Source organism: Pantoea sp. PNT03 (assembly GCF_014852515.1).
Classification (GTDB): domain Bacteria; phylum Pseudomonadota; class Gammaproteobacteria; order Enterobacterales; family Enterobacteriaceae; genus Pantoea; species Pantoea leporis.
Genome location: NZ_JACVBT010000001.1, coordinates 1,552,058 through 1,608,365, shown reverse-complemented (window position 1 = coordinate 1,608,365; position 56,308 = coordinate 1,552,058). Strand labels below are relative to the sequence as shown.

The window sequence follows — 56,308 nt, the reverse complement described above, 5'->3', positions numbered from 1 at the left end:
AAAGCAGCCGCAGACAAAGCAGCCGCAGACAAAGCAGCAGCGGATAAAGCCGCAGCACAGAAGGCTGCAGACGCGAAAGCGGCTGAAGAGAAAGTGAAGGCGGATAAAGCGGCCGCGCAGAAAGCGGCAGACGAAAAAGCCAAAGCGGAGAAAGCCACTGCCCAGAAAGCAGCGGATGACAAAGCCAAGGCTGATGCGGCAGCAGCACAGAAAGCGCAAGCCGATGCAACGCCGGCCAAATCAGAAGAACCGGCCAAAGCAGCGACCAGTAACTGAGTTTGCTGCTCAAAGAAAACCCCGCCGCGGCGGGGTTTTTTGTGCCTGTTAACCGGCGATGACCACTAATTTTTGGTTGGCGAACTCTTTAATCCCCAGATCCGATAACTCACGTCCGTATCCGGAACGTTTCACGCCACCAAACGGCAGCTCTGCGGAGGTATCGCTCTGCGAATTGATAAACACCATGCCGGTTTCAATCTGCGATGCCATCTTACGGCCGCGCGCAATGTCTTTGGTCCAGACTGAACCGCCCAGGCCGTAATTTGAATCATTCGCCAGTGCCACAGCGGCACGATCGTCCGCCACCACATACACCTGTGCTACCGGGCCAAAGAACTCCTGATAGTAAGCAGGATTGTCTGGCGTCAGACCAGTGAGCACCGTTGGCTGGTAATAGCAGCCGACGCCATCAATGGCGCGTCCACCAAACTCCACGCGCGCGCCGTTTTGCACCGCTTCCTCAACCTGCTTCACTAAACGATCGCGCGCATCTTTTGAAGAGAGCGGGCCAAGCGTGGTTTTCTCATCAAGCGGATCGCCCGGCGTGGCCGATTGCAGAGCCGCGCTAAATTTGGCCATAAACGTATCGGCAATTTTCTCATGCAGAATAAAGCGCTTGGCGGCGGTACAGACCTGGCCGCAGTTACTGAGGCGAGCTTGCGCACCCTGACGTACCGCTTCATCGATATCGGCATCGTCCAGCACCACAAAAACATCGTTACCGCCCAGCTCCAGCGTCGATTTCTTCAAGTGTTTACCGGCCTGTTCCGCCACGGCGCTACCGGCTCGTTCGGAACCCGTCAGCGCCACGCCTTGCACGCGCGGATCGGCAATCAAATCCGCGACTTGATCGGTGGAGATAAACAGGTTGGTCCATGCGCCTTTTGGCGCACCGGCTTCTTCTACCAGCTTTTCAAACACATCGGCGCAGTGCGGCACGATATTGGCGTGTTTCGCCAGCACCGGATTGCCGAGCGCCAGGTTTGGCGCCAGCACGCGCATCAGCTGATAGTAAGGGAAGTTCCACGGCTCGACCGCGACGATCACGCCAATCGGATGGTACTCAAGCCAGGCATCGCCCACATCGCTGGCGTAGGGTTGCGGCTGTAAAAATGTCGCAGCATGTTCAGCGTAGTAGCGCGCGATCTGCGAACAGATTTTCACTTCACCACGGCTCTGGCCAATCAGTTTGCCCATCTCTTTACTGGCGATGGTCGCCAGCTCTTCGGCTCGTTGGTCAATCAAATCGGCTAAACGGTGCAGCACCTGCAGACGCGGTTGAATATCGCCTTTACTCCACGCGGAATGATAAAGCGCATCTGCGGTTTCCAGCGCCTGTTGTGCATAGGCATCATCGTGCTCGTTCCACGCTTTTAGCAGTTGGTCATTGGCTGGATTGATACTTTGATAGGCTGACATACAAGGCTCCTTGGTGATGTAAAGGTAACAAAGGCGGGACAATGCCCGCCTGCAATTCAAACGTTTTTGCGCTCGACCGTTTTATCGTCCCAGGTCAGAACATCCTGGTCGGTCTTTTTGAAGGCGCGAATCAGCACTTCATCGCTGCCTTGCTGGCTCCAGATCTGCTCGGCTAAACGTTCGTCGTAGTTGGCTACCTCAAAAATGGCTTCAGCGATTTCGCGTGAAGTGTGGCGCAGTGATGCCCATTCGCCTACGTGATGCTCTTTCGACTGTTCTGTTGTCATGAAGGTCTCCTGTTGTGGATTTTATCCCTGTAGCTTTACCGCCAGTCCGGCGACGTGTTGGCCCTGAAAACGGGCAATATCCAGTTCTTCCGCCGAAGGTTGACGTGATCCATCTCCGCCCGCCAGCGTGGTGGCGCCGTAGGGCGTCCCGCCGCGTACGTGGGAGATGTCGAAGAGTTCTTTAGTGCCATAACCGATGGGAACAATCACCATGCCGTGATGGGCGAGGGTGGTCCAGACGGAAGTGATGGTTTGCTCCTGGCCGCCGCCGGTACCGGTGGAAGCAAAGACGCTGGCGATTTTGCCGTACAGCGCGCCCGAAGCCCACAGGCCGCCGGTGCGATCCCAGAAGTTACGCATCTGCCCCGCCATGTTGCCGAAGCGCGTGGGCGTGCCAACGATGATGGCATCATACTGCGGCAAATCTTCCGGTTTCGCTTCAGGCGCGGCTTGGTCCACTTTGCCGCCAACCTGGGCGAAACGCTCGGCATCCATGCTTTCCGGCACGCGCAATATCGTAACTTCCGCGCCGCTCACGCTCTTTGCACCTTCGGCCACGGCTTGCGCCATGGTTTCAATATGTCCGTACATCGAATAATAGAGCACCAAAATCTTTGCCATGGTTTTCATCCTGCGAGGGTGGTGAGTAATCAAAAGTATAGAAGAGCCTGCGCAGGCTGCTGTACAGAGGTTAAGCAGGTGCCAATAAGTGTCGGCTAACTGCTTGTAACGCGGCGGTAAATTTGCTTTTTCGCAGTGAAATGAGTGAATTATCTGTTTCAAATTGTGAATATCAGGCCGATCTCACCGCTACGGTGTCTATTATTTAATCAGGTGTGCGGAATATCCGCCGCCAGGCTTTTCACGGCAGCATCGTGATAAGCCCCTAATCTGGATGCTCAATCCGTGGAGGAAATGATGGCCGAACATCGTGGAGGATCAGGCAATTTCGCAGAGGACCGTGAAAGGGCCGCAGAAGCGGGTCGCAAAGGCGGCAAAAACAGCGGGGGTAATTTTAGAAACGACCCACAACGCGCGTCTGTAGCCGGTGAAAAAGGGGGACGCAGCCGCGGCAAGAAATAGCGCGACTGACCGTTAATCCCCGGCCGCCGGGTTCGCCCGGCGGTGACAGGCATTGCAATTTTCCCGCTCTCTGAGCAAACTGACCGCCAACTGATTATTCTGGTGCGTTATGTCCGCTTCTTCTTCTCGTCTCAGCCTGCGTATTTCGCGTCAGGAGTTGGTGCTCATATTTATTACCATGGTTTGGGGGGGCACTTTTTTGGTGGTACACCGGGCGATGGCCCATTCCGGTCCGTTCTTCTTTGTGGGATTACGTTTTGCTACGGCATCGCTGCTGCTGGCCTTTTTCTTCCGTCGTTATCTTAAGCAAGTGACCTGGCTGGAAATCAAAGCCGGCGCGCTGATTGGCCTGTCGATTGCCGGCGGCTACGGTCTGCAAACCTGGGGCATGCAAACCATTTCCAGCAGTCAGTCGGCGTTTATCACCGCGCTCTACGTGCCGGTGGTGCCGCTGCTGCAATGGTTATTCCTGCGCCGTCCGCCGGGATTGATGGCGTGGCTGGGCATTTTGCTGGCGTTTACCGGTTTAGTGCTGGTGGCGGGTCCGCAGGATGGCAGTTTGACGCTGAATGCCGGTGAAATCGCCACCTTAGTGAGCACGCTGGCAATCGCGGCGGAGATCATCCTGATCAGCCGTTATGCCGGACAGGTCGATGTGCGCCGCGTCACGCTGATTCAGCTGATGGTGGCATCGGCCTGCGCCTTTGTTCTGATGATCCCGAATGGCGAATCGGTTCCTGCCATGTCAACGCCGTTGCTGCTGAGCGCGTTGGGTCTGGGTGCGGCCAGCGCCTTGATTCAGGTGACGATGAACTGGGCGCAACGCAGCGTTTCACCGACGCGTGCCACGGTGATTTACGCCGGTGAACCGGTGTGGGCGGGCGTGGTAGGGCGTTTGGCGGGCGAGCGTCTACCTGCTGCTGCGCTACTGGGCGCGGCATTGATTGTTTGTGGGGTGATCGTCAGCGAACTGCGTATACGCCGCAAGAAAGCGGTGCCCGATCAGGCACCGCTCGAGCCTTAAGGGTGTTGCCGTGCCGCCTGGTTCGCCAGCGCGGCGCCGCGACGTTGTAAAATCGCGTTCAGGATGATGGCACCAAAGGTGGCGGTGCCGATGCCGCCAAGAGTGAAGCTGCCAATCTTCAGGGCAAAATCACCGGCGCCCAGCACCAGCGTGGTCGCCACCATGATCAAATTGCCATTCTGATTGAAATCCACATGGTTCTGCACCCAAATGCGTGCGCCCGCCACCGCGATCAAACCAAACACCACAATCGAGGCGCCACCAATCACCGGACCGGGAATGGTGTGGATCAGCGCGCCAAATTTCGGTGAGAAGCCAAGCACCAAAGCGATCGCCGCGGCGGCCACAAAGGCCAGAGTTGAATAGACTTTGGTCACCGCCATCACACCGATATTTTCCGCGTAGGTGGTGACACCGCTGCCGCCGATTGAGCCCGACAGCATGGTTGCCAGACCGTCACCGACAAAGGCGCGGCCCATCCAGGGATCGAGATTGCGCCCGGTCATGCCCGCCACGGCTTTAATGTGCCCGAGGTTTTCCGCTACCAGAATGATCGCCACAGGCGCGATCATCACGATGGCCTGCATATCAAAGATGGGTGCGGTGGTGTGCGGCAGGCCAAACCACGGTGCGTTGGCAAGGCCGCTGAAATCCACGGGTTTGCCGAAGCCCATCACGTTGGTTAGCAGTGCATAGATGGCCCACGCGACAATCAGGCCGACCAGAATCAGCAGGCGCTGGATCATCCCGCGCGTGAATACCGCCACCAGACCAATGCACAGCACCGTCATCACCGCCATCCAGCTGTCAAACATCGAGCCGGATACACCGTGCACCGCAATTGGCGCCAGGTTCAGACCAATCGCCATCACCACCGCGCCCGTGACCACCGGCGGCATCAGACGCTCGATCCAGCCGGTGCCGACCTTCATCACGATCAGGCCAATCAGCGTATAGAGCGCGCCGCAGGCAATCACGCCGCCCAGCGCCAGCGCCAGGTTGGGGTTGAGTCCCTGACCGTTAAAGCCGGTTACCGCGATGATCACGCCGACAAACGCCGCGCTGGATCCGAGATAACTGGGTACGCGCCCGCCGGTGACCAGGAAGAACAGCAGCGTACCGATGCCCGAAACCATAATCGCCAGATTAGGGTCCAGTCCCATCAGCAACGGCATCAGCACCGTTGCGCCAAACATTGCCACAGCATGCTGCAGGCCTAGCACGACCGTCTGCGCAAACGGCAGCGTTTCGTCCGGCGCAATCAGCCCATCATCGGTCATGGCTGACTTTTTCTGCCAGCGGGGGAACCAGGAACTCGCCATCGTCATCTCCAGGGTGTCAGTGAAAGCGGGCCGCACAAGGCGGCGTTAGCGGGCGTCCTGCCGTAAAAGGTGATGATAGCCACGGTCAAACCATGCCAGACCGTGCGTTTCATCATTGCGTACCAGCGCCTGCACTTCGCAAAACAGAATGTCGTGCGTGCCCACGCTGACCACTTGTGCCACTTTGCAGTCAAACGACACCAGCGCGCCGTCTAACAGCGGTGAACCGCTGGCCAGCGTGTGCCAGTCAGCGGCGGCAAAGCGTTCTGCCATCGGCGTTTTGCCGCCAAATAGCGTCGAGAGATCTTCATGCCCGGCGGCCAGGGTGTTAACGCAGAGATAACCGTTGTCGCGAAAAATCGGCCACACCGACGCTGAGCGATTAAGACAAACCAGCAGCGTAGGCGGCGTATCAGTAACGCTGCACACCGCCGAGGCGGTAAATCCGGCGCGTCCAGCGGGACCGTCGGTGGTGATGATATTCACCGCCGCGCCTAAGCACGCCATCGCGTTACGAAACGCATCGCGTTCTACACCGGGTAAAATTGGCAGTTCATGCACGCTCATTGGCGGCTCCTGTGATTAGCTGGCCGCTCGCTGGGCAGGCGCAGCCGTATCGGCCAGCCAGCGCAGCAGCAGCGCATTAAAGTTGTCGGCATCGGTGACGCTCATCGCGTGTCCGCCCCAGGCCATCTCAATCAGGCTGCCGTTGGGCAGCGCCTGCGCCAGCTGCGGTGAGCAGCTCCACGGCACCAGCAGATCGTCCTGGCTGCAGATCGCCAACACTGGCTGGGAGATGCGCCCCACATGTGCGCGGAAATCCGCGCTTTTCAATGCATGCAAGCGACGCAGCAGGTTTTCCATGCCCTGGAAATGGGCGACATGGTGCGCATCTTCAGCGTTAATGCGCTCCTGATTGCGCGCCAGCCATTCCGCGGGATAGAGGAACAGCGGCTGCGCACGCACAAAGGCTTCGACGCCGACGTTCATCAGCAGATCCTGACGCACCTGGAAGCAGCGCTGCGTGTGCGCATCCAGCGAAAGCCAGCCGTTGATCACCACCACGCGGCCCACGCGCTGCGGGAAGTCCAGCGCCAGCTGCAGGCCGATTAAGCCGCCCAGCGCATGGCCGATAATGTCGTAATGTTGAATGCCGTGCTGTTCCAGCGTTTCTGCCAGTTCCGCCGCCATCATCGTCATGCTGTAGCCGTCCGGCAGCGTATCGGCACTGCGGCCGGTACCGCGCTGATCGTATGTCACCACGCGATAATGCGGCGTCAGCGCCGCCAGCTGCGGTTGCCAGAAACCGGCTACGCCGCCTAAACCGGAAGCGAGCACCAGCGTCGGCGCATCTTCAGCGGTTAAACCCTGGATCTCCAGATGCATCAGGCCTCCTGTTTGCCGATATGCGCCACGGTGGCGATTTCGATCAGCGCATCCGGTTTCACTAAGCCGCACTGAATGCAGAAGCGCGCCGGTTTATCACCGGGGAAGTATTCGGCGTAGATCTGATTAATCGCTGCGTAGTTGCTCCAGTCGGTGAGAAAAATCGAGTTGAAGGTCACGTCGTCCATGGTGCCGCCGGCGGTTTCGATCACCTTTTTAATGGTCTCCAGCACGTGACGCGTTTGCGCGGCGGCATCACCGACGTGCACCACGTTGTTGTTGGCATCGAACGGCAAGGTGCCGGAGACGTAGACGACGCCGTCAGCTAAGGTGCCGGGCACGAATGGCGCAATGGGCGTACCGGTGCCGGGCGGAATAATCACACTTTTAGGCATGGCGAAATCCTCTTCTTATCGGTTTGCAGGTGAATCGAGGCGTTAGCTTTTCAGCGTTTCGCAGAACGTGTCGGTATCGCTGACCCAGCCAAAAAACGTTTCGATATTGAAAATGGCCGCCTGCTGGGCAAACGCCGGGCCCGCCTGATAGGTCGCGTCTTCCAGCACCACGCCGAAATATTCCAGGAAGAAGCCGTCACGCAGCGTCGATTCCACGCAGACGTTGGTGGCGATGCCGGTAAACACCAGATGGCGGATGCCACGGCTGCGCAGCATGCTGTCGAGCGAGGTATTGAAGAAGCCGCTGTAGCGCGGTTTCGGCAATACGATATCGCCGGCCTGCGGCACCAGTTCATCGACCAGCGCATAATCCCAACCGCCTTTCGACAGCAGCGTGCCCTGTAACTCCGGGCGCTTGCGCATGGTTTTCAGCGCATTAGATTTGTGGAAGTTGGGGGATCCGGCATCACCGGCTTCAACGTATTGGTCGTCCCAACCGTTCTGGAACCAGATGATCTGCATCCCGGCGGCCCGCGCTGCGGTGACCGCCTGATAGATTTTGGCAATCACCGGTTTGGTAGCGGAGACATCAAAGCCCGCCAGATCAAGATAGCCGCCTTGCGTGGCGTAGGCGTTCTGCATATCCACTACAATTAGCGCACTTTGCGCGGGCGGCAGCGCGATGGCTTCCGGGCGCGCCGGCAAGGTGACGTTCGGTAAACTTGAGGTATGGGCGCAAACAACGGTACTCATCAGGCAACCTCCTGCTGGGATGCGATTAAATCGTGGCGACACTGCATTAAGGGTTGGATACGTTCACCGAAATCTTCGATGCCTTGCAGGAAGTCATCGAAGGTGAGCAACACGCCTTGCGTGCCATCGACTAAAGCAACCTCATCCAACATTCGTGCCACATTGGCGTAAGAACCCACTAATGTGCCCATGTTGATGTTGACGGCGGAGGTCGGATCGGCCATCTGGCGCACGTTGGTGTCGCTGCCAGATTTGGTGTCCTGCTGACTTTGCGTGGTGAGCCAGGCGAGCGCCTCTTCATCGGCACCGGCTTTGTAGTGTTCCCATTTGGCGCGTGCGGCTTCGTCGCTTTCGGCGGCAATGATCATAAACAGCACATAGGAACCGACGTCGCGCCCCGCTTTATCGGCAGCTTGCTTCATACGCGCGGCAGTTGGCGCGAAGGCAGTTGGCGTGTTGACGCCTTTGCCAAAGCAGAAGTTGTAATCGGCGTGCTGCGCCGAGAACGCCATGCCCGCATCGCTCTGACCGGCGCAAATCACTTTCATCGGTTTCTGCGGCTGCGGGCTGACGCGGCAATCGTTCATGGTAAAGAACTCGCCCTTGAAGTCGCTCTGGCCGGTGCCCCACAAATCGCGCAGCACGGTGACGTATTCGGTCAGATATTGGTAGCGGCTGGAGAAGTAAGCATCGCCCGGCCACAAGCCCATCTGCTCGTACTCGGGTTTCTGCCAGCCGGTAACGAGGTTGACGCCAAAGCGGCCATTCGAGATGGAATCAATGGTGGAGGCCATACGCGCCACAATCGCGGGCGGCAAGGTCAGCGTGGCGGCGGTGGCGTAGATTTCGATGCGTGAGGTCACCGCCGCGAGTCCCGCCATCAGCGTGAAGGATTCGAGGTTGTGATCCCAAAACTCGGTTTTGCCGCCAAAGCCGCGCAGTTTGATCATCGAAAGGGCAAAGTCGAAATGATAATGCTCTGCTTTCAGCACGATCTCTTTGTTCAGTTCAAAAGTCGGTTTGTACTGCGGCGCATGGGTGGAGATCAGCCAGCCGTTATTACCAATCGGGATAAAGACGCCAATTTTCATGTGAAACCTCTCTGCATTAGACGGGGACTGCTTCACGCGCTGCGCTGCTTCCTGCACGCATCCTGCGGGCGGCGCTCCATCACAAAATTGCAAAGGCTGTGCCACATTTTTAAAAGAGATAAATAACAATGCGTTAAAAGTTTCGCCTGTTCTAAACTGGAGTAATTGGTCCATTTCAGACCGTTTGGTCAAAACGTTCTGCACGTTTTTCATGCGCTGCGTGGTCAAAAAAGGTGCAGGCGGGCGATTAGGCAGGAAAGAAGGCCTTTGTTATGATGCGTTGATGCAGGACGGAAGAGGTAACAGTGTGAAAAGCGATGAAAAAAAACCGGGACGCCGTTCGCGAGCGGTCGCCGCAAAGCGGGCAGCCATTCTGGAAGCGGCGTTAACCTTCTTCTCGCAATACGGTATTCACGGCACCAGCCTGGATAAAGTGGCGGAGCGCGCCGACGTCTCCAAAACCAATTTGCTGTATTACTATCCGTCGAAAGAAGTGCTGTATGTGGCGGTTTTAAAAGAGATTCTTGATGTGTGGCTGGCGCCGCTGCGCGCGCTGCAGCACGATCACGATCCGCTGACCGCGATACGTCAATACATTCGCCTTAAGCTGGAAGTCTCGCGCGATCATCCGCAAGCTTCACGGTTGTTCTGCCTTGAGATGTTGCAGGGCGCGCCGCTGCTGAAAGGTGAACTGGCCGGTGATTTAAAAGCGCTGGTGGATGAGAAAGCGGCGATTATCGAACAGTGGATCGCCGAAGGTCGGTTGGCGGGCGTGCAGCCGCAGCACCTGTTTTTCCTGCTATGGGCGACTACGCAGCACTATGCGGATTTCGCCTCACAGGTGGAAGCGATTACCGGCCAGACGTTGAACGATGCGGCGTTTTTTGAACAGACGCTGGAAAACGTGCAGCGCATGATAATTGAAGGGATTCGCGTGCGCTGATCCCGCGTTTTCAAGGAGAGTGCATGGATTCGTTATCACAACTGACATTAGGCGCGGCGGTCACCGTTGCGGTGATGGGCAAGCGCGTCCCGCTGTGGCAAGCGGCGCTGGTGGGCGCGGTGGCGGGCACCTTGCCGGATCTCGACGTGTTTATCGATCACGGCGATGCCATTCGCAATATGACGCTGCATCGCACCGAAAGTCATGCGCTGATAATCCTCACCTTAATTGCACCGCTGCTCGGCTGGCTGGTGGCCGGTGCGACACGCAGTCGCGCGCACTGGCGCGGCTGGACGCTGGCGACGTGGCTGGCGCTGGTAACGCATCCGCTGCTGGATCTTACCACCGTTTACGGTACGCAGCTGGGCCTGCCGCTCACCGATTTCCCTTATGCCATTGGCAGCATGTATATCATCGATCCGTTGTATACCTTGCCGTTGCTGATTGCGCTGCTCGTCGCCCTGTGGCGACGCGATGCTGTGGGCTTGCGCTGGAATCAGGCGGGATTATTGGTGAGTACGCTTTATCTCGGCTGGAGCATGGTGGCACAGAGCATGGCGACGCAACACATTGAGCAAGCGCTGGCGCAGCAATCAGTGCAACCGGAGCAACTACTGGTGACGCCAACCGCGTTTAATACGCTGGTGTGGCGCACGGTGATCATGACGCCAGAGCGTTACGGCGAAGCCTATTGGTCGCTGTTGTCACCGGGGCGTTCGCTGCAGATAAGCTGGCACGATCGTCAACCCGCGCTGTTTGCGCCGTTCAAAGGGCAATGGCACGCCGAGCGTGTAGCGTGGTTTAGTCATGGGTTTTACGCAATGAAGCAGGAGGGCGATCGCACGTTGATCAGCGATTTGCGGATGGGGGAAGAGCCGGATTACACCTTTACCTTCAATCTGGGATCGCCGCAGTCGCCGGAGCTAGCACCGCAGCGTGAACCTTTGGTGCGTCCTGCATTGGGTGAGGCGTGGCGTAAGCTGCGGGAGAGATTGTGACTTCGTGGTGAAGCGCGTTTGCTGATGAGGTGCGCTTTCTGTCAAAAAAGAAAAAGGCTGCACTTTCTTTCAAAAGGCAGCCTTAACGTAGCCGTGATAAATCAGGCTTTACGACGACGTAACAACCAGCCCATGGTCAGCATCACAAACCACAGCGGCGTGACCATCAGCGCCTGACGGGTATCTTCCTGCAGCGTCAGCAGCACCAGCACAAAGGCGAAGAACGCCATGCATACCCAGCACATAAACTTGCCCAGCGGCATTTTGAACTTCGATTCAGCATGACGCTGTGGATGCTGCTTACGATACGCCAGATAGCTGCACAGGATGATGGTCCAGACGAACATAAATAGAATCGCCGACACCGTAGTGACCATGGTGAACACCGTCATCACATCCGGAATCAGGTAGATCAGCGCCACGCCCGCCAGCAGACACAGACAAGAGAAGAACAGGCCGGTGGTTGGCACCGCACGCGCCGAGAGGCGACCAAAGGCTTTATGCGCTACGCCTTGTTCCGCCAGGCCGAACAACATGCGGCTGGTGGAGAAGATACCGCTATTGGCGGACGAGGCGGCGGAGGTCAGCACCACGAAGTTGACGATGCTGGCGGCGGCAGGCAAGCCGATCAGCACAAACATCTCAACGAACGGGCTGCGATTCGCCAGCACCTGATTCCACGGCGTCACCGCCATGATCACCATCAGCGCCAGCACGTAAAACATAATAATGCGCAGCGGAATGGCGTTAATTGCACGCGGCAAAACTTTGTGCGGATCTTTGGTTTCTGCTGCCGCGGTGCCGACCAGCTCAATGCCGACAAAGGCGAAAACCGCAATCTGGAAGCCAGCAAAGAAGCCGCTCAAGCCTTTCGGGAACATGCCGCCGTGATCCCAGATGTTGCTCAGGGACGCGGTGCCACCGTTCGGCGACGGATAATGCATGCTCACCAGCACAATGCCGGTGATGATCAGCGCCACAATGGCGACGATTTTGATAATCGCGAACCAGAACTCCATCTCACCAAACAGCTTCACCGTAGCGATATTCAATGCCAGGAAGACAAAGACGCACAGCAGGGCGCTCATCCAGATGGAGAAGTCCGGGAACCACAGCTGGAAATAGGCGCTGATGGCCACCACGTCGGCAATGCCGGTCACCACCCAACAGAACCAGTACGTCCAGCCGGTAAAATAGCCCGCCCACGGACCGAGTAAATCGGCAGCGAAATCGCTAAAGGATTTGTATTCGAGGTTGGACAACAGTAGTTCGCCCATGGCGCGCATGACGAAGAACAGCATAAAGCCAATGATCATGTAGACGAAAATGATCGACGGGCCCGCGAGGCTGATGGTTTTACCCGAACCCATAAACAACCCGGTGCCGATGGCGCCACCGATAGCAATCAACTGAATGTGACGATTATGCAGGTTACGCTGGAGTTTATCCGGCTGTTCGGCCGTAGCGAGCGCCTCTTTTGATTGATCAACCATAAATTTTTCTTTCCTGTCGAGATGTTGTGTCAGCTCTATTGGCTGTTTTGCCCGTCATACTTCAAGCCGCAGATGCGTTGGCTACGCGTGTTCACCCCAGGAACTGACTAAATTAAGCTCCCAATGATTCACACACTTGCCGCCTTCCTGCGGCTCACATTATTTAGGGCATTCGTTATGAGCCTTTGTCCAGGCAAGTGGCATAAGATAGTGGAAAGCCAACCCGTTTCGGTAATGGTTTTTCCCCCTTTGTGACCTTTTACGTGCTTTGCTCTGTCAGTAATTATTTACAGAGTTTAAAGCGCAGTCATTTTGCGTAAATCTTCAACAATTAAGCGATTTACGTCACTTTCCGCGCACATGACTTCTACGCTTGTTAGTTCATTTCATCAGGAAAAGTGAGGCATTGTGCGCGCTCTGTTCGCCGTCGCGTTGTTGGCTGTATGCGGCTGGTTTAGTTTGCCGTGGTTGAAAACGCATCTGCCGCCTCAGTGGAACCCCTTTACACCGCTCAACGTTACCGATCCGCCCGGTTGGATGACGCGTTACAAGCTAAAAAAGCTGAGTGGCGATCCGGCTGCCTGCCTGGCGGTGATGCGGCAAGCCAGTGAACAGCGGTTGGTGCAGTTTCGTGCCGTGCCGCCTATGCAAGGGAATTGCCCGATTGAGCAGCCGCTACGTATCAGCGGCTACGGTGACGTCACGCTGAGCAGCAGTTTTCTCGCCAGCTGTCCGATGGCGGTGGCCAGCACCATGTTTGTGATTAACAGCGACAGCGCATTACGTCAGGCCGGTTTTAACAGTCCGCTGAAACGCATTGCCCATGTTGGCAGCTACGCCTGTCGCAATATTTATCATCGTCAGGAAGGGCGTTTGAGTGAGCACGCCAGCGCCGATGCCTGGGATATTACCGGATTTCAGCTGGCAAATGGGCGTTGGTTGCAGGTAGGAAAAAACTGGCAACAGCCAGAGGATGCGGCGGCTGGGCTGCATGCGCTGTGGCGTAACGGCTGTGCGACGTTCGGTAATGCGCTGGGGCCCGATTATAACGCCGCGCATGCCAGCCATTTTCATCTTGGCATGCGCGGTTCGGGTTACTGCCGTTAGCTATACCGCTGGATTAAGCCCACGTTTTATCAGGAAATGATTAGCCGGCCATGAGAAAATAAAGCCAATCATTATGGCCAGTTGCAGCATAAACCAGAATGCCGCCAGCAGCGGATTGACCTGCTCGTTCAGCACAAACTTTAGGGCCAACGCCATAAAGATAAAAATACCTAACTGAAAAATCAGCAGGGGGAAAATTTCGGTTTTCAGCGCCAAATATAATGCGCTGCCAAATGAATGTTTTTCACGTTGGCGAATCGCCAGAAATTGAAAAAGTAATCCCATAAACAATGAAGCGATAACGCAAATAAGCGCCTGCATGCCTATCGTCGGATTAATGGCAAATTGTTTTAGTAAAGTGACTATCGGGATTGTCATTATATCGCCAAATATACAAGCCGCTGCGGATAATGACGTGGAAATAAATATAGTTTGCCAGCTGGCGTTACTGCGTATTTTTTGTGGAACCAACAGCGCAAGTTTTTGCTGTTGTGATGGTTTACGGCCTAAGTACCACCAGACGATCCAGCCAATAAAAGGCATATACAAACCGGTTAATGGCCAAATGATATTCATCACCGCCACCGGATGTGGATGGCGAAAAAGATCTTTTAAAATCATCAGGGCAGTGCAGACGCCCAGAACAAGGAAAGGTAATGCAAACTGGTTCAACATAGTCAGTTCCGCTAAGTTTCCCACCAACATGCGACAATGCGACAATGCGCCTGAGCCTTACTGCAGCACTGTCTTCCAATGCATCTTTTCACTCCGCTAGCATTAAGCGTAGCCGTTAATCAGCGTGAGAGAAATCACATCATTACTTAATGTATTATCTTAACCGCAGAAATAGGTGGGATTAACATTAAGTCAAAACTCATTCACCGTACAAACCCCTTTCACAGCAAAACAATCTGCTTTTTGCATCAATAATTTTAGTTAATGACGATGCTAAAAATTTATCAATCTAACGATCATTTTCAATCAACTGGATGATTGAAACTACTTCAGAAAAATCCTATTCTAATCTGCTGAGGAATTAAAGTTGTGAACCTGTTAACAATTAACGTGAACTTACACATCTCCATTACGTTAACGCATTGACAGTAGAAGAGTTATGCTAGCTGCTGGCAAATTTGCTCCTTTTTCAATCAATATTTTTTGTCTGGCTAATTTATTTTTTGCGTTAACACGCACTAATTTCAGAATGTAAAAGCGTGAAACAGCGCTAAGGCAATAATGACGACCGATAATTATTTCGTCTGGCGAGGCGAAATGGAAAATGAATTTCTGGCGCTAACGCAAGTGACGCAATTGAAATCCCTGTTGCAACAGCAGATTGAAAAGCTGGGTTTCGATTACTTCGCTTTTTTGGTTCAGCATCCGGTGCCCTTTACCCGGCCGCGTTTGTTTTTGTTCAGTACATACCCGGAAGGCTGGGTAAAACGCTACGAAAGCGAGAACTATTATAAGGTCGATCCGGTGCTATTACTCTGTCAGCGGCCGGGACGGGGTGTTGAATGGACGCGCGATTTATTTACCGGTGCGGGTAATTTGTGGGCAGAAGCCAACGCTGCGGGATTAATGAGCGGCTTTTCCTGCTCAGCAATGGCACCAAATCGTACCATTGGTATATTATCTATTGCATCGACACTTCACAGTAAGACCCAACACTTGCGCATAGAGCTTGAGGTGAAACTGCATCTTCTGGCGGAACTGAGTTTGCGCGTGTTGGAGCGTTTGAATGACGATTCTATGGTCGTTTTATCTAACGATTTTAGTCAGCGTGAATTAGAAATCCTGAAATGGACGGCGGAAGGAAAAACGTCGGCGGAAATTTCACTTATTTTAGCCATATCTGAACATACGGTGAATTTTCACCAAAAGAATATGCAAAAGCGTTTTAATGTTTCCAATAAAACGCAGATTGCCTGTTATGCCGCTGCGGTTGGCCTGATATAGCGAAAAAGCAACTACTAATTTTAGTAGTTCCTTCTCCCGTGTCAGTTGTCTACCCTGCGCGCAACGTTGCCAGGCTGGCTCAAAGAAATCATTGCATACATGGGGATGTCAGAGGCGCATGATGAAAGTAATTCAAACACAGCTTAAGGATATGCCGTCCTCACTGTTGGCAGAACTGGGAACGTATCGCTATAGCGTGTTTGCGCGCGGCGAAGGGTGGTCGATTCCACCGCGATTGAGTACGCCAGGGCAAGAGTACGATCGTTTTGATCGTTCGGATGTCACCTGGTTGATTGCCTGGAACGCTCGTCAGGGTATTTGCGGCTGCGCACGTCTGTTGCCGTGGCATGAACCTGAGGTGCCGGAAGGTTTTGTTCTGCCTTTCGATCAGGAAAAGGTATGGGAAATGTCGCGCTTCTCGGCGCGCCTTGAAGTGGACGCGGAGCTACCGCTGAGTATTTTGTGGCACTCGGTGCAATTAGCAGAACTGAGCGGCATGGAGTATTTGATCAGTTCGGCGACGCCAATGCTTGAGAAGATGTTCGAACAGCATCAGGTAGTCTACGAGCCGCTCTCACCGGGCTTGATCCAATCTGAAGACAATCTGTTTGCCATTCGCATTCCGGTTGATCAACCGGCGCTGGCGGAGAAATATCGGGGTACACGACGCTTTAGCCCGGAAGAGGTGCTGCCGTCGCTGGGTGTTTCAGTAAACTGGCAATCACACAGCTAGATACCCCGCGCATTTCGCGCGGGGCATATCGCTTATTGACGGTAAGCGGTTTTGATCTGACGAATTGTATTATTAAACACTTCCGCCTGCGGCTTATCGCCTAACGAAGCTTGCACATAACGCTCCATGTTGATGATCACCTTACCGGCATCGGCTTGACCCATTCCTTTCAGAATCAGCGTCACCATCATTTTCAGACAGGCGACTTCGTCGGCCAGCGCCTGCGTGTCTCGTGAAGTTGCGAAATCTTCATCACTCATAATTGACTCCTTGGGGGTGTTACTCAATGTTGACACATTCTTCCTGTGCGTAAGAAAGAGAGTATATCATAGGGTTTTCAGATGAATTTTAATGAAGCGAGGCGGTAAAAGTCAGACCGCTTTTTAATTGCGCATTGCGCTATTTGTCAGCAACCAGAATTGGCGTTTAGCTGTTATTTACCAGGCGATCGGAATGCGACAATAAAATCGAGCTATAAATTATAACTTAATGATATTAATAACAATTTAACTTATCTAATTTTGCATCTTATTGCCCTGTGCAGTAAAAGCTGGATCAAAGAAATGTTATTGATTTGCATCAGTTCATTTGAGATTTATCTGTGACTGTAGATGTTTTTTCCACCTGAAAACCGGTAAGATGACCGTTCTGAAATATATTTCCCTTTCTTAACCTGCGGAGTACGTCCCGTTGATCAGCCTGCTTCTTGTTGATGACCATGAACTGGTACGCGCCGGTATTCGCCGCATTCTGGAAGATATGAAAGGACTCGTTATTGCGGGTGAAGCGGCGTGCGGTGAAGACGCCGTGAAATGGTGCCGCAGCAATCCGGTTGACGTAGTGCTGATGGACATGAACATGCCCGGTATTGGCGGCCTGGAAGCGACACGCAAAATTGTGCGCTTTAACCCGGATATCCGCATCATCATGCTCACCATTCATACCGAAAATCCACTGCCGGCGAAGGTAATGCAGGCGGGCGCAGCGGGTTATCTCAGTAAAGGCGCCGCGCCGCAGGAAGTGGTGAGTGCGATTCGCTCGGTGCATTCAGGGCAACGCTATATCGCTTCGGATATTGCTCAGCAAATGGCACTTAGCCAGATCGAACCGCAAAAAGCCGAATCCCCCTTCAGCTGTTTGTCGGAAAGGGAATTGCAGATTATGCTGATGATCACACGCGGGCAGAAAGTGACGGAAATTTCCGAACAACTCAGTCTCAGCCCGAAAACCGTTAACAGTTACCGCTATCGCATGTTCAGCAAGTTGAATATCAGTGGCGACGTCGAGTTAACGCATTTGGCCATTCGACATGGCTTGTTCAATGCGGAGCCATTAATCAGTAGTGAGTGACGTTTTCGATTCCAAAGCCTTTCTCAGCACCGTGACCAGCCAACCCGGCGTCTACCGTATGTACGATGCGACCGGCACGGTGATCTATGTTGGTAAAGCCAAAGACCTCAAAAAGCGCCTGACCAGCTACTTCCGTACGCAGGTGGGCAGTCGCAAAACTGAAGTGCTGGTCAGCAACATTCAGAACATCGACGTCACCGTGACGCACACCGAAACGGAAGCGCTGCTGCTGGAGCATAACTACATCAAGCTCTACCAGCCGCGCTATAACGTGCTGCTGCGCGATGACAAATCCTATCCTTACATTTTCCTCAGTGGCGATAGCCATCCGCGTCTGGCGATGCACCGTGGCGCGAAGCACGCCAAAGGCGAATACTTTGGCCCGTTTCCGAACGGCTATGCGGTACGTGAAACCCTCGCGCTGCTGCAAAAGGTATTCCCGATTCGCCAGTGTGAAAACAGCGTGTATCGCAACCGCTCGCGCCCGTGTTTGCAGTATCAAATTGGCCGCTGCCTTGGACCCTGCGTTTCCGGCTTGGTTAGCGAAGAGGAGTATGCGCAGCAAACCGATTACGTGCGTTTGTTCCTCGCGGGGAAAGATGATCAGGTGATTAATCAGCTGGTCAAGCGCATGGAAAATGCCAGTGAGGAACTGCGTTTTGAAGAGGCCGGGATTTTACGCGACCAGATTCAAGCGGTAAGACGCGTAACCGAGCGGCAATTTGTCTCCAATCAGGGTGAAGACCTGGATGTGATGGGCGTGGCCTTTGATGCTGGCATGGCTTGCTTGCACGTGCTGTTTATCCGTCAGGGCAAAGTGCTCGGCAGCCGCAGCTACTTCCCAAAAGTACCTGCCGATACCGAACTGACCGAAGTGGTACAAACCTTTGTCGGGCAGTTCTATCTGCAAGGCAGTGAAGCGCGCACTTTGCCGGCGGAAATTCTGCTGGACTTTACACTACCGGAACGTGAGCTGCTGGCGGAATCGCTGAGCGCGCTGGCGGGACGTAAAGTGAACATTCAAAGTAAGCCGCGTGGTGACCGTGCACGCTACCTGAAACTGGCGCGCACCAATGCGGCAACGGCACTGACTACCAAGCTGTCGCAGCATTCGACCATTCAGCAGCGTCTGGCGGCGCTGGCGACGTTCCTTGAGCTCGACACCATTCATCGCATGGAGTGCTTTGACATCAGTCACACCATGGGCGAGCAGACCATTGCGTCGTGCGTGGTGTTCAACCGTGATGGTCCGCTGCGTTCGGATTACCGTCGCTACAACATTGAGGGCATCACGCCGGGCGATGATTACGCGGCGATGAATCAGGTGCTGCGCCGTCGTTACGGCAAAGCGCTGGAAGAGGACAAAATCCCCGACGTGATCATCATCGACGGCGGTAAAGGTCAGTTAGCGCAGGCGAAACAGGTTTTCGCCGAGTTGAATGTACCCTGGGATAAAGATCGTCCGATTTTACTCGGCGTGGCGAAGGGTAGCGATCGTAAAGCCGGGCTGGAAACGCTGTTCTTTGAAGCGGAAGGTGAGGGCGTTTCCTTACCGCCGGACTCGCCTGCGCTGCATGTGATTCAGCATATTCGTGATGACTCTCACAATCATGCGATTTCAGGTCACCGGAAAAAACGCGCCAAAGTGAAGAACACCAGCGCGTTGGAAAGTATTGAAGGCGTGGGGCCCAAACGGCGCCAGCAGCTGCTCAAGTATATGGGTGGCCTGCAACCGCTGATGAATGCCAGCGTCGACGAGATTGCTAAAGTGCCGGGAATTTCCACCGCGCTGGCGGAAAAAATCTACTACTCACTGAAACACTAACGTTGAAAGAGGGGGGGCAATGTAGCAACATACATGAAACCCTACTCACACCAGACAGTTACTGGCATATGCAATTTAACATTCCGACGTGTCTTACCCTGTTTCGAGTCGTACTTATTCCCTTCTTTGTCCTGGCGTTTTACCTGCCATTTCAATGGGCTCCCTTTGCTACTGCACTGATCTTTGTGATTGCTGCGGTTACTGACTGGTTTGATGGTTTTTTAGCGCGTCGCTGGAAGCAGACCACGCGTTTTGGCGCGTTCCTCGATCCGGTTGCGGATAAAGTGCTGGTGGCGATTGCGCTGGTGCTGGTGGCGGAGCATTTCCACGCGTGGTGGATTACGCTGCCTGCGGCAACGATGATCGCGCGTGAAATCATTATCTCTGCGCTGCGTGAGTGGATGGCGGAGATCGGCAAACGCAGCAGCGTGGCGGTGTCGTGGATCGGCAAGGTGAAAACCACAGCGCAGATGTTCTCGCTGTTTGCCCTGCTGTGGCGTCCAGAAGCCACGGTGGTTGGCGTGGGTGTGGTCGCACTGTACATCGCAGCCGTGCTGACGTTCTGGTCAATGTTCCAGTATTTAAGCGCAGCGCGCGGCGATTTGCTCGATAGCTGATCGATGCGATTTAAAAAGCAGCAAACGGACGCAGTGTGTGGATAATTCTGTTGACTCACTGCGTCAGATAAGTAGAATGCATCGCATCGAACGGCAGCAAGCCTGCAAGAAGCTGAACAAAATCAGCAAGTTCGATGAAGAAATACCAGAACCGAGTAGTTGAGTTGGCAACAAGGCGGCAACTGAACGAATCCCTGGGAGCTTACATTGGTAAGTGACCTGGGTGAGTGAAGGCAGCCAACGCAGTGGCAAACTCAAATACGATGGTTATGCGGGAATAGCTCAGTTGGTAGAGCACGACCTTGCCAAGGTCGGGGTCGCGAGTTCGAGTCTCGTTTCCCGCTCCAAATTTAGTGGTTCGTATTCAACGAATTACATATCAGATTAAAGGCGCGTTGGCAGAGTGGCCATGCAACGGATTGCAAATCCGTCTACCTCGGTTCGACTCCGGGACGCGCCTCCAATTTACACCCTGCCCGGGTGGTGAAATCGGTAGACACAAGGGATTTAAAATCCCTCGGCTTATGGCTGTGCGGGTTCAAGTCCCGCCCCGGGCACCATATTTGCAGTCGATAAAACGAATAAAATAAAGCAATAAGCAGTAATGTCGTAACCGCCTAAGGGCGGTTTTTTTGTTTTTGTCCTTACCTCATCGCCAATAAAAAACCCGGCAAAGCCGGGCAAGTCATTACGATTGCGGTTGTCCCACCGGACCTGCACCTTCGCTGGCACCCGGCACCGGTTGGTTACTTGGCGCATGTGGGCGCCCATCGTTGCCGACCGCATCACTCTTGTGCATACAACCCGCCAGCGATACCAAGGTTAACGTCACCAATGCTGCTTTTGCTAAAACGTTCATCTGCTGCTCCTTATAATTAAGCGATTGAGTAACCAATCCCAAAGAGATCAAAGGATTGACCATGAGCTAAGCAAAGTCAGTGACAGCAAATTTCGCAAGCGAAGCGCGGCAGTAACCATAAAAAACGCCGGATTTCCGGCGTTTTTCGTCTCAATCCTAATATTTCTATCCCAGATTGCCACTCAGCCGCTCGCGGAAATCGCTGCTGCGGTTATCCAGCCCGATAAAGGTGACGTTCGCTCCATGGCGCTGATAGCGATATTCGATAGCATCAAGGGCCGCCACGCTGGAAGCGTCCCAAATCTGCGCATGCGTCAAATCGATGGTGACAGTTTTTGGATCGTGGCCGTAATTGAAGTGTTCAAACAAATCATTGCTGCTACCAAAGAACAGCGGGCCGCGCACGGTGTAATTGACCTGTTGGCCATCCTCGCTCAGCTGGCGTTCAGCGTGAATCACGTGAGCGATGCGGCGTGCGAACAGCATCATCGCCAGAATCACACCAACCAGCACGCCAATCGCCAGGTTGCCGGTCCACACGGTGACAGCAACCGTCAGCACCATCACAAAGGTTTCCGACCACGGCATGCGTTTCAGCGTTGCCGGTTGCAGACTGTGCCAGTTCACGGTTTTCACCGCTACCACCATCATAATGCCCGCCAGTACTACCATCGGGATCTGCGCCATAATCTGGCTCAGTCCGGTCACTAATAACAGCAGCACGATACCCGCCGCGACCGTAGAAACACGCGTACGTGCTTTGCCCAGCTCGACGTTAACGATGGTTTGGCCAATCATCGCGCAACCGGCGATGCCGCCATAGAAGCCCGCAAGAATATTGCCGACGCCCAGCGCCCAGGATTCGCGGCGTTTAGCGGAAGGCGTATCGGTAATGTCATCCACCAGTTTGGCGGTCAGCAACGATTCCATCAAACCCACAAAGGCGATGCTCAAGGCGGTGGGCCAGATGATTTGCAGCGTGTGCAGATTGATTGGGACCAGCAGCGTCGTGAAGCCTGGCAGACCGGCGGTCATTGGCCCTTCGTCGCCCACGTTCGGTACGCGATAGCCAAGCAGCAACGCCACCGCCGTCACCACCACAATCGCCACCAGCGGTGAAGGGACGCTTTTCAGCATTTTCGGTAGCAGCAGCACGATGGCCAGCGTAACGGCGAATAGCACCCACACCAACGCGGATTGTCCCCAAACGTGCGGGACCTGCGCAAAGAAGATCAGGATGCCGAGGGCGTTAACGAAGCCGATCATCACCGAACGTGGGATATAGCGCATCATGCGCGACAACCCAGCGAGCCCAAAGATAATCTGGATAATGCCGCCCATAATCACCGCCGGCAGGATGTATTCAACGCCGTGCGCATGCACCATTGGGCCGATCACCAGCGCCACCGAACCGGCCGCTGCGGTGACCATCGCCGGACGACCGCCCAGAATCGACAGCGTCAGGCACAGCACCACCGAGGCCACAAGGCTGACTTTAGGATCGACACCGGCAATCACGGAGAAGGAGATAACTTCCGGGATCAGCGCCAGCGCGGTAATAATGCCGGCCAGACACTCGCGGGTTAGCAGGGCAGGCGAACGTAAAACGCGCCCCACGGTGATATCGCTCTCCACCGCAGTGGTGCGCTCAGTTGGTTGACTCATAGATTGTGCAGGCTCTTTTATTATTGTGCGCATACCGTCGCGGTACGGCAGTAACCAGTTAGGATTTTCCGAAAAGGGATGTTACCGGGCAATAAGGTGAGACGCTAGCGCGTTGGGGCAGGTGAGGGTGATTCCATCCCTGGAATCCGGCTTTAGACCGCAAGATCGTCAGGTGTTTTATTCACAACCAATTCAAGCAGATGGCGATAAATATCCAGCTGAATCACATCGCTTTCCATCTCAAGACGGTTAATCAGCGAAGCAATAATCGCTTTATTAGAAACCGGCATACCGGCTTGCAGGATTTCGGCGATGATCTGCCCGAAAACTTCCATTTCACTGCTGTCGCTGTTACCGGCCAGTTTGAAATAGTCAGCGATGGCAGCGCTACTGTGTGCGGCGTTTTGCATATGTGAAGCCCTTAAGATCGGCCTGATGGCAATGTGCCTTCAGCTCCATGATGAAAAAATTTGCACGCGGACAGGCGCGCAACACCCAACTCATCAACCAACGCAAAAAGACACCTCTGAAGGTGGAAATCCACAACACCTTCAGAGGCGACGCAAAGTGCATCATTCGTTACGGAGCCATCTCCTGGCTCACGGGACGTAAACTTATACAATCCGGCGCAACTTGTACAACCTGGATTTTAAGCAATTTGTGCTAGTCCTTATTTAACAGTTACTTATGATTTGTAATGTTTTCTAAAAGCTATACAAGAATAAGCCCAAACCGCCAAATTTTCGGTGAGTTGTACAACTGATAAAGAAAGCTGGAGATTTTTTGTGCTGCCAACTACGTTTGCAGGTGTAAGCAAAATTTTCATTGGCGAGCGGCTTACCTTATAATAACGCTCCCGTTTAGTTAGATACCTAACCATTAGGCCACTACGTTTTGAGCGACTATCCCCAACCCTTTTCTCGTTTGCTGCATCTCACCGCGCACGCGTGGCGTTTGGCTGTTGATCGTCGCCTCAAAGAGAGCGGATTGAGCATGAGCAGCTGGATGGCGATTGCCAGCGTTGCCACCGCCGCCGAGCCGCCAACACAAAAAGCGCTGGCGCAGTTGCTTGGTCTGGAAGAGGCCAGCGTCGTGCCGCTGGTGGATCGTCTGGTGAAGCAGCAGCTATTGGCGCGCGTGCAGCCGCCGGAAGATCGCCGCAAACGCCTGCTGATTCTGACTGAGCAGGGCAGCGTGGCCTTTGCCGAAGTGAAAACGCAGGCCGATGCGCTACGTGCACAGTTGCTGGCGGATATCGATCCTGCCTCGCTGGCGATAACGGAACAGGTGCTGCAACAGCTGCTCGCGCGTCTGGGAAGCGTTTAACGGTGGCAAAACGTAATCCTTATGCTCCGCGCGAATGGCTGCCGCATGAGAAGCCGATGCTGCCGGGTTCGCCCTCAACGCCGCTGCATTCGCCTTCGAAGCGCATCGCATTTGGCATCATAGGCTTATTGATCTCGATTACCGGCGCGCTGAGTAACGCGCTGGTCTCTGCCAACCTCACCAATCTGCAAGGCACCTTCGGCGCTTACAGCAATGAGATCGCCTGGCTGCCCGCGGTATATGTGATGGGCAACATCTCCATCAACCTGCTGCTGGTGAAGTTCCGCCAGCAGTTTGGTCTGCGGCTGTTCACCGAAGCGTTTCTGGTGCTATATGTGATCGTGGCATTTTTCCACCTGCTGGCTAACGATCTCAGCTCGGCGATCATTGTCCGCACCGCGCACGGCATGGTCGGCGCGGCGCTCAGTTCGCTCGGCATCTATTACCAGATTCAGGCCTGGCCGGCGAAGCATCGGCTTAAAGCCCTGGTGATTGGCATCACCGCATCGCAGCTGGCGATTCCGCTGGCACGATTGTTCTCCACCGAACTGCTGCAGCTGCAAGAGTGGCGCGGTTTATACCTGTTTGAACTCGGTCTGGCGATGATCTCGCTGGGCTGCGTGCTGGTGGTGAAACTGCCGCCCGGCGACCGCATCAAAGCCTTTGAAAAGATGGATTTCCTCACCTTCATGTTGATGGCGCCGGGCATGGCGCTGCTGTGCGCGGTGCTGTCGCTGGGCCGCATCGAATGGTGGTTCAGCACGCCGTGGCTCGGTGTGGCATTGGCGCTGGCGTTGGTGTTGATCGTGGCGGCGATTGTCGTCGAGCACAATCGTAAGAATCCGTTGCTGAATACCCGCTGGCTCAGCAACGGCACGATTGTGCGGCTGGGCATTGTGATGATCATGATGCGTATTCTGCTGGCCGAGCAAAACACCGGCGCGGTCGGTTTCCTGCAGCAACTCGGCTTACTCAACGATCAGATGCGCGGTCTGGCGTTAGCGATCATTGCCGGGGTGATTTGCGGCATGATCGCCAGCGCATTAACCATCAAACCTACGCATCTGAGCTGGCCAATTGTCGTGTCGCTGGTGGTGATGATCGTCGCCTCGCTGATGGATGCGCAATCCAACCCGCTGACGCGTGCCCACAATCTCTACTTTAGCCAGTTTCTGCTCGGTTTCGGCAGCGCCTTCTTCCTCGGGCCTGCCATGCTGCTGGGGATTGGCGGCGTGGTGACGCAACCGAAAAACCTGGTCAGCTTCTCGGTGCTGTTCGGCATGAGCCAGAACTTAGGCGGCCTGATTGGCGCGGCCATTCTCGGCACGTTCCAGACGTGGCGCGAAAAATACCACTCCAGCCTGCTGGGCGATCAGCTGTCGCAGCTGGATCCCAACGTGACCGAACGCCTTAGCCAGTACAGCTCGCTGTTTAGCAGCCAGTTGCCGGATAGCGTGCTGCTCAGCGCGCAAAGCAGCAGCCAGCTGCAAACGGTGGCGACGCTGCAAGCCAACGTGCTGGCCTATAACGATACTTATCTTCTTACCGCCGCGCTGGCTTTCATCACCTTAATCTGGGTGCTGTATCGCCTGACGCGCTTACGCTATATCAACTGGCGTCAGACTAAAATGAATGCGGCACAACCAGTAACCCCGACGGAGAATTCATGAGCCAACAGGACGACATTCAGGCGGCGGAGCGCGAGCGCACCAACCGCCGACGCATTCTTTCCATCGCTGCTGGCAGCGGCATTGTTATCGTCGGCGTGCTGGTGATTCTCTATGCCTGGCAGCTGTGGCCGTTCACCAGCACCGTTCAGTCCACGGAAAACGCCTACGTGCGCGGCCAGGTAACCTTTATCAGCCCGCAGGTGAATGGCTATCTGACCGAAGTGAACGTGGTGGATTTGCAGCCGGTGACCAAAGGCCAGCTGCTGATGACCATCGACGATCGTATCTATCGTCAGCGCGTGCATCAGGCGCAGGCGCAGCTGGATATGAAAATCGCCGCGCAGAACAACAACCAGCAGCAACGTAAAAGTGCCGAAGCCAATATTCTCAGCAATAAAGCGGCGCTGGAAAATGCCAAAGCGCAGGCGCTGAAAAGCAGCCTCGATCTCAAGCGCGTTGAGAATCTGGCGGCTGATGGCTCGCTGTCGGTACGTGAGCGCGACGCCGCGCGCGCGGCAAATGCCCAGGCGCAGGCGCAGTTGCGTCAGGCGGATGCGCAGGTGGCCGTTTCACAACAGAATCTGCAAACCGTGGTGGTGAATCGCGCGTCACTGCAAGGCGATGTTGCCAGTGCGCAGGCGGCGCTGGAGTTGGCAAATATCGACCTGGCGAATACGCGCATCATCGCGCCAGACAGCGGCCAGCTCGGTCAGCTGTCGGTGCGCAAAGGCAGCTATGTGACCGCCAGCACGCGTTTGACATCGGTGGTGCCAGAAAACAAATGGATCATCGCGAATTTCAAGGAAACTCAACTGGCGCGCGTGCGTCCTGGCTTGCCGGTGAATATCCGTGTCGATGCGCTGGACGGTAAGCACTACGATGGCCGCGTCGAGTTTATTTCGCCTGCCGCCGGTTCCGAATTCAGTGCTATCTCGCCGGATAACGCCACCGGCAACTTTGTGAAAATTGCCCAGCGCATTCCGGTGCGCATCAAAATTTTGAATGACGATCTGCAAGCACTGCGTCCGGGCATGTCAGTGGAAGTGAGCATTGATACCGCCGCAGAGCCGCACAAGGATGCGCCATGAGGCGCTTATTGTTAGCCACCTGTGTGGCATGGATGGTGAGCGGCTGTGCAACGCAAGTGGAAAAAGCGCCCTCATCGTTGCCGATTCCTGAGAGCTGGCGTCAGCAGGTGGGCCCGCATGCGCTGCCGGAGGCGCAATGGTGGCAGAATTTTGGCGATGCCAATCTTAATCGCCTCGTCACGCAGGCGCTGCAGCACAACAGCGATGTCCTCACCGCGCGTTCGCGCGTGGATCAATACCGTGCCGAGTTGCGTGCCGCGCAGGGCGATAATTTCCCAACGCTGTCGGCGGGCGTGGCGGCTACGCATCAGCGTGCGCTGTCGGCGGCCACCGGTCAGCCGTATGAAAACGCGGTATTTCAGGGATTGCTGCAGGCTAACTACGAGGTGGATTTATGGGGCAGCCGCAGCAACAGCATTCGCGCTGCGGAAGCTTCGCTGGATGCGCAGCGTGCTGCCGCTTCTGCCGCTGAGCTCACCGTCGCCAGTTCGGTGGCATCGGGCTATCTCAGCTTGTGTGCGCTGGATGAACAGCTGCGCGTAACCCAGGCAACGCTGGCGACGCGCAAAAACTCGCTCAACCTGGCTCAGCGCCAGTTTGAAACCGGCTACACCTCGCGCCTTGAATGGATGCAGGCCGCCTCGGAATATCAAACCGCCAAAGCGCAGATCCCGCAGTTGCAGCATCAGATCGAGCAGCAGGAGAACGCGCTTAGCGTGTTGGTGGGCATGAACCCGCGCCAAATTGCGCGCAGCAGCCAGTTCGACCACATCAAGCCGCAAACCCTGCCATCGCTGCTACCTTCACAACTGCTGAATCGTCGTCCCGATATTGTTCAGGCGCAGCGCCAGCTGCTGGCCGCCGACGCGTCACTGGCGTCAACCCAGGCCAAACTGTTGCCGTCGCTTAATCTCACCGCCAGCGGCACCTTGCAAAGCAGCGAACTGCATCAGCTGCTGGATAATCCGTTCCGCCTGTGGAGCATCGGCGGCAGCATTCTGGCTCCGCTGTTAAATCGCGAAGCGCTAACTGCTCAGGTGGATGTGGCGATGGCGACGCGTAATCAGGCGCTGTACGGTTATGAAAAAGTGGTGCGTAACGCCTTCTCCGACGTGGATAACGCGCTGGATGCCATTCGCCGTAGCGAGGAGCAGCTGGCGGAGTTGCAGAAACAGGAGAGTTATGTGGCGGAAGCGTATCGCATTGCCCACAACCGTTACCAAAATGGTTACGCCTCTTATCTGGATGAGCTGGACGCCCAGCGCACGCTGTTCAGCACTCAGCTGAATATCGTGTCAGTAAAAAATACGCTGCTGTTAGCGCAAATCGATCTATATCGTTCGCTCGGCGGCGGCTGGCAGGGTTAAACATCATGTCGCAAGGCCATTTTTCGGTAGAAATTCCGCCGTAAAACGGCCTGCGTCTGGTTTTAAATCGGCAGTAAACGATTCTAAAGTCATTCATGCTTCTTTTTACTTGTCTTTACAAATAATGTTATTATCCGCCCGCTTTACACAGTCTGAACGGAACAGTGTTGGTAAGTTTACCAGCGCGGTCGCTCACTTAAGCGGCATGCAAAGACAGGGGAAGAAAAGGAAATGATGAATAAAAAAATCGGTTTTGCGTTGTTAGTTACTGCGGTCCTGTTAACCGGCTGTGCGCCGCGTACCGCGCCGATCCAGAATGTTAGCCAGACCGTGGGTCAGAGCTACTCGGATGAGCAAATGAAGCAAGCTATCGTCCAGGCGGGCGCCGCTAACCATTGGGTGATGACGCCAGCGGGTCCAGGCGTGATGAATGGTCACCTGGCCGAGCGCGGACATACCGCGGATATTCGCGTGAACTACACCGCGAACAGTTATCAAATCCAGTATGTCAGCAGCCAGAATCTGAAAGCAGGCAGCGGTCAGATTCACCGCAACTATAACCGCTGGATTCAGAACCTGAGCCAGGGCATCCAGACGCGACTGGCGGTTGAAGCCGCTAAATAAGCGCGAAGCGTGATTGCTGACATAATGTTGTAAAGTTAGCCGTAACGCTGCCGAAATAGAAACAGGCGGGCCACGTGCCCGCCTTGTTAATCGGCGACATCCGCATGGGATGACGGGTATAGAGAGCAAGGAAGGGATGCCGCGCAGCGAAAACCGGACCATCCCTGAGGCTGAAGAAAGAATACAGGTATGAAACTCGCTTACTCCCTTGTTGACTGGCACGCCATCGCGCCGGGCAACAGCACCGCAGAAGAGTGGCAACGTTGGGCGCAACAGGCACCGGCGTTAGATGCCACGCAACCTATCGCGAAACCCCAATTTTTGCCGATGATGACCGCGCGTCGTCTCAGCGCCGGCAGCCGTGCTGCGGTTGAATGCGGGCTGGCGTTATTGGCGCGGCACAGCGTGGACGCCATCGTCTTCACCAGTCGCCACGGCGAACTGGAGCGTAATCTGCGCATTCTCACCGCGCTGGCGGAACAGCAAGCGCTGTCGCCCACCGATTTCGCCATGTCGGTTCACAACTCAGCGGTGGGCAGTTTGACCATCGCCGCGCGTCAGCCGTTGGTTTCATCCTCGGTTTCGGCCGGTATTGATAGCTTCCAGCAAGGATTGATAGAAGTGGCGGCGCTGCATCAGGCGGGTTACGCGCAGGTGCTGCTGGTGGATTTTGACGGCGTGGTGCCGGATTACTACCGTCCATGGCTACCGGAAATCGATCGCTTTAATGCGCCGTACGCGGTAGCGCTGCTGCTACGCGCAGGCGAGGCATGGCGTTGCGAAGCGCAGGCCGGCAAACCCGCTGAGCTGCACAACCCTCTGCCGCAAAGTCTGCAATTTCTGGCGGCGATGCTGCACAACACGCCACGTTTTAGCGTGGCCGGCGAGCGCCATCAGTGGCACTGGGAGCGTCTGCATGGTGGATAATTCGCTGACCGAGGCGCGTCCCGGTTTCAACTATTACTGGCGGCTGGTGATGACCGCCGTCAGCTTTACGCTGTTCAGCGTGGGCGGCCTGCTACTGTCGCTGATTTGGTTCAATCTGCTGTTACTGGTGCAGCGTGATGGCCTGCGCCGTCGCCATATCGCCCGCAGCAGCATCGCCTGGAGCTTCCGCTGCTTCCTGCGTTTCTGCCGCTTTGTCGGGGTTTACGATTACCAAATCATCGGCGCAGAACAGCTGCGTCAGGATCGCGGCTGCCTGATCGTCGCCAACCATCCGTCACTGATCGATTACGTGATGATCGCGTCGGTGCTGCCGGAGATGGATTGCCTGGTGAAAGCCGAGCTGCAGCACAACATTTTCTTCCGTGGCGTGATTCGCGCCGCCGATTACCTGATTAACAGCGAAGCCGATACGCTGCTGCCAGACAGCCAGCAGCGACTGGCGCGCGGCGATACCATTCTGATTTTCCCGGAAGGCACGCGCACACGTTATGGCGAGCCGCTGAAGCTGCAGCGCGGTGCCGCCAACATTGCGGTGCGCGCGGGCTGCGATTTGCGTGTGGTGCACATCAGCTGCACCGAGCGCATGCTCGATAAGCAAAGCCGCTGGTATCAGATTCCGCTGGTTAAACCGATTTTTACTGTACGCGTACAATCGCGTATTGCCAGCCACGCCTTTAGTGAGGCCGAAGAGGATTCGCAGCCGCTGGCCGCACGTCGTCTGACGCGTCATCTGCAACAGGCGCTGGTGCCTGAAGAGACCAACTAAGTTATGCAAGTACTGATTAACGACATCAAACAGATGATTATCGACACGCTGAATCTGGAAGATATCAGCCCTGACGACATCGAAACCGACGCACCGCTGTTTGGCGAGGGGCTGGGCCTCGATTCAATCGATGCGCTGGAGCTGGGACTGGCGGTGAAAAATCGCTTCGGCGTACAGCTCTCCGCCGAGAGTGAAACGCTGCGCGCGCACTTTTTTTCCGTGGCTACACTGGCCGCGTTTGTTGAACAACAGCAAGCCTGAGAGCAGTCAACATGATGAACAAAAACGAAATTTACCAGGAAGTGGCTTCGCTGCTCACCTCGCTGTTTGAAATTGAGCCGGATGATATTCGTCCGGACGCCCGCCTGTATGAAGACCTCGAGCTGGATAGCATCGATGCGGTCGATATGGTGGTGCATCTGCAAAAGCGTACTGGCCGTAAGATCAAACCGGAAACCTTCCGCGCGGTGCGTACCGTGCAGGATGTGGTGGATGCCGTCGATCAACTGATGCGCGACGAAGCCTGATCGCATGCTGCTGCGGCTGCTAAACGGAGCGGCGCTGCTGGCGTGGCCGTTTCTGGTGTGGTTAACCCTCACCCAGCCACAGTGGCGCGGCGTGACGGGCCTGCTGGCGCTGCTGTTTGTGCTGCGCGTCTGGACGCTGCGCCGCGCCGCCGGGCCGATGGCGCGTGTGATGCTCCTGCTGGCGCTGGTGGGCAGCGCGTTATGCCTCGCCAGCCTGCTGCTGCGATCGCAACATCTGCTGCTGTGGTATCCGCTGGTGGTCAATGCATCGATGCTGCTGCTGTTTGGCGCGTCGCTGTGGAGCCCCATGCCGCTGGTAGAGCGGCTGGCACGGCTGCGCGAACCGGATCTACCACCGCGCGCGGTGCGTTATACCCGCCGCGTGACGCAAGTGTGGTGCGGCTTTTTCATCTTCAACGGCAGCGTGGCGCTGCTCACCTGCCTGCTCAATGATGTCACGCTCTGGACACTCTGGAATGGGTGCATCAGCTATCTGTTGATGGGCACGCTGATGGGCGGCGAATGGCTGCTGCGTCAGCGCATAAGGAAACAGGCATGAACTTACATAGCCTCCGCGACTGGTTCAGCGCGCCGGATCGCATGGTGGCCTGGCACGGCCAACAGCAACATACGCTGCATACCTTGCGTCAGCAGGTACGGGCGCTGGCCGATCGGCTGCAAAACCAGCCCGGCCAATATTGGGCGCTGTGCTTTGATAACAGCTATGCGTTTACCGCCGCGCTGCTGGCGCTGTGGCACGCCGGTAAAACGCCGGTGATCCCCGGACACTGTCGCGCGGCCCAGCTGGAAGAGATGGCCGACAGCCTGGATGGCGTGATCAGTGATATGCCGCTGGCAGTCGCGCTGCCGCAACTGCGCTGGGACGACGCACTGGCGAGCGGTGCGTTACCGCCAATCGCCGCCGACGCCACGCTGGTGTTGTTCACCTCTGGTTCGACCGGCACGCCGCGTCGCGTAGTGAAATCGCTGCGCGCGCTGGATCTTGAAGCCCGCTGGCTCTCCAGCTTGTGGGGCGCATGCTTACGTGATTGCCATGTGATTGCCTCCGTCAGCCATCAACATCTGTATGGCCTGAGTTTTCGCATCGTGCTGCCGATGGCGTTGGGTTTACCCTTTGCCGCGCAGCAAATTTTCTACAGTGAACAGCTGGCCGATCATTCACCCGATCGTCGCTACGCGTTTATCAGCAGCCCAGCGTTTCTGCGGCGTCTCGATCCTGCATTGGCCGGGCCGCGCTGCGAACTGATCGTGTCCGCCGGTGGCGCGTTGCCGTGGACGGCGGCGCAGCATGCGCAACAGGCGCTGAGCTGTAAGGTTGATGAAATCTATGGCAGCACCGAAACCGGCGTGATTGGCTGGCGCTCTGCACGTGAGGAGAACGCGCTGTGGCACTGTTTCCCGCAGATTACCCTGCGTGAGCAGGACGCCGGACGCTGGCGGGTGTTTTCCGCCTTGCTGGAAACCGATGACGGTTGCGCGCTCGACGATCGTATCGTGCAGCAACCGTCCGGCCAGTTTCAGCTGGCGGGACGTCAGGATCGCGTGGTGAAGATCGAAGATAAACGCGTATCGCTGAGTGAAATTGAACGCCGCCTGCTGGCGTTGCCCGGCGTGGAAGATGCCGCCGCGCTGGCGATTCAGCGTCACGGTCGTCACGCGATTGGCGTGGTGCTGGCGCTGCCTGAGATGCTGGATGCGGCGACGCTGCATCAGCTAAAAATTGAGTGGAAACGCGCCCTGCAACCCTGGCTGGAGCCGGTGGCGATTCCGCGCTATTGGCGCGTGGTGACGTCGATTCCTGTCACCGCACAAAGTAAACGCGCCTGGCCACAAATTGAGGAGTTATTTGATGCTGCCGGTTGAACTGCATGCCGAACAGCAGGGCGATGCACTGACATTGCGCCTGCACGTTGTTGCCGATCTCTTTTGGTTTCGCGGCCATTTCCCGACGCTGCCAATCCTGCCCGGCGTGGCGCAGCTCGACTGGGCGCTGCATTACGGCCTGACGCGTTTAGCCATCGGTAAATCTTTCGCCGCGATTGACAATATCAAGTTCCAGCAGCCGGTGCTGCCGGATGCCGAGCTGGCGTTACAGCTGCAGTGGCAGGCAGAAAAATCGCTGCTCAGTTTCAGCTACAGCCTGATCAACGGTGACGTGGCGACGGTGGCCAGCAGCGGGAAGATCCGCCTGTGTTGAGTTCTCACTTCACGCCTTGTGTGCTGATTCCCTGCTATAACCACGGCGCGATGCTGGCGTCGGTGCTGGCGCGGCTGGCACCGTTCAACTTGCCAGTGATTCTGGTGGATGACGGCAGCGATGCCACCACCAAACAGCTGATTGCGGCGCTGGAGGCACCGCAGTTGCGGGTGCTGACGCTACCCCACAATCAGGGCAAAGGCGCGGCGGTGATTGCCGGGATGCGCGCGGCGGCGGCGGCGGGTTACAGCCACGCGCTGCAACTCGATGCCGATGGTCAGCATCAGGTGGAAGACACGCCGCGTATGCTGGCCGAAGCGCAGCGTTATCCGCACTGTCTGATCTCCGGTCAGCCGCTTTACGACGCCTCGATTCCCAAATCGCGCCTCTATGGCCGCTACATCACCCATTTCTGGGTGTGGGTGGAAACGCTGTCGTTCTCGCTGAAAGACAGCATGTGCGGCTTCCGCGTCTATCCGCTCGCGCCATCGCTGGCGTTGTGCGATCGCCATCCAATTGGTCAGCGCATGGATTTCGACACCGAAATCATGGTGCGCCTCTATTGGCAGGGCACGCCGAGCCGTTTTATCACCACGCGCGTGACCTATCCAGCCAGCGGCGTATCGCACTTTGATGCGCTGCGGGACAACCTGCGCATCTCATGGATGCACACGCGGCTGTTCTTCGGCATGTTGCCACGCATCCCGAAGTTACTGCGTCAGCGTAGTGATGCGCAACACTGGTCTGCAACGCCGGAACGACGCGGGCAGAGCGGTTTGCGCTTTATGCTGTGGCTCTATCGCCGCGCCGGACGCTTGCCTTTTATCTTGCTGCTGTGGCCGGTGGTGGCGGTTTACTGGCTAACCGGACGCACCGCGCGCGCCGCCTCGCAGCAGTGGCTGAAGCGAGTGCGAGCGATGGCGCAGCAGCAGAACATCGCGCTGCCTGCGCCGCTCAGCAGCTATCGTCACTTTTTGCGTTTCGGCTACAGCATGCTGGATAAAGTCGCTAGCTGGCGCGGCGATCTGCAATGGGGACGCGACATTGATTTCGCGCCAGGTGCGGAAGCCACCATTCACGCCGCCGAGGGCAAAGGCCATCTGATCCTGGCCTCGCATCTCGGTGATATCGAAGCCTGCCGCGCGATGGCCAAACAGGTCAGCGGATTGGTGATTAATGCGCTGGTGTTTACAGACAATGCGCAACGCTTCCGCGAGGTGCTGGAGAGCATTGCACCGCAGGCGGGCGTCAATCTGCTGCCGGTCACCGATATCGGTCCGGACACCGCCATTCTGCTGCAGCAAAAACTCGATGCCGGTGAATGGGTGGCGATTGTTGGCGATCGTACTGCCGTGCATCGCCAGCGCGGCGGCGAGCGTCGCGTGGTGTGGAGTGAATTTATGGGCCATCCTGCACCGTTTCCCCAGGGACCGTTTGTGCTGGCGGCGGCGTTGCGCTGTCCAGTGCTGCTGATGTTCGCCCTGCGCGAACAGGGGCGATTGCGGGTGCACTGCGAAGCCTTTGCCGATCCGCTCTCGCTGCCGCGCGCCCAGCGCCAGCAGGCGTTACAGGCCACCGTCGATCGCTACGCCGAACGGTTACAACAGCACGCGCTGATGGCGCCGCTGGATTGGTTTAACTTTTACGATTTCTGGACGTTGCCCGAGGAGAAAAGCCGCGATGAGTGAAAGCAACTACCGCGCTGAGGTGGACATTACCGTGTCGTTTCACGACTGCGATCCGATGGGCGTGGTGTGGCACGGCAACTATTTCCGCTTTTTTGAAGTGGCGCGCGAAGCCTTGCTGCGCAGCGTCAATTACAGCTACGGCGAAATGGCCGCCAGCGGCTACGTCTGGCCGGTGGTCGATACCCATGTGAAATACCGCCAGCCGCTGCGCTGCGAAGAGGTGGTCCGCGTCGTCGCCAGTATCAGCGAATACGAAAACCGTTTACGCATTGATTATGTGATCCGCAACGCGGCGGGGCAGGTGACCACCAAAGCACACACGCTGCAGGTGGCGGTTAATGCAGCGACGCAGGAGATGTGTTTTGTCTCGCCCGATATTCTGTTTGAACGCCTGGGAGTGAAACCGTGATCAGAACCCTTTGTCTGCTGCTGCTGGTGATCTGCGCCAACGCCAGCGCGGTTACGCTCGAGCAGTTGCAACAGCGCTTCGCCAGCCAACCGGTGATCCGCGCCAATTTTGTTCAGGTGCGCACCATTGCCGGGATGGCGCAGCCGCTGGTGTCACGCGGTCAGCTGCTGATCGCCCAGCAGCAGGGTTTGTGGTGGCAGCAAGCCACGCCGTTCCCGCTGATGTTGATCCTTGATGATAAGCGCATGGTGCAGAGCATGAGCGGCCAGCCGCCGCAGGTGATCACCGCCGACAGCAATCCGCAGATGTTCCAGTTCAACCATTTGTTACGCGCGCTATTCCAGGCAGATGAAAAGGTGCTGCGTGAGAATTTTGCGCTCGATTTCCATGATCTGGGCAACAACCGCTGGCAACTTGGTTTGACGCCGAAAGCCGCGCCGCTGAATAAGATCTTTAACCGTATCGATCTGCAAGGCGAGGCGTTTCTTAATCGCATCACGCTGGATGATAAGCAGGGCGATAAAACCGAGATCACCCTTAGCGCTACCCGCACCGAACCGAAACAGTTAACCGATGAAGAGCGAGCCCGTTTTGCCCCAGCGCAGTGAAAAAACCGTTGCGCTGCTGTGGCTGGCGGTGTGCCTGACGTTAGCGCTGGCGCTGGCGGTTTTGCTGCCGCGCAGCCAGCTGAACAGCAGCGTGCTGGCGTTATTGCCGCAGCAAAACCTCGGCCAGGCACCAGCGGAGATTCAGCACGGCTTTATGCAGCGCCTCGATCGTCAACTGGTGTGGCTGGTAAGTGCCAACGATCACCACGGCGATGCGGTTGCGGCCTGGTGGCAAGCGCAGCTGCAAGCCTTGCCGATGCTGACACAGGTAAGCGGCGCGCTGGATGACGATCAGATGCAGCGCTGGGGCGCCTATGCGTTTCAACATCGCAACGGCTTGATCGATCCGGCCACGCGCGCGCGCTTGCAGAACGGCGGTGACGCGCAGGCCGACTGGATTCTGGCGCAGCTGTTCTCGGCTTTCGCGGGCGTCGGCAGCAAAGAGATCGGCCACGATCCGCTGCTGCTGGTGCGCGGCGCACAGCTGGCGATGCAGCAGAACGCCAATAAAATGCTGCTGCATAACGGCTGGCTGACGGTCAAGGATGCGCAGCAGCGCCGCTGGTATTTCCTGCACGGCGAGCTGGCGAGCAATGCTTTCAGTATCAAAGAGAGCCATCAGCTAGTGACCGCGCTTAATCAGCTGGAGCAACAGCTGAAAACCCGCTGGCCGGATGCGCAACTGCTGACGCGTGGCACAGTGCTGTTTAGCGACGATGCCAGCCAGCGCGCGCAGCATGATGTCGAAACCCTCGGCAGCGCAACGTTAGCGGGATTGCTGCTGCTGGTGTGGCTGGTGTTCCGTTCATTACGGCCGCTGGCGCTCTGTGCATTGTCGGTGGCGATGGGCGCGATGGCGGGCACGGTGCTGACGTTGCTCTGTTTTGGTGAGCTGCATCTCACCACCTTAGTGATGAGCCTCAGCATTGTCGGTATTTCGGCCGACTATACGCTCTACTATCTGACGGAACGCATGGTGCACGGCGAGCAAGCCACGCCGTGGCAAAGTTTGCATAAGGTGCGCGGCACGCTGCTGCTGGCGCTCGGCACCACGGCGATTGCCTGGCTGTTGATGCTGCTGGCACCGTTCCCCGGCTTGCGCCAGCTGGCGGTATTTGCCGCCAGCGGATTAAGCGCATCCTGCCTGACGGTGATCTGTTTTTATCCGTGGCTGGTACGCGGTTTACCGGTGCGACCGATTCCGGCCATGGTGTGGCTGGCGCGCTGGCTGGCCGCGTGGCGACGCAATAACGGGCTGAAGCGCGGCTTACCGGCGTTGGTGGCGATCTATGCGTTGAGCGGCATGCTACAACTCAAGGTCGATGATGATATTGCCCATCTGCAAAGCGCCCCGGCGCAGCTGTTAGCGCAGGATCGTCAGCTGGCGCAGCTGACCGGTCAGCAGGCCGATCAAACCTGGTTTGTGGTGTGGGGCGATGATGAACAGCAAGCGCTGCAACGGCTGAGCGCGCTGGCACCCAAGCTGCAGCAGGCGCAGCAGCAAGGCTGGTTCAAAAGTTATCGCGTGCTGCCGCTCAGTTCGCTGGCGCAGCAGCAGCAGGATGTAGCGCTGCTACAGCAGGCTGCACCAACCATTCTGGATCGATTGAAGCAGGCGGGCCTTACTGTAGCGAATGCCAATCTCAGCGCCATGCCGGTGACCGCCGCCGACTGGCTGGCGAGCCCGCTGAGTGAAGGCTGGCGGCTGCTGTGGCTGTCGCTGCCGGACGGACGCAGCAGCGTGCTGGTGCCGATCGGCGGCGTTAAGAACAGCGCCGCGTTGCAGCAGCTGGCATCCCAGCAGGCGGGCGTCAGTTGGGTTGATCGCAAGGCCAGCTATGATGAACTGTTCCGCTTCTGGCGCACGCTGCTGAGCGGATTGCTGGCGTTGGCATTATTGCTGATTACCGGCAGCTATATGCTACGGCTGGGCGTTAAAGCCGGGATGCGCAGCGCGCTGCCGTCGTGGCTGTCGCTGGCGGCGGCGCTGGCGACGCTGGGCTGGATCGGCGCGAGCCTCAATCTGTTTGCCTTGCTGGCGCTGATTCTGGTGCTGGGCATCGGCATCAACTACACGCTGTTCTTCAGCAATCCGCGCGGCACGCCGTTAACCTCCATGCTGGCGGTGACGCTGGCGATGATGACCACGCTGTTAACGCTAGGCATGCTGGTGTTCAGCAGCACCGCCGCCATCAGCGGTTTTGGCACCGTGCTGTGCAGCGGGATTTTTTGTGCATTCTTGCTGGCGCCGTTGGCGCTGGCTCCGGGGAAAAGGAAGCAACGATGAAAATGGGCATTTTGCTGCTGTTGAGCCTGCTGGTAAGCGGCTGCGCGCAGCATCAGAGCGACCTCAATCGGCCAACCGCGTGGCTGAAACCGGGCGTGCGCGTCACGTTGCCGGCGCCGGGCATCTCGCCCGCGTTTCAGCAGCAGCAGTTGCTGACCGGCCACGCCAAAGGCAAAACCCAGTCGCTGCTGGTGCTGCTGAGCGCGGATTCACAGCAGCTGAGCCTCGCCGGTTTGTCATCGCTTGGCATTCGCCTGTTCCGCGTCACCTATGATAAAAACGGCATTCACACGCAGCAGATGATGGCGCTGCCGGAAATGCCGCCCGCCAGTCAGGTATTGGCGGATGTGATGCTGAGCCACTGGCCGATCAGCGCGTGGCAGCCGCAGTTGCCGCGTGGCTGGACGCTGACCGACATCGACGATCGCCGCGAGCTGCGCGATCCCGCTGGCAAGGTGGTAACGCTGATTCGCTATCTGCAGCGTGGCGAGTTGCGTGAGCCGATCAGCATCGATCAACGTGCGTTTGGTTATCAGATTCAAATCCAACATCTGGATGCCTCATCATGATTTACATCTCCGCCTTTGGCATGGTGAATGCGCTGGGCAACAACCTGGCGCACATCGCCACACAGCTGCAAGCGGGCCACGCGCCCGGCATGCAACCGCGTGACGGCTGGCTGCAAGACGGCAAACGCTGCTGGCTGGGCGAAGTGCAGGGCGCGTTGCCGCTGATTCCTGCCGCGCTGGCGGCGCATAACACCCGCAACAATCAGCTGCTGCTGGCCTCGCTGGCGCAGATACGCCCGGCAGTGGATGCGGCGATCGCGCAATATGGGCGCGATCGCGTGGCGATTGTACTTGGCACCAGCACCTCCGGCGTTGATGAGGGCGATCGTCAGGTGGATGACGCCATGTCGGGCTACGATTACCGCATGCAGGAGCTTGGCGATCCATCACGCTTCCTGGCGCATTTTTTAGCGCTGGACGGTCCGGCTTACACCATTTCGACTGCCTGCTCATCCAGTGCGCGCGCCATAATTAGCGGCCAACGTTTGATTGATGCTGGTTTAGCGGACGTGGTGCTGGTGGGCGGCGCGGATTCGCTAAGTCGTATGCCGATTAACGGCTTCGCCAGCCTGGATTCACTCTCTGAACGTCACTGCGCGCCGTTTAGCGCCGATCGCGACGGCATTTCGATTGGTGAAGCTGCCGCGCTGCTGCTGCTGACGCGCGAAAAGCAGCCGCTGGCGCTGCTCGGCTGCGGTGAATCGTCGGACGCGTGGCACATGTCGGCACCGCATCCTGAAGGCGTCGGCGCCGAGCGCGCTATGCTGATGGCGCTGCAACAGGCGGGTTTACAGCCGCAGGATGTTGGTTACATCAACCTGCACGGTACCGCCACGCCGCTGAACGATCAGGTGGAGTCTGCGGTGATTCACCGCCTGTTTGGTGATCGCGTGCCGTGTAGCTCAACCAAACACCTGACCGGCCACACGCTGGGCGCGGCGGGCGCCACCGAAGCGGCTTTAGCCGCACTGATTCTGCAGCAGCATCTGCCGCTGCCGCCGCAGGATTTCTCGCTGGCGGCACGCGATACCTCGCTGCCGGCGTGCGGTTTGATCACCACGCCGCAGCCTTTGGCGCGCCCGGTGATTGCCTCAAATTCGTTTGCTTTTGGCGGGAACAATACCTGCCTGATTGTAGGAAAGCCTTATGAGTGATTTTCTGCCGGTTGATGCTTATCTGCCGCATCGCGCGCCGATGCTGCTGCTGGATCGCGTCATCCAGGTCACCGACGACAGCGTGATCTGCGAAGTCAGTATCAACGCGACAGGCGTGCTGGCCCCTTTTCTCACCGCACAGGGCGATTTACCGGCGTGGTACGGCGTGGAAATCATGGCGCAGACCGTTGGCGTCTGGTCGGGCTTTCATGCGCGTCAGCGCAGCGGCGATGAGATTCGTCCCGGCATGCTGCTTGGCGGACGCGGTTATCGTGCCAGCCGCACCGCTTTCGCCGCCAACAGCACGCTGCGCGTTGAAATGCGTCTGCTGATGCGTGACGACCGATTGGGCAGCTTTGAAGGGGAGATCCGCTGCGGCGAGGCGATCATTGCCAGCGGGCGGCTGAATACCTATCAGCCCAATGAACACGAGTTAATTCAATTGCAACAAGGAGTTCAGCCATGACACGCAGCGTTTTAGTGACCGGCGCAAGTAAAGGTATTGGCCGCGCCATCGCACTGCGTCTGGCGCAGGATGGCTTTGAGATAGTGGTGCATTATCACCGCGACAGCGCCGGTGCCGCGCAGACGCTGGCTGAGATTGAGGCGGCGGGCGGATGTGGGCGCACCTTGCAGTTTGACGTGGCGCAGCGCGATGCCACACGCAGCGCACTGGAACAGGATATCGCCGCACACGGCGCCTACTACGGCGTGGTGAGCAATGCGGGCATCACGCGCGATGCGGCGTTCCCGGCGCTGACCGATGACGAGTGGGACAGCGTGATCCACACCAATCTCGACAGCTTTTACAACGTGATTCATCCGTGCGTGATGCCGATGATTGGCCTGCGCAAGGGCGGACGTATTATTACGCTCTCCTCGGTATCGGGGATCATGGGCAATCGCGGCCAGGTCAACTACAGCGCGGCCAAAGCCGGCATTATCGGTGCCACCAAAGCACTGGCGATTGAGCTGGCGAAACGCAAAATTACCGTTAACTGCATCGCACCCGGCTTGATTGATACCGGTATGACCGATCTTGAGCCGCTGGTGATTGACGAGGCGATGAAGCTGATCCCGATGAAGCGCATGGGCGCGGCGGATGAAGTCGCCGGACTGGCCAGCTACTTAATGTCGGACATCGCGGGCTACGTCACGCGTCAGGTGATTTCAATCAATGGAGGTATGCTGTGATTCAGCGCGTAGTGGTAACCGGCATGGGCGGCGTAAGCGCTTTTGGTGAGCGCTGGAGCGCGGTGGCTGAGCGGATCAAACAGGGCAAAAATGCGGTGCGCCATATGCCGGAATGGCAAGTGTACGACGGCTTGCACACGCTGCTCGGCGCGCCGGTGGACGACTTTACGCCGCCAGCGCATTACACGCGCAAACGCATTCGTTCGATGGGGCGCGTCTCACTGATGGCGACGCGCGCCACCGAACTCGCGCTGGAGCAGGCCGGTTTGATCGATCATCCGGTGCTGACCAGCGGTGAAACCGGCATTGCTTATGGCTCCTCCACCGGCAGCACCGGACCGGTGAGTGAATTTGCCACTATGCTCACGGAAAAGCACACCAACAACATTACCGGCACCACTTATGTGCAGATGATGCCGCACACCACCGCCGTTAACGCGGGCCTGTTCTTTGGCCTGCGCGGCCGGGTAATCCCGACGTCCAGCGCCTGTACGTCGGGCAGCCAGGCGATCGGCTATGCGTGGGAAGCGATTCGCCACGGTTACCAAACCGTGATGGTGGCGGGTGGGGCGGAAGAGCTGTGTCCATCCGAAGCGGCGGTGTTTGACACGCTGTTCGCCACCAGCCAGCGTAACGACGCGCCGCACACGTCGCCCGCGCCGTTCGACCAGCAGCGCGACGGATTAGTGATTGGCGAAGGTGCAGGCACCTTGATCCTCGAATCGCTGGAACATGCGCAGGCGCGCGGAGCCACCATTTATGCCGAGCTGGTGGGTTTCCACACCAACTGCGATGCCGCGCATATCACCCAGCCGCAGCGTGAAACCATGCAGATTTGTATCGAGCGCGCGCTGAAAACCGCCGGTGTCACGGCGGAGCAGATTGGCTATATCAATGCCCACGGCACCGCCACCGATCGCGGCGATATCGCCGAGAGTCAGGCCACCGCAGCGATTTATGGCAACAGCACGCCAATCTCTTCGCTGAAAAGCTACTTTGGCCATACGCTGGGCGCGTGCGGGGCGCTGGAAGCCTGGATGAGCATTGAGATGATGCGTGAAGGCTGGTTTGCGCCGACGTTGAATTTGTCACAACCGGCCGCTGAATGCGGTGAACTTGATTACATCATCGATGAAGCGCGCCAGATTGAGACAGATTACATCCAATCCAATAACTTCGCCTTTGGCGGGATTAACACTTCGCTGGTGTTTAAACGCTGGCGCGAAGGCTGATAGCAGGTCGCCATGAATGGCGCTTGTTAGTTAAGTCCGCGACGAACGCATGCCGGCTGCTTCGGTACATGTTGTTGAAAAGGGCACAGTTGCCAGAGGCGCTGGCGCGTCTGCTGCGGCAAAAGGGCTATTCGCAGCGCTGAGGCTTTTACGTTGGGCCAGGAGCCTCACGCATGGATGCGTGAGGCAGTTCGGGGTCGGCCAGGGAAGGCCGATCCGCGAACGGTCCGTTGGCACGACGTTGAAGCCGAAGGCACCGCGCTAGCGGCGCGAGGACGGCCCGTGACGCAGCAGATGTGTCAGAGCCCGCTACCTAGTCAAAGCAAAACCCTTTCTTCAGTGATAAGCATTGGTCGCCATGAATGAATGGCGACCCTACAAGACCGGGCAGGGTACCTATTGCACCACTCCTCGATGATATGAACGCAAAAAGTGGGATTTTTCTTGCTTTCGCACAACGACTGCGCATAATCGCAAACCGCAATAATAATGATTATCACTTCGTTTGCATTAGGGGATCCCATGCGCACTATGCCTTTCAATCCCGGACTGAAACCGACGCTGTTGGCCGTAATGGTCAGCGCCGGTTGTTTGCCAGTGATGGCTGCTACCACCAACACCACAACCTCAACTGACGCGAAAAACGAGCAGCAGACGCTGACCGTGACCGCGACACCGCAAACCGATTTCAAACCAGGCGGCAACGATCTGGTACCGGCTTTCCTCGATGGCCAGGTTGCACACGGCGGCCGCCTTGGCATGCTGGGTGAGCAAAACGCCATGGACGTGCCGTTTAACGTCATTGGTTTTACCTCGAAAATGATTCAGGATCAGCAGGCGCAAACCATCGGTGACGTGGTGCGCAACGATGCTGGCGTGCAGAATCTGAAAGGCTACGGCAACTTTGCCGAGAGCTATCGCATTCGTGGCTTCAAGCTGGACGGCGATGCCATGACCTACGGCGGCCTGGCGGGTATCGTGCCGCGTCAGGTGATGGATGCCTCGCTGATTGATCGCGTGGAGATCTTCAAAGGGGCTAACGCCTTGCTGAACGGTTCGGCGGAGAGCGGCGTCGGCGGCATGATTAACCTCGAGCCGAAGCACGCTGATGATACGCCGCTGACGCGCATCGGGGTGGATTACACGTCCGGTTCCCAGGTGGGCGGCACCGCCGATATTGGTCGTCGTTTTGGCGACGATAATCAGTTTGGCGTGCGTCTGAATGCGGTTAACCGCGAAGGCGGCACCGAGGTAGATGGCGAGAAAAAACGCACCACCGCTGCGTCACTCGGCCTGGATTATCGTGGCGATCGTCTGCGTACGTCGCTCGACGTTGGCTACCAGAAAAAGACCTTCCACGATGCGCGTAACGGCGTCAACATCAGCGGCATCGATTTCATTCCCGATGTGCCGTCCAACGCGAAAAACTACAGCCAGAAGTGGGTGTTCAGCGATATCGAGTCGGAGTTTGGTCTGGCGAAAGCCGAATACGATCTGACCGATCAGTGGACCGCCTATGCGGGCCTCGGCGCGCAGCACACACATGAAGTGGGCAACTACGGCATTCCGAAGATCCTCGACAGCGCCGGCAACGCCACCATTGGTCGCTTCCGCACCAATCGCGTGCAGGACAACATGAGCGGCATGGTTGGCCTGCGTGGTGATTTCACCACCGGTCCGGTGACGCATAAAGTGAATTTCGGTTATTCGGCGATGACCACGAATGCGAAAAACAGCTATCGCATGTCGTCGGGCAACGATGCCAACGTAAATATTTATCACCCGCAGGATGTGGCTGAACCGGATAGCGTGTTCGCCGGTGGCGCTAAGTTCAGCGATCCGCTGACCACTTACCGTTCACGTTCGCAAGGCTACCTGCTGAGCGATACGCTGGGCTTCTTTGATGACACCTTGCTGGCAACCGTCGGCGCGCGTCATCAAAAAGTGGTGGTGCGTAACTACGGTTATGACGGCGTTGAAGATACCGCGACACGTTTCGACAGCAGCCGTTGGTTGCCGGCCTACGGTTTGCTGTATAAAGCCACACAAAATATCTCGCTGTATGCCAACCATACCGAATCGCTGACGCCAGGCACCGCCGCGCCGTTTACCGCCACCAACTACGGTAGCGTGACCGGCATCGTACATGCTAAGCAGAACGAAGTGGGTGTCAAAGCGGACTTTGGTCGGGTCGGCGGATCGCTGGCGCTGTTTGAAATCAAACAGCCGGTTGGCGTGCTGAACAATTCGGTCTACCAGCTGAATGGCGAGCAGCGCAACCGTGGCGTGGAGTTGAACGTATTCGGTGAGCCGGTGCTGGGCCTGCGTCTTAACAGCAGCGCCACCTGGATCGATCCGGATATGACCAAAACCGGTGACAGCGATCAGGATGGCAAAAACGCCATCGGCGTACCGCGCTTCACTGCGGCGCTGGGTGCGGAGTATGACATCAAGCCGGTGGACGGTTTGACCGCCACAGCATTGCTGAACTACACCGGTTCACAATATGCCGACCTGGCAAACAACATGAAGCTGGATGATTACACCACGCTGGATTTGGGTCTGCGTTACCGCATGAAGGTTAACCAGAACGATATGGTGTGGCGCGTGGGCGTGGATAACGTCACCAATGAGAAATATTGGGCCAATGTTGATGACAGCGGCACCTATTTGTCGCAGGGTGAACCACGCACGGTGAAGGTTTCACTCAGCTACGATTTCTAATCTGCTCTCCAATGGGGCGCGCCTGCGCCCCATTATTTCTCCGCCAGAAATTTTCCTGTAACTTAGGGCGCATTGCATTACACTCTGTGCGGCAATCCTGCGCGAAAACTCGCCTTTATTTTTGAGTCATCATGAGTTCACCTGCACCACCAGACGACCACGACGAACCTTATCGGCAGCCGCTCGACGACGCGCTCTTCGCCATTGTGGTGCTTGCAGTCACTTCGGTTACGCTTATAATCTTCGTCCTGATGATTACGCTGTGGATGAGTTAAGGTCAGCACCGGGAAAAGGAAGCCTGCAAGGAGATGTCGATGGAATCCAGCGATGACAAACTGATCGCCATAATTGGCCTGCTCTCCGCCTGTTTAATCGGCGTGGTGTTTCTCTTCACCATGACCTGGCTCACCGACGTGCGTCACCCCGCGGATCCTTCACTCGATGTGCAAACCTGCCCGCAAAAACCCGCCACTACGCAACAGTCCTAGCTTTTTGTCTGCCAGTTCTGCCACTTAATCTGTTGACTGCGCAACTCCAGCGCCAGCGCCTCATGCAGGGTGCGATTGCCATTGGGATCGCCGAGGCCAAACAGCGCACCCGGTGAACGCCGATCGTCGGCCCACGCCGGATACTCCACCACCGGATAGAGTGAAATCCCTTCCAGCGCCACGCCGTGATCCAGCGCCAGACGCGCTTCTTCACTGATCTGCCGCAGCCAGGGCGCTCGCGCATCACCTTCGGCTCCGGTTTCGGCCAGAATCATCGGGCGCTGATAACGTTGCCAGCACTGCATTAACAAACGGTGCAGCGGTTGGCGCGTCGGATGGTCCAACGGAATGGTTTCGCCTGAGAAAAACCAGTGATTGTCGGGATAGTAATTGAGACCCAGAATATCGAGGAAATCCGCGCGGCCACCCAGTTCCGGCGCATCGCGTCCGCCAATCCAATCCCAGGCTTCAAACTGCGCCTGATGCTGCGCGTCGGCATAAGGTTTGCTGTCAGGGTTATCGGGATCGGTCGCCACCTGCACCAGCGGATCGGTCAGCACAAAGCGGGCATCGGGATAAACCTCGCGAATGGCGTGCATCGCCGCCAGCGAGGCGCGCACTAATTGGCGCTTCAGCTCACGACCGCGATCGCTGGCGTAGGGATCGAGCCAGGAAACATCCGCGCCAGCCCACGACCAGAATGAGATCTGATTGATCGGCGTAAAAAAGGGCTTTTCGATGCCTTCATCGCGCATCAGTTGCGCCATCGCGCGGGCGAAGCGTTCAAAGTGATCGATAAAGCTGGCTTTCCAGATATCCAGGTGATCGGGATAGCCAAAATGCGCCAGCTCCCAGATAATCTGCATATCGTGACGCGCCGCGGCGTGCACCATCGGCAGAAAGGTGCGCCAGTCATATTCATTGGGTACGGCTTCAATCAGATGCCAGCGAGCGCCATCGCGCGCGGTGTGCAAACCTTCCTGCGCCAGTGCGGCATAATCTTTCTCCAGCAGCATGTCGTGGCCGCTGCTGATCACCATATCGAGCCGACGTCCGCCTGCGCGCCGGGCGGTTGAACAGGGAAAACTGCCCTGAAAGAAACTGCGGAACAGCTGAGGGTGATGGCGCAGGGATTGCTGAGTCATAATCCTCTCCTCACATTGAGCGCCGGATGCAGAATGCAGAACGCCTGGCTAAGTCTAGACTAAATTGACGGTGCGCCATTGGGCAGAAAAGGAAGCCTCCGATTGCTTCTTCGCGCATTGATACCAACAATAATAGGTCCACAGCTTTCAGGGATTCACTATGAGTGAAGCAGCAACCTCTTTGCCGCCTGAGGAACATTCGGGCAACCGGCTGAAACCGAGTGTTGAGGCGCGTTGCGCACGACATCCGGGCATGAGCGGCATCCATCCGCTTAACGATGGATTGGACGCTTTTGCTGCGCGCTATCAGTTGATGAGCATGGCGCAGCACACCATTGATGTGCAGTACTACATTTGGCACAACGACATGTCCGGCCGCTTGCTGTTCAGCGCGCTGCTGGACGCCGCCGAGCGCGGGGTGAAAGTGCGATTGCTGCTGGATGACAACAACACGCCGGGTTTGGATGAGACGCTGGCGGAACTCGATCGCCACGCCAATATCGCGGTGCGCCTGTTTAATCCGTTCTCGTTCCGCACGCTGCGCGCGCTCGGTTATCTCACCGATTTTTCCCGCCTCAATCGACGTATGCACAATAAGAGCCTGACAGTGGATGGCGCGGCGACGCTGGTGGGCGGGCGCAATATCGGCGACGAATATTTTGGCACCGGCGATGAACCGCTGTTTACCGATCTCGATGTCCTGGCGATTGGTCCGGTGGTCGACGAAGTGACGCAGGATTTCGAACGCTACTGGCGCAGTAAAGCGGTATCGCCGCTGCGCAAGGTGGTTGATGTGAGCGGCGATGCGCATCAGGCGGTGCGCTTGCCACAAGAGTGGCAGCAGAGTGAAGCGGTGGAGCGCTATCTGGCACGGTTGGAGCACTCGTCGTTTATCAGCCAGATGGAGCAGGGCGAGTTGGAGATGACGTGGGCGGAATCGCGGCTGCTGAGTGATGATCCGCGTAAAGGGCTCGGCAAAGCAAAACGTCGCAGTTTACTGCCGCAGCGCATGCTAGAGGTCATCGGCACGCCGCAGCAGCAGTTCGATATTATCTCGGCCTATTTTGTCCCGACGCGATCTGGCGTGGCGCAGCTGCTGGCATTGAAGCGTCGCGGGGTGAAGATTGCCATCCTTACCAATTCGCTGGCGGCCAATGACGTCACGGTGGTGCACGCCGGTTATGCGCGCTGGCGCAAAAAACTGCTGCGCCACGGCATCGCGCTGTATGAACTGAAGCCGCAGGACAATCCGCAAACCGCGCCACACGATCGCGGTATCACCGGTAATTCAGGTTCCAGTTTGCATGCCAAAACCTTCACCGTGGACAATCGCAAAGTATTTATCGGCTCGTTCAATTTCGATCCGCGTTCCGCCATGCTGAACACCGAAATGGGGTTGGTGATTGAGAGTGAAGCCCTGGCGCAGCAAACGCATCAGCGCTTTATTGCCGGGATGCGCGATCGCGCCTGGACGCTACGTCTGGATAAGTGGGGACGCGTCAATTGGGTCGAGTTTGCTAACGAGCAGGGCGAAGTGGTGCACAAACATGAACCGCAATGCACGCTGCTGCAGCGCTTGCTGGTGCGACTGGTGTGGCGCTTGCCGGTTGAGTGGTTGCTTTAGATAAAAAGGGCCAGCTTAGCGGGCCCTTTTTTCATTTGCGTTGCGGCTTACCGGAGAACAGGAAGCGCAGCAGCGGAATGCGCAGATGGATTTCATACAGCGTAAACGCCACGCCAAATACCATCAGTAAGCCGACGAAGAAGCCGAGCGTGTTGTTGCCGATGTGCGGCGTGATGTAGATGCCGTACAAAATGGTCAGCGGATGGTGTACCAGATAGATAAACAGCGAGGCATTCACCAGATACATGATGCGCGGCGAATGGCTGTTCAGCAGCTTATGGCCGAAGCTAAAACAGACGTTTAGCATGCACAACCCCATCAGCGTCGAAATGATCATATCGATTTCATACAGCCAACCTTCACCGCTGCTGTAACGCTGATTCAGGCTATAGGCGATGAATACTGCGATAGCGCCAAAGCACATCACCGGATTAAAGCGCACAAACAACGCTTTCAGCGCCTGATGCTTCCAGCTCAACGCACCCAGCATAAAGAACGGCAGGAACATCAGCGTTTGCATCACGGCAATGCTGAACAGGCCATCGGCAAACACGGCCGGAACGAAATAAAACAGCACGCGGCGGAACGCACACCAAATTAAGGCATAAGTCAGTAGTGCAAGCGTCAATTTACCCCAGCCAATTTGCTGATAATCGATGCTGCGCTGCTGCTTATTCAGCCAGCGAAACGCCACCATACCGAACGTCGTCAGAATCACCAGTACCAATAAAAACCACAGATGAGATATCAGCTCCCACGCCAGCGTGTTGTACTTGTCGTACAGCGAGAAACTGTTCCAGTCGCCGATTTTATCGGTGAGATTTTTGGTGATGAAAAACTGCGGCAAAGTAATCAGCGGCACGGCAGTCAACATCGGGATGCCGACACGCTCCAGACGCACTTTCAACCAGCGCTGCGGCTGGTAGCGTAAGTAGAGCATGTAGGAAAAATAGCCTGAAATAACAAAGAATACCTGCATGCGGAAGGCGTGAATAAAGTCGTTCAGCACCGTCAACCACATTGAGGCGTCATGGCTGTTCACGGCCCATTTCTGCGTGGAGTAAATCAGGGAGACGTGAAAAGGCACGCCCAATAACATTAAATACGCGCGAATCGAATCGAGGAAATATTCACGTTCGGGTTTAGCTGAACTCATAATCTTCCAATAGTCAGTTTACTTGCCGGTTTCGCCCTGAAACCGGATTATGCCGAAGGAAAATTCTACCGGCTGTAAACAGGGTATACTATCAGGTGAATCTGTATGTGATTTTGCGGGGTTTAATTATCCTAAAAGCACATTTTCAGCTTACAAATCAGCGGAACAATCTATTACATACGCTGTCGGAAAACCGAATAATCCTTTAAGATAATCGGGTTTGATCTAAGCACACGAAAGGGGGGGATGTGCTGAATAATGTGAATAATAAAGTGGGACTGGTAAAGATGCGCTGGGTAGGCGCGGCAGTTCTGCTGGCTATGTATGCCAACAATAGTTGGGCGTTTAACATTGATGATGTTGCAAAACAAGCCAAGGCGTTGGCAGGGAAAAGTTTCGAAGCGCCAAAAAGCAATTTACCCTCTCAGTTTCGTGAAATGAAGTTTGCTGACTATCAGCAGATCCAGTTTAACCACGACAAAGCTTATTGGGGCAAACTGCGCACGCCGTTTAAGCTTGAGTTCTATCATCAGGGCATGTATTTCGATACGCCGGTGAAAATCAACGAAGTGACGGCGTCTTCAGTACGTGAAATTAAATATAACCCTGACTACTTCAATTTCGGCAACGTAAAACACGATGCTGATGCAGTCAAAAACCTCGGCTTTGCTGGGTTTAAGGTGTTGTATCCTCTAAATAAAAAAGGCAAAGACGACGAGATCACCAGCTTCCTCGGCGCCAGCTATTTCCGTGTGATTGGCGAGGGCCAGGTGTACGGTCTTTCGGCACGTGGACTGGCGATTGATACCGCCTTGCCGTCGGGCGAAGAGTTCCCGCGCTTTAAAGAGTTCTGGATTGAGCGTCCAAAACCGCAGGACAAACAGCTGGTGATCTATGCGCTGCTGGATTCGCCACGCGCGTCCGGTGCCTATCGTTTCATCATTAAACCGGGCAAAGAATCGACAGTTGATGTGCAATCCAAAGTTTATCTGCGTGATAACGTCGGCAAACTGGGCGTTGCGCCACTGACCAGTATGTTCCTGTTTGGTGCAAACCAGCCTTCGCCAGTGACCAACTTCCGTTCTGAGCTGCACGATTCGAATGGTCTTTCGATTCATGCCGGTAACGGTGAGTGGATTTGGCGTCCGCTAAATAACCCGAAACATTTGGCGGTTAGCACTTTTACCGTTGAGAACCCGAAAGGTTTTGGTCTGCTGCAACGCACGCGTGATTTCAGCCGTTTCCAGGATCTCGACGATCGCTATGACCTGCGCCCAAGTGGCTGGGTTGAGCCGCAGGGTGATTGGGGTAAAGGCCGCGTTGAACTGGTTGAGATTCCAACCGCCGATGAAACCAACGACAACATCGTTGCGTTCTGGACGCCGGAAAAACTGCCAGAGCCGGGCAAAGAGATGAACTTCCAGTATCGTCTGCACTTCACCCGTGACGAGAATCAGCTGCACTCAGACGATATCGCCTGGGTAAAAGACACGCTGCGCTCTGCCGGTGATGTGAAGCAGTCGAATCTGGTGCGTCAGCCGGATGGTTCTATCGCCTTCACCGTGGATTTCGTTGGCAAAGCGATGAGCAAGCTGCCGGAAGATACGCAAGTGGCGCCGCAGGTGAGCGTGGGTAACAACGCTGACGTGGTTGAGCAGAGTGTGCGCTACAACCCGGTGACCAAAGGCTGGCGTCTGGTGTTGCGTCTGCGAGTGAAAGATAACAAGCAGCCGACTGAGATGCGTGCGGCGCTGGTGAGCGGCGACAAGACATTGACGGAAACCTGGAGCTATCAGCTACCTGCCAATGAATAAATCGATATTTCTACCTCAATCTTACGTGGAGGCTCTGCCGCTTGATGCGGCAGGGCGCGCCCGTCTCAGCGATTCGCTGCAAAATGCGCAGGCGTTCCACGCTATTCATACGTCGCTGGGGCAAGATAACGCCGCCAGCGAGCGCCCGGATGATGCGCCGCTGAAATCGGTGTCATCCCGTGTGCAAATGGCCTGGCCGGACTCACTGGCGGATGGTCAGCAGCTCAGCAAGGATTATCTCGATCGCACCACACTGAAGGCGATGCCGAAAGTGAAGCGTTCGCTGATGTTCCCGGAGATCTGGCGTACCAACCCGATTGCGCGCGCCTGGGATTCCCTGCGCGGCCAGAAATCCACTCCACGCTATGCCACCGTTGAAGAGCAGAAAAACGAGGACAAGTGGCGCCACGTTGGCTCCATGCGTCGTTACGTACTGCTGATTCTGACGATTCTGCAGACCGTGGTGGCAACCTGGTACATGAAAACCATTCTGCCGTATCAGGGCTGGACGCTGATCGATCCTATCGAGATGTTCAACCAGAACTGGCTGCAGTCGGTTGAGCTGATCCTGCCGTACATCCTGCAGACCGGGATTCTGTTCCTGTTCGCTATTCTGTTCTGCTGGGTTTCTGCTGGTTTCTGGACCGCGCTGATGGGCTTCCTGCAGTTGCTGATCGGTCGCGATAAATACAGCATTTCGTATTCGACTACCGGCGATGAGCCGCTGAATCCGGAACACCGTACTGCGCTGATCATGCCGATCTGTAATGAAGATGTAGAACGCGTGTTTGCTGGCCTGCGTGCGACCTGGGAATCGGTCAAACGTACTGGCAATGCCGAACACTTCGACGTCTACATTCTGAGCGACAGCTACGATGCCGATATCGCCATCGCCGAGCAGAAAGCCTGGATGGAGCTGGTGCGTGATGTCGGTGGCGCCGGCAAGATTTTCTATCGCCGTCGTCGTCGTCGTGTGAAGCGTAAAAGCGGCAACATCGATGACTTCTGCCGTCGCTGGGGCAGCAACTACAGCTACATGGTGGTGCTGGACGCCGACAGCGTAATGAGCGGTGAGTGTCTTACCGGTTTAGTGCGCATGATGGATGCTAACCCGAACGCCGGTATTATCCAGTCTTCGCCGAAAGCGTCAGGCATGGATACGCTGTATGCGCGTTGCCAGCAGTTTGCTACCCGTGTGTACGGTCCGCTGTTCACCGCTGGTTTGCACTTCTGGCAGTTGGGTGAATCACACTATTGGGGCCATAACGCCATCATTCGTGTGCAACCGTTTATCGAGCACTGTGCGCTGGCACCGCTGCCGGGTGAAGGTTCCTTCGCGGGTTCGATCCTGTCGCATGACTTCGTTGAAGCCGCGCTGATGCGTCGTGCCGGTTGGGGGGTGTGGATCGCCTACGATTTGCCAGGCTCCTATGAAGAACTGCCGCCGAACCTGCTGGATGAGCTGAAGCGTGACCGTCGCTGGTGCCACGGTAACCTGATGAACTTCCGTTTGTTCCTGGTAAAAGGGATGCATCCGGTTCACCGTGCGGTGTTCCTGACGGGCGTAATGTCCTATCTCTCTGCGCCGTTGTGGTTCATGTTCCTCGCGCTTTCTACTGCCTTGCAGGTGGTGCACACGCTGATGGAACCGACCTACTTCCTGCAACCACGCCAGCTGTTCCCGGTGTGGCCGCAGTGGCGTCCCGATCTGGCGATAGCCTTGTTCTCAACTACGTTGGTGCTGTTGTTCCTGCCGAAACTGTTGAGCGTGGTGCTGATTTGGTTCAAGGGAGCGAAACCTTATGGTGGCGCCATCCGCTTGTTCTTCTCGCTGATTCTGGAGATGCTGTTCTCAGTGCTGCTGGCGCCGGTGCGCATGCTGTTCCACACCGTGTTTGTGGTCAGCGCGTTCCTTGGCTGGGAAGTGGTGTGGAACTCGCCGCAGCGTGATGATGATGCGACGCCGTGGAGCGAAGCTTTCCGTCGTCATGGTTCACAGATGCTGTTGGGTCTGGTGTGGGCGGGCGGTATGGGCTTCCTCGATCTGAACTTCCTGTGGTGGCTGTCGCCGATCGTCGTCTCACTGATCCTGTCGCCGTTTGTGTCGGTGATGTCGAGCCGTGCAACGGTAGGGCAGAAGAGTAAGAACGCCAAACTGTTCCTGATCCCGGAAGAGTATGAGCCGCCTAAAGAGCTGGTTGATACCGATCACTATCTGCAGATCAATCGTCAACGCGCGCTGAAAAATGGCTTTATGCATGCACTGTTTAACCCGGCGTTTAACGCGCTGGCGACGGCAATGGCAACATCGCGTCACAAGCAGAGCGATTTACTGGATCATGCGCGTGACCGTCGTGTCGATCAGGCACTGAGCGATGCGCCAGAGAAACTGAATCGCGAGCAGCGTTTGCAGCTGATTAGCGATCCGGTGGTGCTGGCTCGTGTGCACTCACGCCTGTGGGAAAGCGCGGACAAATATCATCAGTGGGTGGAAAGCTATCAGAAGCTGAAGCTCAATCCAGAGGCGCTTCCACAGCGCTGAGGATGAGAAAGTAGAAAGCGGCAGAAATGCCGCTTTTTTTTCGCCAGAAATATGACGCAATCTTTACGTGTTAAGGAGTGGTCATCGTCCCTGCGAGATGGTTAAACTAACGCCAGTTCATTGTGAGTAAATGTTGTGAATTATTTCCTGAAAATAACCGCGCTCAGCGCCGCGATTCTTCTGCTCACCGGTTGTGGCAGTATCATCAGCCGCACCTTTCCCGGACAAGGTCACGGCAACCAATATTATCCCGGCGTGCAGTGGGACGTTCGTGACGGACCGTGGCGCGTGCTAACCATTATCGATTTGCCGCTGTCGCTGGTGATGGACACGCTGTTACTGCCCGTCGATGCCAGTCACGGTCCGTACGAATAAACGTTATTACAGGTTGTCAGAAGGGCTGTTGTCGTCTTCCCACTCTTGTGCCGCCGCTTCGCCCTCTTCAAGGTCACGCGGTGGTTCCAGCTGGAACTCGCCGTCGTCCCATTCGTGCAGCGTATTTTCCGCCTGCCACTCCTGACGCAGTTCGACTTCATCAAAATCGCCATCAAAGATGGCTTGTGCGGCGTCTCCGCTTGAGATTGGCAGGCATTCACCCTGACCGTCCTCTTCCGCGAAAAATTCGGCCTGCCACATAATGTCGCCATCCTGCATCACGTACTTCTGCAGGGCGAACTGGCTTACACTGGCATCTTCTTCAGCGATCTCTGGTTGGCTGGCGAGAAACTCTTCACGAGCGGCTTCAATGGCTTCTTCAAGGGTGGTAAACAGGCTCATCATCAACTCCATGTCTGTAAAAAAGGGATTTCACAGAAGGATAGACGAAAAATCGTGACGTGCAGGGCGGAGAGGAAATATCAGTTGGGCGGTTGCGTGAAATTCAACCGCCCAACCGGTCAGGCTATTTTCTGCGGGAAATGCAATACCGGGCGTACTGATTCGTGAATAATTGGAGCAGAGTAACGAATACAACATTTAATACAGGGCTTAACCTTTTTAAAATTAATACGCGCGGTTGATAATGCCTGATTTAAATTATATAGAGTGCCAATAAATACCATGTCCTCCTTTACGGGTAAGCGTTTGCACTCTTTCCGATGCAGAAGATGATAACCTTCCTGATCGGTACTGATCGTCACGTAGTAGTAGATACCTTTATTCATATTATATTGTCCTGAGATATATTTGCTGTGTGTAATCTTTTTATATTTTTTAAAAGTGAACGGGTGAAGCTAAGTGCTGTAATCGAAATTAACTGGATTCGATTTTACGAACCAATTCCATAAAGTTATAAGCGAAGCGATTATTTTAACGAAAAGGAATATGAGGTTTTTTAATCAGACAATACCTTGTTTAGTAAGTTAATTTTACTTCATTGATAAGTGATGCCGAAGGATTTAGCAATATTAAATAGGAATAGCCCTGGAAGTTGTAGAAATCAGGTCCGAAACGCTAAACTTTGGTGAATAAATATTAATGGGTGACAATTCCGGGAATCCTGCATCAACGCAGAATTTGGCTGCTGCGGCGCGAGGAAAGGTTAATTTTACGTCAACATTGCGTGCTGAAGAAAAGTGATGTCTGATTAAATGCGGCGCTAAGCCAACTATCAGCCTAAGTTCAGGCTGGCACGGCTCACTAATAAATTACCGCATGTGATCGCGCCAAAAGGCAAATTAGTGCATATAAACAGCGGAGCACACATGGTGCCCCGTCCAATATTAATAAACCGATGGTTCGCCTTGCGGACGCGTTTTAAAGCGGCGATGCAGCCACATGTATTGCTCTGGAGCCAGCAGCACCGTCTCTTCCACCACTTTATTCATCACCACAGCCGTATCAAGTTCAGATTCCAGCGTAAATTTGTCGCGGATATCTGGCATCATTTTCAGCTCATAGCCGCGCGCGTTCGGCAGACGTCGCGCCAGGAACGGCACCACGCTTGGGTTTGCCAGACGAATCAGCATATGGGTGCCGGTGGTGGTCGCCGCATCCTGAACCGCGAAGAATGGCGCAAACACGCTGCTGCGCGGGCCATAATCATGATCCGGTGCATACCAGATAATGTCGTTGTTCTTCATGGCGCGAATCATGCCTTTCAGATCTTTGCGGTCCAGCATGCTTTTATTGGAGCGCATCCGGCCCCAGGTTTGCAGCCAGTCGATCAACTTGTTGTCGTTGGGACGATACACGCCAATGCCTGGGTTGTGCATACCAAATACCCGCGCTCCCAACTCCAGAGTCAGAAAGTGCATACCAATTAATAATATGCCGCGCTTCTCTGCCAGCGCGTTAGTCACGTGCTCCAGCCCGCTGGTGGTGACCCATTTACGAATACGCCAGTCCGGCCAGAACCACGCCATCCCGGTTTCAATCAGCCCCATGCCAACCGATTCGAAGTTGTGCTTTACCATCGCGTCACGTTCATTGGTCGGCATAGTGGGGAAGCACACTTCAAGATTACGCTGCGCCACTTCAACGCGCCGCTTCATAAAGCGCATGGCAACGCGACCCAATCCGCAGCCAATTGCATGCAGTACCGGATAGGGCAA

General features: G+C 56.2%; 58 protein-coding genes and 3 tRNA genes (2 of these 61 cut by a window edge). 41 read left to right on the top strand and 20 right to left on the bottom strand.

What is annotated here, in order from left to right:
* Positions 1–276 carry the 3' end of a bifunctional glucose-1-phosphatase/inositol phosphatase gene (agp, locus tag IB226_RS07600; RefSeq protein ID WP_192234364.1) on the top strand. Its footprint begins 1,344 nt before the window's first position, so 276 of the gene's 1,620 nt are visible here — the last part of the coding sequence; the start codon falls outside the window, past its left edge; the stop codon is at positions 274–276.
* 48 nt (positions 277–324) lie between these two features.
* Here agp and IB226_RS07595 read toward each other — a convergent pair whose 3' ends face one another.
* From IB226_RS07595 to wrbA, 3 genes are read right to left on the bottom strand one after another with little or no spacing between them, the layout of a single operon-like run.
* The gene (locus IB226_RS07595; protein ID WP_192234362.1) at positions 325–1,698 is read right to left on the bottom strand and encodes an NAD-dependent succinate-semialdehyde dehydrogenase; all 1,374 of its coding nucleotides are present in this window, start codon (positions 1,696–1,698) and stop codon (positions 325–327) included.
* 56 nt (positions 1,699–1,754) lie between these two features.
* Complete coding sequence (locus IB226_RS07590) at positions 1,755–1,985, bottom strand: YccJ family protein (RefSeq protein WP_007887329.1); 231 nt, start codon at positions 1,983–1,985, stop codon at positions 1,755–1,757.
* Positions 1,986–2,006: 21 nt separating this feature from the next.
* The gene (wrbA, locus tag IB226_RS07585) at positions 2,007–2,606 is read right to left on the bottom strand and encodes an NAD(P)H:quinone oxidoreductase (RefSeq protein ID WP_192234360.1); all 600 of its coding nucleotides are present in this window, start codon (positions 2,604–2,606) and stop codon (positions 2,007–2,009) included.
* Positions 2,607–2,903: 297 nt separating this feature from the next.
* Between wrbA and IB226_RS07580 the strand changes: the two genes are divergently transcribed.
* Both IB226_RS07580 and IB226_RS07575 read left to right on the top strand, forming a co-directional pair.
* Positions 2,904–3,068 (top strand): general stress protein, encoded by a 165-nt coding sequence (locus IB226_RS07580; RefSeq protein ID WP_061717065.1) that lies wholly within the window; start codon positions 2,904–2,906, stop codon positions 3,066–3,068.
* A 109-nt stretch (positions 3,069–3,177) separates the two neighbouring features.
* Positions 3,178–4,092: a DMT family transporter gene (locus IB226_RS07575; RefSeq protein ID WP_192234358.1), complete on the top strand. Its 915-nt coding sequence runs from the start codon at positions 3,178–3,180 to the stop codon at positions 4,090–4,092.
* On the opposite strand, the gene rutG is transcribed toward IB226_RS07575, so the two are convergent.
* Genes rutG through rutA form a run of 6 tightly spaced genes read right to left on the bottom strand, consistent with a single transcriptional unit; the run spans position 4,089 to position 9,039 of the window.
* The gene (gene rutG / locus IB226_RS07570) at positions 4,089–5,414 is read right to left on the bottom strand and encodes a pyrimidine utilization transport protein G (RefSeq protein WP_192234356.1); all 1,326 of its coding nucleotides are present in this window, start codon (positions 5,412–5,414) and stop codon (positions 4,089–4,091) included. The genes IB226_RS07575 and rutG overlap by 4 nt on opposite strands.
* Before the next feature lie 45 nt (positions 5,415–5,459).
* Positions 5,460–5,981: an NADH-dependent FMN reductase RutF gene (gene rutF, locus IB226_RS07565; protein ID WP_110865878.1), complete on the bottom strand. Its 522-nt coding sequence runs from the start codon at positions 5,979–5,981 to the stop codon at positions 5,460–5,462.
* Between the two features lie 15 nt (positions 5,982–5,996).
* Positions 5,997–6,800: a pyrimidine utilization protein D gene (gene rutD / locus IB226_RS07560; RefSeq protein WP_192234354.1), complete on the bottom strand. Its 804-nt coding sequence runs from the start codon at positions 6,798–6,800 to the stop codon at positions 5,997–5,999.
* Positions 6,800–7,195 carry a pyrimidine utilization protein C gene (rutC, locus tag IB226_RS07555; protein ID WP_110865880.1) on the bottom strand — a complete coding sequence of 132 codons (396 nt, stop codon included), beginning with the start codon at positions 7,193–7,195 and terminating at the stop codon, positions 6,800–6,802. The genes rutD and rutC overlap by 1 nt, the downstream gene beginning before the upstream one ends.
* Positions 7,196–7,237: 42 nt before the next feature.
* Positions 7,238–7,948, bottom strand: a complete 711-nt coding sequence (gene rutB / locus IB226_RS07550) for a pyrimidine utilization protein B (protein ID WP_192234352.1) — start codon at positions 7,946–7,948, stop codon at positions 7,238–7,240.
* Entirely contained in the window at positions 7,948–9,039 is a 1,092-nt protein-coding gene (gene rutA / locus IB226_RS07545; RefSeq protein ID WP_049851054.1) for a pyrimidine utilization protein A, read from the bottom strand. The genes rutB and rutA overlap by 1 nt, the downstream gene beginning before the upstream one ends.
* A 307-nt stretch (positions 9,040–9,346) precedes the next feature.
* On the opposite strand from rutA, the gene rutR reads away from it, so the two are divergent.
* A complete protein-coding gene (gene rutR, locus IB226_RS07540) occupies positions 9,347–9,982 on the top strand; it encodes an HTH-type transcriptional regulator RutR (protein WP_110865882.1) in 636 nt (211 codons plus the stop codon).
* A 23-nt stretch (positions 9,983–10,005) separates the two neighbouring features.
* Positions 10,006–10,980: a metal-dependent hydrolase gene (locus IB226_RS07535; RefSeq protein WP_192234350.1), complete on the top strand. Its 975-nt coding sequence runs from the start codon at positions 10,006–10,008 to the stop codon at positions 10,978–10,980.
* Positions 10,981–11,081: 101 nt separating this feature from the next.
* Here the strand turns inward: IB226_RS07535 and cycA are convergent, their stop codons facing one another.
* Positions 11,082–12,473: a D-serine/D-alanine/glycine transporter gene (gene cycA / locus IB226_RS07530; protein WP_101760901.1), complete on the bottom strand. Its 1,392-nt coding sequence runs from the start codon at positions 12,471–12,473 to the stop codon at positions 11,082–11,084.
* A 408-nt stretch (positions 12,474–12,881) separates the two neighbouring features.
* Here cycA and IB226_RS07525 point away from each other — a divergent pair, with 408 nt between their 5' ends.
* Positions 12,882–13,580: an extensin family protein gene (locus IB226_RS07525; RefSeq protein ID WP_101760900.1), complete on the top strand. Its 699-nt coding sequence runs from the start codon at positions 12,882–12,884 to the stop codon at positions 13,578–13,580.
* Here the strand turns inward: IB226_RS07525 and IB226_RS07520 are convergent, their stop codons facing one another.
* A complete protein-coding gene (locus tag IB226_RS07520) occupies positions 13,581–14,255 on the bottom strand; it encodes a DUF4396 domain-containing protein (protein ID WP_192234348.1) in 675 nt (224 codons plus the stop codon).
* Between the two features lie 561 nt (positions 14,256–14,816).
* Here IB226_RS07520 and sdiA point away from each other — a divergent pair.
* Positions 14,817–15,539: a transcriptional regulator SdiA gene (gene sdiA / locus IB226_RS07515; RefSeq protein ID WP_101760898.1), complete on the top strand. Its 723-nt coding sequence runs from the start codon at positions 14,817–14,819 to the stop codon at positions 15,537–15,539.
* Positions 15,540–15,660: 121 nt separating this feature from the next.
* Positions 15,661–16,272, top strand: coding sequence for an acyl-homoserine-lactone synthase (locus IB226_RS07510; RefSeq protein WP_008102322.1), 612 nt, complete (start codon positions 15,661–15,663; stop codon positions 16,270–16,272).
* Between the two features lie 32 nt (positions 16,273–16,304).
* Here the strand turns inward: IB226_RS07510 and IB226_RS07505 are convergent, their stop codons facing one another.
* Positions 16,305–16,532 carry a DUF2594 family protein gene (locus IB226_RS07505; RefSeq protein WP_007887303.1) on the bottom strand — a complete coding sequence of 76 codons (228 nt, stop codon included), beginning with the start codon at positions 16,530–16,532 and terminating at the stop codon, positions 16,305–16,307.
* A gap of 430 nt (positions 16,533–16,962) precedes the next feature.
* Here IB226_RS07505 and uvrY point away from each other — a divergent pair, with 430 nt between their 5' ends.
* The 6 genes from uvrY to IB226_RS07475 all read left to right on the top strand — a co-directional run bounded on the left by uvrY (position 16,963) and on the right by IB226_RS07475 (position 20,624).
* Positions 16,963–17,622 (top strand): UvrY/SirA/GacA family response regulator transcription factor, encoded by a 660-nt coding sequence (gene uvrY, locus IB226_RS07500; protein WP_008102320.1) that lies wholly within the window; start codon positions 16,963–16,965, stop codon positions 17,620–17,622.
* On the top strand, positions 17,615–19,447 hold the full coding sequence (gene uvrC, locus IB226_RS07495) for an excinuclease ABC subunit UvrC (RefSeq protein WP_192234346.1): 1,833 nt from the start codon (positions 17,615–17,617) through the stop codon (positions 19,445–19,447). The genes uvrY and uvrC overlap by 8 nt, the downstream gene beginning before the upstream one ends.
* A 68-nt stretch (positions 19,448–19,515) precedes the next feature.
* Complete coding sequence (gene pgsA, locus IB226_RS07490; RefSeq protein WP_008102316.1) at positions 19,516–20,064, top strand: CDP-diacylglycerol--glycerol-3-phosphate 3-phosphatidyltransferase; 549 nt, start codon at positions 19,516–19,518, stop codon at positions 20,062–20,064.
* A gap of 271 nt (positions 20,065–20,335) precedes the next feature.
* Positions 20,336–20,411: transfer RNA gene (locus tag IB226_RS07485), tRNA-Gly, on the top strand.
* 42 nt (positions 20,412–20,453) lie between these two features.
* Positions 20,454–20,527: transfer RNA gene (locus tag IB226_RS07480), tRNA-Cys, on the top strand.
* 11 nt (positions 20,528–20,538) lie between these two features.
* Positions 20,539–20,624, top strand: a tRNA-Leu gene (locus IB226_RS07475).
* 128 nt (positions 20,625–20,752) lie between these two features.
* Here IB226_RS07475 and IB226_RS07470 read toward each other — a convergent pair.
* From IB226_RS07470 to IB226_RS07460, 3 genes are all read right to left on the bottom strand, one after another.
* Positions 20,753–20,923 (bottom strand): hypothetical protein, encoded by a 171-nt coding sequence (locus IB226_RS07470; protein WP_167391169.1) that lies wholly within the window; start codon positions 20,921–20,923, stop codon positions 20,753–20,755.
* A 165-nt stretch (positions 20,924–21,088) separates the two neighbouring features.
* Positions 21,089–22,588, bottom strand: coding sequence for a SulP family inorganic anion transporter (locus IB226_RS07465; protein ID WP_192234344.1), 1,500 nt, complete (start codon positions 22,586–22,588; stop codon positions 21,089–21,091).
* 152 nt (positions 22,589–22,740) lie between these two features.
* Complete coding sequence (locus tag IB226_RS07460; RefSeq protein ID WP_101760894.1) at positions 22,741–22,998, bottom strand: biofilm/acid-resistance regulator YmgB/AriR; 258 nt, start codon at positions 22,996–22,998, stop codon at positions 22,741–22,743.
* Positions 22,999–23,482: 484 nt separating this feature from the next.
* Here IB226_RS07460 and IB226_RS07455 point away from each other — a divergent pair, with 484 nt between their 5' ends.
* From IB226_RS07455 to IB226_RS07345, 23 genes are all read left to right on the top strand, one after another.
* A complete protein-coding gene (locus IB226_RS07455; RefSeq protein WP_101760893.1) occupies positions 23,483–23,914 on the top strand; it encodes a MarR family winged helix-turn-helix transcriptional regulator in 432 nt (143 codons plus the stop codon).
* Positions 23,915–23,916: 2 nt separating this feature from the next.
* Positions 23,917–25,584, top strand: a complete 1,668-nt coding sequence (locus tag IB226_RS07450; RefSeq protein ID WP_101760892.1) for an MFS transporter — start codon at positions 23,917–23,919, stop codon at positions 25,582–25,584.
* Complete coding sequence (locus IB226_RS07445) at positions 25,581–26,672, top strand: HlyD family secretion protein (protein ID WP_192234342.1); 1,092 nt, start codon at positions 25,581–25,583, stop codon at positions 26,670–26,672. Before IB226_RS07450 ends, IB226_RS07445 begins: the two co-directional genes overlap by 4 nt.
* On the top strand, positions 26,669–28,039 hold the full coding sequence (locus IB226_RS07440; protein ID WP_101760890.1) for an efflux transporter outer membrane subunit: 1,371 nt from the start codon (positions 26,669–26,671) through the stop codon (positions 28,037–28,039). The genes IB226_RS07445 and IB226_RS07440 overlap by 4 nt, the downstream gene beginning before the upstream one ends.
* Positions 28,040–28,273: 234 nt before the next feature.
* On the top strand, positions 28,274–28,663 hold the full coding sequence (locus tag IB226_RS07435; RefSeq protein ID WP_167391170.1) for a hypothetical protein: 390 nt from the start codon (positions 28,274–28,276) through the stop codon (positions 28,661–28,663).
* 189 nt (positions 28,664–28,852) lie between these two features.
* Entirely contained in the window at positions 28,853–29,590 is a 738-nt protein-coding gene (locus IB226_RS07430) for a beta-ketoacyl synthase chain length factor (protein WP_137385538.1), read from the top strand.
* Complete coding sequence (locus IB226_RS07425) at positions 29,580–30,377, top strand: 1-acyl-sn-glycerol-3-phosphate acyltransferase (RefSeq protein WP_110865892.1); 798 nt, start codon at positions 29,580–29,582, stop codon at positions 30,375–30,377. The genes IB226_RS07430 and IB226_RS07425 overlap by 11 nt, the downstream gene beginning before the upstream one ends.
* 3 nt (positions 30,378–30,380) lie before the next feature.
* Positions 30,381–30,638: a phosphopantetheine-binding protein gene (locus IB226_RS07420; RefSeq protein ID WP_007887282.1), complete on the top strand. Its 258-nt coding sequence runs from the start codon at positions 30,381–30,383 to the stop codon at positions 30,636–30,638.
* 11 nt (positions 30,639–30,649) lie between these two features.
* Entirely contained in the window at positions 30,650–30,904 is a 255-nt protein-coding gene (locus IB226_RS07415) for an acyl carrier protein (RefSeq protein ID WP_101760886.1), read from the top strand.
* Positions 30,905–30,908: 4 nt separating this feature from the next.
* Positions 30,909–31,463, top strand: coding sequence for a hypothetical protein (locus IB226_RS07410; protein WP_110865893.1), 555 nt, complete (start codon positions 30,909–30,911; stop codon positions 31,461–31,463).
* Positions 31,460–32,788 carry an AMP-binding protein gene (locus IB226_RS07405; protein WP_192234340.1) on the top strand — a complete coding sequence of 443 codons (1,329 nt, stop codon included), beginning with the start codon at positions 31,460–31,462 and terminating at the stop codon, positions 32,786–32,788. The genes IB226_RS07410 and IB226_RS07405 overlap by 4 nt, the downstream gene beginning before the upstream one ends.
* Positions 32,775–33,122, top strand: coding sequence for a beta-hydroxyacyl-ACP dehydratase (locus IB226_RS07400; protein WP_192234338.1), 348 nt, complete (start codon positions 32,775–32,777; stop codon positions 33,120–33,122). Before IB226_RS07405 ends, IB226_RS07400 begins: the two co-directional genes overlap by 14 nt.
* Positions 33,116–34,810: a glycosyltransferase family 2 protein gene (locus tag IB226_RS07395; RefSeq protein WP_192234336.1), complete on the top strand. Its 1,695-nt coding sequence runs from the start codon at positions 33,116–33,118 to the stop codon at positions 34,808–34,810. The genes IB226_RS07400 and IB226_RS07395 overlap by 7 nt, the downstream gene beginning before the upstream one ends.
* Positions 34,803–35,219, top strand: a complete 417-nt coding sequence (locus tag IB226_RS07390) for a thioesterase family protein (RefSeq protein WP_101760881.1) — start codon at positions 34,803–34,805, stop codon at positions 35,217–35,219. Before IB226_RS07395 ends, IB226_RS07390 begins: the two co-directional genes overlap by 8 nt.
* A complete protein-coding gene (locus IB226_RS07385) occupies positions 35,219–35,827 on the top strand; it encodes an outer membrane lipoprotein carrier protein LolA (RefSeq protein ID WP_370445552.1) in 609 nt (202 codons plus the stop codon). The genes IB226_RS07390 and IB226_RS07385 overlap by 1 nt, the downstream gene beginning before the upstream one ends.
* Complete coding sequence (locus tag IB226_RS07380; protein ID WP_192234334.1) at positions 35,793–38,114, top strand: MMPL family transporter; 2,322 nt, start codon at positions 35,793–35,795, stop codon at positions 38,112–38,114. The genes IB226_RS07385 and IB226_RS07380 overlap by 35 nt, the downstream gene beginning before the upstream one ends.
* Positions 38,111–38,683 (top strand): DUF3261 domain-containing protein, encoded by a 573-nt coding sequence (locus IB226_RS07375; protein WP_101760878.1) that lies wholly within the window; start codon positions 38,111–38,113, stop codon positions 38,681–38,683. The genes IB226_RS07380 and IB226_RS07375 overlap by 4 nt, the downstream gene beginning before the upstream one ends.
* Positions 38,680–39,837, top strand: coding sequence for a beta-ketoacyl-[acyl-carrier-protein] synthase family protein (locus tag IB226_RS07370; protein ID WP_192234332.1), 1,158 nt, complete (start codon positions 38,680–38,682; stop codon positions 39,835–39,837). Before IB226_RS07375 ends, IB226_RS07370 begins: the two co-directional genes overlap by 4 nt.
* Entirely contained in the window at positions 39,830–40,303 is a 474-nt protein-coding gene (locus tag IB226_RS07365) for a hotdog family protein (protein ID WP_192234330.1), read from the top strand. The genes IB226_RS07370 and IB226_RS07365 overlap by 8 nt, the downstream gene beginning before the upstream one ends.
* Positions 40,300–41,031 carry a 3-ketoacyl-ACP reductase FabG2 gene (locus IB226_RS07360; RefSeq protein WP_192234328.1) on the top strand — a complete coding sequence of 244 codons (732 nt, stop codon included), beginning with the start codon at positions 40,300–40,302 and terminating at the stop codon, positions 41,029–41,031. Before IB226_RS07365 ends, IB226_RS07360 begins: the two co-directional genes overlap by 4 nt.
* Positions 41,028–42,263, top strand: a complete 1,236-nt coding sequence (locus IB226_RS07355) for a beta-ketoacyl-ACP synthase (RefSeq protein ID WP_192234326.1) — start codon at positions 41,028–41,030, stop codon at positions 42,261–42,263. Before IB226_RS07360 ends, IB226_RS07355 begins: the two co-directional genes overlap by 4 nt.
* Before the next feature lie 522 nt (positions 42,264–42,785).
* A complete protein-coding gene (locus IB226_RS07350; RefSeq protein ID WP_110865903.1) occupies positions 42,786–44,987 on the top strand; it encodes a TonB-dependent siderophore receptor in 2,202 nt (733 codons plus the stop codon).
* A 314-nt stretch (positions 44,988–45,301) separates the two neighbouring features.
* The gene (locus tag IB226_RS07345) at positions 45,302–45,475 is read left to right on the top strand and encodes a hypothetical protein (protein ID WP_167391168.1); all 174 of its coding nucleotides are present in this window, start codon (positions 45,302–45,304) and stop codon (positions 45,473–45,475) included.
* Here the strand turns inward: IB226_RS07345 and IB226_RS07340 are convergent.
* Positions 45,472–46,620, bottom strand: coding sequence for a beta-glucosidase (locus IB226_RS07340; RefSeq protein ID WP_192234324.1), 1,149 nt, complete (start codon positions 46,618–46,620; stop codon positions 45,472–45,474). The genes IB226_RS07345 and IB226_RS07340 overlap by 4 nt on opposite strands.
* Positions 46,621–46,780: 160 nt before the next feature.
* On the opposite strand from IB226_RS07340, the gene IB226_RS07335 reads away from it, so the two are divergent.
* Entirely contained in the window at positions 46,781–48,244 is a 1,464-nt protein-coding gene (locus tag IB226_RS07335) for a phosphatidylserine/phosphatidylglycerophosphate/cardiolipin synthase family protein (RefSeq protein ID WP_101760872.1), read from the top strand.
* Positions 48,245–48,275: 31 nt separating this feature from the next.
* Here the strand turns inward: IB226_RS07335 and mdoC are convergent, their stop codons facing one another.
* Positions 48,276–49,400, bottom strand: coding sequence for a glucans biosynthesis protein MdoC (mdoC, locus tag IB226_RS07330; protein WP_101760871.1), 1,125 nt, complete (start codon positions 49,398–49,400; stop codon positions 48,276–48,278).
* 278 nt (positions 49,401–49,678) lie between these two features.
* Here mdoC and IB226_RS07325 point away from each other — a divergent pair, with 278 nt between their 5' ends.
* The 3 genes from IB226_RS07325 to IB226_RS07315 all read left to right on the top strand — a co-directional run bounded on the left by IB226_RS07325 (position 49,679) and on the right by IB226_RS07315 (position 54,131).
* A complete protein-coding gene (locus tag IB226_RS07325; RefSeq protein WP_192234533.1) occupies positions 49,679–51,214 on the top strand; it encodes a glucan biosynthesis protein G in 1,536 nt (511 codons plus the stop codon).
* Positions 51,207–53,756 carry a glucans biosynthesis glucosyltransferase MdoH gene (gene mdoH, locus IB226_RS07320; protein ID WP_101760869.1) on the top strand — a complete coding sequence of 850 codons (2,550 nt, stop codon included), beginning with the start codon at positions 51,207–51,209 and terminating at the stop codon, positions 53,754–53,756. Before IB226_RS07325 ends, mdoH begins: the two co-directional genes overlap by 8 nt.
* Positions 53,757–53,891: 135 nt before the next feature.
* Positions 53,892–54,131 (top strand): YceK/YidQ family lipoprotein, encoded by a 240-nt coding sequence (locus IB226_RS07315; RefSeq protein WP_110865906.1) that lies wholly within the window; start codon positions 53,892–53,894, stop codon positions 54,129–54,131.
* Positions 54,132–54,137: 6 nt separating this feature from the next.
* Here the strand turns inward: IB226_RS07315 and IB226_RS07310 are convergent, their stop codons facing one another.
* From IB226_RS07310 to IB226_RS07300, 3 genes are all read right to left on the bottom strand, one after another.
* Positions 54,138–54,533 (bottom strand): MysB family protein, encoded by a 396-nt coding sequence (locus tag IB226_RS07310; protein WP_101760867.1) that lies wholly within the window; start codon positions 54,531–54,533, stop codon positions 54,138–54,140.
* Positions 54,534–54,652: 119 nt separating this feature from the next.
* Positions 54,653–54,919: a hypothetical protein gene (locus tag IB226_RS07305; RefSeq protein WP_008103132.1), complete on the bottom strand. Its 267-nt coding sequence runs from the start codon at positions 54,917–54,919 to the stop codon at positions 54,653–54,655.
* Between the two features lie 558 nt (positions 54,920–55,477).
* Positions 55,478–56,308, bottom strand: the 3' portion of a protein-coding gene (locus tag IB226_RS07300) for a Kdo(2)-lipid IV(A) acyltransferase (RefSeq protein WP_101760866.1). It continues 93 nt past the right edge of the window; only the last 831 of its 924 coding nucleotides appear in the window; its start codon lies beyond the right edge, outside the window; it ends in the stop codon at positions 55,478–55,480.

Coding starts and splice junctions, on each gene's coding strand:
- IB226_RS07595 (WP_192234362.1), bottom strand. CDS start 1,698: ATGTCAGCCTATCAAAGTATCAATCCAGCCAATGACCAACTGCTAAAA.
- IB226_RS07590 (WP_007887329.1), bottom strand. CDS start 1,985: ATGACAACAGAACAGTCGAAAGAGCATCACGTAGGCGAATGGGCATCA.
- wrbA (WP_192234360.1), bottom strand. CDS start 2,606: ATGGCAAAGATTTTGGTGCTCTATTATTCGATGTACGGACATATTGAA.
- IB226_RS07580 (WP_061717065.1), top strand. CDS start 2,904: ATGGCCGAACATCGTGGAGGATCAGGCAATTTCGCAGAGGACCGTGAA.
- IB226_RS07575 (WP_192234358.1), top strand. CDS start 3,178: ATGTCCGCTTCTTCTTCTCGTCTCAGCCTGCGTATTTCGCGTCAGGAG.
- rutG (WP_192234356.1), bottom strand. CDS start 5,414: ATGGCGAGTTCCTGGTTCCCCCGCTGGCAGAAAAAGTCAGCCATGACC.
- rutF (WP_110865878.1), bottom strand. CDS start 5,981: ATGAGCGTGCATGAACTGCCAATTTTACCCGGTGTAGAACGCGATGCG.
- rutD (WP_192234354.1), bottom strand. CDS start 6,800: ATGCATCTGGAGATCCAGGGTTTAACCGCTGAAGATGCGCCGACGCTG.
- rutC (WP_110865880.1), bottom strand. CDS start 7,195: ATGCCTAAAAGTGTGATTATTCCGCCCGGCACCGGTACGCCCATTGCG.
- rutB (WP_192234352.1), bottom strand. CDS start 7,948: ATGAGTACCGTTGTTTGCGCCCATACCTCAAGTTTACCGAACGTCACC.
- rutA (WP_049851054.1), bottom strand. CDS start 9,039: ATGAAAATTGGCGTCTTTATCCCGATTGGTAATAACGGCTGGCTGATC.
- IB226_RS07535 (WP_192234350.1), top strand. CDS start 10,006: ATGGATTCGTTATCACAACTGACATTAGGCGCGGCGGTCACCGTTGCG.
- cycA (WP_101760901.1), bottom strand. CDS start 12,473: ATGGTTGATCAATCAAAAGAGGCGCTCGCTACGGCCGAACAGCCGGAT.
- IB226_RS07520 (WP_192234348.1), bottom strand. CDS start 14,255: ATGTTGAACCAGTTTGCATTACCTTTCCTTGTTCTGGGCGTCTGCACT.
- sdiA (WP_101760898.1), top strand. CDS start 14,817: ATGACGACCGATAATTATTTCGTCTGGCGAGGCGAAATGGAAAATGAA.
- IB226_RS07510 (WP_008102322.1), top strand. CDS start 15,661: ATGAAAGTAATTCAAACACAGCTTAAGGATATGCCGTCCTCACTGTTG.
- IB226_RS07505 (WP_007887303.1), bottom strand. CDS start 16,532: ATGAGTGATGAAGATTTCGCAACTTCACGAGACACGCAGGCGCTGGCC.
- pgsA (WP_008102316.1), top strand. CDS start 19,516: ATGCAATTTAACATTCCGACGTGTCTTACCCTGTTTCGAGTCGTACTT.
- IB226_RS07470 (WP_167391169.1), bottom strand. CDS start 20,923: ATGAACGTTTTAGCAAAAGCAGCATTGGTGACGTTAACCTTGGTATCG.
- IB226_RS07465 (WP_192234344.1), bottom strand. CDS start 22,588: ATGAGTCAACCAACTGAGCGCACCACTGCGGTGGAGAGCGATATCACC.
- IB226_RS07460 (WP_101760894.1), bottom strand. CDS start 22,998: ATGCAAAACGCCGCACACAGTAGCGCTGCCATCGCTGACTATTTCAAA.
- IB226_RS07445 (WP_192234342.1), top strand. CDS start 25,581: ATGAGCCAACAGGACGACATTCAGGCGGCGGAGCGCGAGCGCACCAAC.
- IB226_RS07440 (WP_101760890.1), top strand. CDS start 26,669: ATGAGGCGCTTATTGTTAGCCACCTGTGTGGCATGGATGGTGAGCGGC.
- IB226_RS07435 (WP_167391170.1), top strand. CDS start 28,274: ATGAATAAAAAAATCGGTTTTGCGTTGTTAGTTACTGCGGTCCTGTTA.
- IB226_RS07430 (WP_137385538.1), top strand. CDS start 28,853: ATGAAACTCGCTTACTCCCTTGTTGACTGGCACGCCATCGCGCCGGGC.
- IB226_RS07425 (WP_110865892.1), top strand. CDS start 29,580: ATGGTGGATAATTCGCTGACCGAGGCGCGTCCCGGTTTCAACTATTAC.
- IB226_RS07420 (WP_007887282.1), top strand. CDS start 30,381: ATGCAAGTACTGATTAACGACATCAAACAGATGATTATCGACACGCTG.
- IB226_RS07415 (WP_101760886.1), top strand. CDS start 30,650: ATGATGAACAAAAACGAAATTTACCAGGAAGTGGCTTCGCTGCTCACC.
- IB226_RS07410 (WP_110865893.1), top strand. CDS start 30,909: ATGCTGCTGCGGCTGCTAAACGGAGCGGCGCTGCTGGCGTGGCCGTTT.
- IB226_RS07405 (WP_192234340.1), top strand. CDS start 31,460: ATGAACTTACATAGCCTCCGCGACTGGTTCAGCGCGCCGGATCGCATG.
- IB226_RS07400 (WP_192234338.1), top strand. CDS start 32,775: ATGCTGCCGGTTGAACTGCATGCCGAACAGCAGGGCGATGCACTGACA.
- IB226_RS07390 (WP_101760881.1), top strand. CDS start 34,803: ATGAGTGAAAGCAACTACCGCGCTGAGGTGGACATTACCGTGTCGTTT.
- IB226_RS07380 (WP_192234334.1), top strand. CDS start 35,793: ATGAAGAGCGAGCCCGTTTTGCCCCAGCGCAGTGAAAAAACCGTTGCG.
- IB226_RS07375 (WP_101760878.1), top strand. CDS start 38,111: ATGAAAATGGGCATTTTGCTGCTGTTGAGCCTGCTGGTAAGCGGCTGC.
- IB226_RS07370 (WP_192234332.1), top strand. CDS start 38,680: ATGATTTACATCTCCGCCTTTGGCATGGTGAATGCGCTGGGCAACAAC.
- IB226_RS07365 (WP_192234330.1), top strand. CDS start 39,830: ATGAGTGATTTTCTGCCGGTTGATGCTTATCTGCCGCATCGCGCGCCG.
- IB226_RS07360 (WP_192234328.1), top strand. CDS start 40,300: ATGACACGCAGCGTTTTAGTGACCGGCGCAAGTAAAGGTATTGGCCGC.
- IB226_RS07350 (WP_110865903.1), top strand. CDS start 42,786: ATGCGCACTATGCCTTTCAATCCCGGACTGAAACCGACGCTGTTGGCC.
- IB226_RS07345 (WP_167391168.1), top strand. CDS start 45,302: ATGGAATCCAGCGATGACAAACTGATCGCCATAATTGGCCTGCTCTCC.
- IB226_RS07340 (WP_192234324.1), bottom strand. CDS start 46,620: ATGACTCAGCAATCCCTGCGCCATCACCCTCAGCTGTTCCGCAGTTTC.
- IB226_RS07335 (WP_101760872.1), top strand. CDS start 46,781: ATGAGTGAAGCAGCAACCTCTTTGCCGCCTGAGGAACATTCGGGCAAC.
- mdoC (WP_101760871.1), bottom strand. CDS start 49,400: ATGAGTTCAGCTAAACCCGAACGTGAATATTTCCTCGATTCGATTCGC.
- mdoH (WP_101760869.1), top strand. CDS start 51,207: ATGAATAAATCGATATTTCTACCTCAATCTTACGTGGAGGCTCTGCCG.
- IB226_RS07310 (WP_101760867.1), bottom strand. CDS start 54,533: ATGAGCCTGTTTACCACCCTTGAAGAAGCCATTGAAGCCGCTCGTGAA.
- IB226_RS07305 (WP_008103132.1), bottom strand. CDS start 54,919: ATGAATAAAGGTATCTACTACTACGTGACGATCAGTACCGATCAGGAA.